This is a genomic window from Pseudomonas sp. No.117, from assembly GCF_054558395.1.
The window spans coordinates 110,884-166,454 of record NZ_BAAJNP010000010.1; the positions used below are offsets into that span (position 1 = coordinate 110,884).

A 55,571-nucleotide genomic window follows, 5' to 3' on the forward strand; every position below is an offset into this window, starting at 1 on the left:
GGTGATGATACCGGTCTTGACGTCGTCCTTGTTGGGCAGGCCCAGGTGCTCCTTGGGCGTCACGTAGCAGAGCATGGCGCAGCCGAACCAGCCGATCATGGCGGCGCCGATGCCGCTGGTGATGTGGTCGTAGCCGGGGGCGATATCGGTGGTCAGCGGGCCGAGGGTGTAGAACGGTGCCTCGTCGCAGCATTCGAGCTGCTTGTCCATGTTCTCCTTGATCAGTTGCATGGGCACGTGGCCGGGGCCTTCGATCATGGTCTGGACATCGTGCTTCCAGGCGATCTTGGTCAGCTCGCCGAGGGTTTCCAGCTCGCCGAACTGGGCGGCGTCGTTGGCGTCGGCGATGGAGCCGGGGCGCAGGCCGTCACCCAGGGAGAAGCTCACGTCGTAGGCCTGCATGATTTCGCAGATGTCTTCGAAGTGGGTGTAGAGGAAGTTTTCCTTGTGGTGCGCCAGGCACCACTTGGCCATGATGGAACCGCCGCGGGAGACGATGCCGGTGACGCGCTTGGCGGTCAGGGGCACGTAGTGCAGGCGCACCCCGGCGTGGATGGTGAAGTAGTCCACGCCCTGCTCCGCCTGCTCGATGAGGGTGTCGCGGAACAGCTCCCAGGTCAGCTCCTCGGCGACGCCGCCGACCTTTTCCAGGGCCTGGTAGATGGGCACGGTGCCGATGGGCACCGGCGAGTTGCGGATGATCCACTCGCGGGTCTCGTGGATGTGCTTGCCGGTGGACAGGTCCATCACGGTGTCGGCGCCCCAGCGGATGCCCCAGGTCAGCTTCTCCACCTCTTCCTCGATGGAGGAGCCCAGGGCGCTGTTGCCGATGTTGCCATTGATCTTCACCAGGAAGTTGCGGCCGATGATCATCGGCTCCAATTCCAGGTGGTTGATGTTGGCGGGGATGATGGCGCGGCCGCGGGCCACCTCGTCGCGGACGAATTCCGGGGTGATCTCCTGGGGAATGCTGGCGCCGAAGCTCTGGCCACGGTGCTGGTTGCCGAGCAGGCCGGCAGCCCGGGCCTCCTGCAGCTTCATGTTCTCGCGGATGGCGATGTATTCCATCTCCGGGGTGACGATGCCCTGGCGGGCATAGTGCATCTGCGAGACGTTGCGCCCGGCCTTGGCCCGCCGCGGCTGGCGCGCCAGGTCGAATCTCAGGGCGGCGAGGCTCGGGTCGGCGAGGCGCGCCTGGCCGAACTCGGAAGAGAGCCCGGCCAGCAGCTCGGTGTCGCCGCGCTCTTCGATCCAGCGCGAACGCACGTCCGGCAGGCCCTTGCGCAGGTCGATGCGCGCGGCGGGGTCGGTGTAGGGGCCGGAGGTGTCGTACACGAACACCGGCGCGTTCTGTTCGCCGCCGAAGGCGGTGGGGGTGTCGGCCAGGGAGATTTCCCGTACCGGCACGCGGATGTCGGGACGCGAGCCGGTCAGGTAGACCTTGCGCGAATTGGGCAACGGCTGGGTGGACTGGCGGTCGACGCGGGTGAAATCGGTGACGTTATTCTGCTTGTTCATCGAGGCTCTCCTGGTGGGCACGTTGCCGAGGGAAGAACCTGGACGAAGGGTGGGCACGCAAGAAGAGGCAAGCCCGGACGGATGGCGCCCACGGATCGAGCCTGCGGACGCCCTCTTGTTCCCTACGCAGGTTGACGCACCGCCATGCGGCGCGCCTAGCCTGATCAGGTTCAACGGGATCCGGGACTACCCGATCTCAGCGCCTCGTAGCGCACCCCGACAAGAACCCGGCCAGTGTAAACCCAGACTGGCCGAAACTTCGACTGCTATTTCCTCTCCTATGGCGGATTCGGACGAAGCCACTACACTGGCGCGGTCCCTCAAGGAAGGCTCTAGAATGCGAAGACTCCTGCTGCTCGCTGCGCTCTGCTCCGCCACCGGCCTGGCCCAGGCCCAGGTAGCCGGGAACGGCTTGCTCGATGTCTACCGCGAGGCGCTGGACAACAACGCCGACCTTGCTGCCGAGCGCGCCGGCCTCGGTGCCCAGCGCGAGGCGGTGCCCCAGGCGCGCGCCGGCTTGCTGCCGCAACTGGGCCTCGGCGCCCAGTTCAACGACACCCATACCAGCCTCGAACTCAAGGACAACCCCGCGCTGGGCGTCCAGGGCGGCCGGTACGCTAGCGATCGCAGCAGCCAGCTGATCCAGGCCACCCTCAGCCAGCCGCTGTTCCGCGCCGATCGCTGGTTCCAGCTGAAGGCTGCCCAGGCCGCCACCGAACAGGCCGAGCTGCAGTTCTCCGCCGCCCAACAGCAACTCATCCTGCAGACCGCCGAGGGCTATTTCAGCGCCCTGCGCGCCCAGGATGCCCTGGCCACCGCCCGTGCCGAGGAAAAGGCGCTGTATCGCCAGCTGGACCAGTCCCGCGAGCGCTACAAGGTCGGCCTGACCGACGACACCGACGTGCTCCAGGCCCAGGCCAGCTTCGACAACGCCCAGGCCAACCGCTCCCAGAGCGAGCAGCAGGTGGCCGACGCCTTCCAGGCCCTGACCCGCTTGACCGACCGCGACTACGGCAGCATCGCCGGCATCCGCCATGACCTGCCGATCCTGCCGCCGCAACCCAACGATGCGCGGCTGTGGGTGGACACCGCCATGCGCCAGAACCTGCAGTTGCTGGCGGCGGGCCAGGGCGTCAACGCCGCCCAGGAAACCTTGCGCCAGCGCCGCGCCGGGCACTTGCCGACAGTGGATGCGGTGGCGCGCTACAGCCACAGCGACAACGATGCGGTGAACCTGCCCAACGCCGAGCAGCTCTCGCTGTTCGGCAGTCCGGTCAACAGCCACAGCATCGGTATCCAGGTGGAGGTGCCGCTGTACAGCGGTGGTGCCACCAGCTCCCAGGCGCGGCAGGCCTACCAGCAACTGGACCAGAGCGAGCAGCGCCAGGAGAGCCTGCGCCGGCAGGTGGTGCAGAACACCCGCAACGCCCACCGCGCGATCAACACCGACATCGAGCAGGTACGCGCCCGGCGGCTGTCCATCGCCTCCAGCCAGCGCGCGCTGCGCGCCACCGAGATCGCCTACCAGGTGGGCAGTCGCACCATCGTCGACGTGCTCGACGCCCAGCGGCTGCTGTACAACGCCGTGCGCCAGTACAACGACGCGCGCTACAACTACATCCTGGATACCCTGAGACTCAAGCAGGCGGCCGGTACCCTGGCGCCCAACGACCTGCTGGCGCTCTCGGGCTATCTCGATCCCCACTACGACCCGGATCGCGACTTCCTGCCGCCGGACCTGGCCAAGACCCGTGCCGACGTCCTGCCGGCCCGTTCGCTTCAGGGCGTGAGCAGTCCGTCGAGTCCGGAGAGCAGGCGTTCCAGCGCGCCCTGATTGGCGGCCAGTACCGCCAGGCCGGCCTGGCGGCGTCGCTCGGCTTCCGCCGGCTCGGCCCAGAGCCAGGCCACGGCGGTGGCGATGGCCGAGGCCTCTGCCACGGTTTCCAGAGCACCGGCATCGCGCAGCTGGGCGACGATGTCGAGGAAGTTGAACACATGGGGCCCGCTGAGCACCGGCAGGCCAAGGGCGGCCGGTTCCAGCGGATTGTGGCCGCCGCGCTCGATCAGGCTGCCGCCGACGAAGGCCACGTCGGCCAGGGCGTAGAGAAACAGCAACTCGCCCATGGTGTCGCCCAGCAGTACCTGGGTTTGGGACTGCACCGCCTCCCCCGTCGAGCGCCGTACCACGGCGAAGCCTTCGCGACGCACCTCGGCCAGTACCTCGGGGAAGCGCTCGGGATGGCGCGGAACCAGGATTAGCAGGGCGTCGGGCCGAGTGGCCAGCAATTGGCGATGAGCCTGGAGCAGGATTTCGTCTTCGCCGGCATGGGTGCTGGCGGCGATCCAGACTGGGCGGTTGCCCCAGCCCTGGCGCAGGGCGACGGCCCGGGCCGGCAGCCCGGGGTCGATGCGCAGGTCGAACTTGATGGAACCGGTCACCGTGACCCGCTCGGCGCGAGCGCCGAGGGCCCGGAAGCGCTCGGCTTCCACCGGCGTCTGCACCGCCAGCCAGGCCAGTTCCGCCAGCATCGGCCCCGTTACCCCACCCAGCTTTCCGTAGCCACGAGCCGAGCGCTCGGACAGCCGGCCATTGGCCAGGGCGATGGGAATATCGCGGCGCGCCGCCTGGTGGATGAGGTTGGGCCAGAGTTCGGTCTCCATCACCACGCCCAGGCTTGGCCGCAGCCGGTCGAGGAAGCGTCCGGCCAGCCAGGGCAGATCATAGGGCAGGTAGCAGTGGTGGACATCGTCACCGAACAGCGCACGAATGCGCTCCGAGCCGGTGGGCGTCATGCAGGTCACGGTGATCGGCAGGTCGGGATGGCGCTGGCGCAGGGCGCGGATCACCGGCGCGGCGGCGATGCTCTCCCCCACCGACACCGCATGCACCCAGATGCCGCCGGGTGGCACCGCCGGCAAGCCCAGCGCCAGGCGCTCGCCGATGCGGTGTCTATAAGCGGACGCCTTGCGTCCACGCCAAAGCAGGCGCAGCAGGATGAAGGGCAAGGCCAGGGTGAAGATCAGGGTATAGAGGGTAAGGTTCATGGCGGCAGAGCTTAAACGCAGACCTAGGGCAAGGGCGAGAAGTGAGCGATGCCTCAAGGCAAGCACGGCAGCCGTCCCCAACCGCCACTACTGCCTCATCCGGCCTAGAACGAGGTAATCCCGACCTCCAAAATCTACCTTCCGCAACACTGCAGCTCGTGATGCTACGCAATCCTGCGGCTCGAATTCCGGGGGCGCATCCAGCAGCTTGCTGGAACGGACAACCTGCGCTGGCAGCAGGTCAAGTTGCCCGGAGCGCTTGAATTTAGAGAGTCTTGTTTCAGCAGTATCGGCGATGACAAGCCCCCACTCATCCTCAAGGATCATGACGTCCTTCTCTTTGAGGTAGGCGTTGATGCGTTGACCTTCTAGCCCCGCGAAAGACACGCCCACGGCATAAGGAGAGAGGGCACAGACTAGCCCGGCATGAGCTCCGAAAAGCTCATCGACACCTACATTTTGATTTGCCGCCAGTCTCTGCAAACGCCGCTCTTGAAGCTCCCGAAGCTCGTGGTCTTCGCCAGCGATGGAGTCGCAGCCCATGACAGAAAGCGCCAAGGCGCCCAGAACGGCGAAACGCCCGCGAGTCGCGAATAGATTTCCTACCAGCTCCCATCCCTTCACGCTCGCCGATTCCTTCCGCCGCTTCACCACGCCAAGCCTGCCAGAAACTGGCTGCTCGTGCGCGATGAAGGCCAAGCGAAACGCCAATGGCCGTTGACCAGATCGGCACTGGCCGCTGCGAAGCGCCAGCCGCCTGTTGGCAAAGCAAAATGGCCGTTGAGCATGGCGGCTGAGCCAGGCTGCCATGCTCTGAGCCGAAGACTAGTGCGAATGCCGCGGCACCCCACCCTCGCGGGCGATCACCTTGAGGTGCAGGGTGGCCGGTTCCAGGCAGCCGCCGGTGGAGAGCTGGCCCACCAGTTGCCGATAGAGCTCCTGCCAGGGGGTCTGGGCCGGCGGCAGGTTGGGCGTCCAGGCGGCGCGGCGGCGTTCCAGCTCGGCGGCATCGAGCAGGACATCGACGCGGCGGGCATTGAGGTCCACGCGCAGGCGATCATTGGTCTGGAGCAGCGCCAGACCGCCGCCCACCGCCGCCTCGGGTGACATGTTGAGGATCGAGGGGCTGGCCGAGGTGCCGCTCTGGCGACCATCGCCCAGGCACGGCAGGGAGTCGATGCCCTTCTTGATCAGGGCCGCCGGCGGCGCCATGTTGACCACCTCGGCGCTGCCCGGATAGCCCACCGGACCGGCGCCACGGATCACCAGGATGCAGCGCTCGTCGATGTCCAGGGCCGGGTCCTCGATGCGCGCGTGGTAGTCCTCGGGGCCCTCGAAGACGATGGCGCGCGCCTCGAAGCTGTTCTCCTTGCCCGGTTCGGCCAGGTAGGTCTGGCGGAAGGCCTCGCCCACTACCGACATCTTCATGATGGCGCTATCGAAGAAGTTGCCGCTGAGCACGATGAAGCCGGCACGATGCTTGAGTGGCGCCTCGTAGGGCTGGATCACCGCCGGGTCGGCGCTGGCGGCACCCTCGGCGATGGTGCCGATGGTCTTGCCGGAGACGGTCAGGCAGTCGCCATGCAGGCGCCCGGCCTTGAGCAGTTCGTGGAGCACCGCCGGCACCCCGCCGGCGCGGTGGAAGCCTTCGCCCAGGTATTTGCCGGCCGGCATGCAGTTGGCCAGCAGCGGGATGTCCTCGCCCAGGCGTTGCCAGTCGTCCAGCGATAGCTCGATGCCCATGTGCCGGGCGATGGCGATCAGGTGCGGCGGGCAGTTGCTGGAGGCGCCCAGCGCCGAGGCCACCACGATGGCGTTCTCGAAGGCTTCGCGGGTCATGATCTGCGAGGGGCGCACATCGTCCAGCACCAGCTGGCAGATGCGCTTGCCGGTGGCATAGGCCATCTGGCCACGTTCGCGATAGGGCGCGGGAATGCTGGCGCACCCCGGCAGCGACATGCCCAGGGTCTCGGCCAGGGCATTCATCGACAGGGCCGTGCCCATGGTGTTGCAGTGGCCCACCGAGGGCGAGGCGGCGGTGGTCAGGGCCATGAAGCCCTCGTAGTCGATCTCGCCGGTGGCCAGCAGGTTGCGCGCGTGCCAGAGCACGGTGCCGGAACCGATCAGTTCGCCCTTGAAATGGCCGTCGAGCATGGGCCCGCCAGAGAGCACGATGGCCGGCAGGTCGGTGGTGGCCGCGGCCATCAGGCAGGCCGGGGTGGTCTTGTCGCAGCCGGTGGTGAGCACCACGCCGTCCAGCGGGAAGCCATGCAGGATCTCCACCAGGCCGAGATAGGCCAGGTTGCGATCCAAGGCCGCGGTGGGCCGGCGACTCTGCTCGGCGATGGGATGCACCGGGAATTCCATGGGGATGCCACCAGCGTCGCGGATGCCGGCCTTGACCCGCTGGGCCAGCTCCAGGTGGTGGCGATTGCAGGGGGTGAGGTCGCTGCCGGTCTGGGCGATGCCGATGATGGGGCGGCCGGACTGGAGTTCGTTGCGGGTCAGGCCGTAGTTCATGTAGCGCTCGACATAGAGCGCGGTCATGTCGGCGTGAGCAGGGTCATCGAACCAGAGCTGGCTGCGCAGCGGGCGTTTGGCGGAAGTCATGGTGGTCTCTAGTTGTTATGGGTGAAGAGCGGATCAGCGGCCCAGCAGGCCACGGGCGGCGAGGTTGTGCATCAGGGCGCCGAGGCCGAAGCGCCAGGGCGGTGCCTGGTCGCTGGTGGTCACCCGGTTGTGCAGGGTACCCAGCAGCGGGCTGGCGATGCTCACCACGTCACCCACCTTGTGGGTGAAGCCGCCGCCGGGAGCGTCGCGGTCCTGGGTCGGGGCGAACAGGGTGCCGAGGAACAGCACGAAGCCGTCGGGATACTGGTGGTTGGCGTTGAGGGTCTGGGCGGCGAGATCGGTGGGGTCGCGACTGATCTGCGCCATGGAGCTGCTGCCATGGAGCCGGAAGCCATCTTCGCCCTGCACTTCCAGGGTCACCACGCAGTGGCGGACCCGGTCGAGATCGAAGGTCTCGTCGAACAGGCGGATGAAGGGCCCCAGGGCGCAGGAGGCGTTGTTGTCCTTGGCCTTGCTCAGCAGCAGGGCGCTGCGGCCCTCGATGTCGCGCAGGTTGACGTCATTGCCCAGGGTGGCGCCATGCAGGCGACCGCGGCTGTCCGCCACCAGCACCACCTCGGGCTCGGGATTGTTCCATTGGGACACCGGATGGATGCCGATGGCGCTGCCACTGCCGACCGCGGCCAGCACCGGCGCCTTGGTGAAGATCTCGGCGTCCGGGCCGATGCCCACCTCCAGGTACTGCGACCACAGGCCCTGCTCGATCAGCAGCGCCTTGAGTGCCTGGGCGCGCGGACTACCCGGCTCCAGGCCCTGGAGGTCCGTGCCTATCACCCCCCGTACCTGCTCGCGGATGGCCGCGGCGCGCCCGGCATCGCCGCCGGCCTGCTCCTCGATCACCCGTTCCAGCATGCTGGCGGCGAAGGTCACCCCGGCCGCCTTGACCACCTGCAGGTCGGCCGGCGGCAACAGGTGCAGGCGAGCCGGATCGGCCTGCTCGCCGCTGTTGGCCAGCAGCTCCTCCAGGCTGCCCAGGTAACGCCCGGGGGTGTCGCGCAGGGCCTGCAGCGGCTCATGCTCTTCGAACAAGGCGCTCAGGGTGGCGAAGCGCTGCGAGACATCGAAGACGCCGTCCTCGCGCAGCACCACGGGGGACGGTCCAGCCAGAGTGCCAGGCACCCAGGCGCGGCCCACCAGGGTGCCGGCCAGGCCATCAGTGGGAAGGGTGTTGGCGGGCGTGAGGCGAAGGGACATGGGCAGGACTCCGGGGATGGATGGATCCACGCTAGGCAGCCGGACTGATAAACTCAAATGGGCTTATCTCATCATTCGATAACCGCTGCTTATCGCGAAGGAAGGATCCATGTCCGAGCCATCGTTCAGCCAGATCTGCCACTGGCTCAAGTTTCGCCACCTGCTGCTGATCGACACCCTGGGGCGCACCCGCAACATGCACCTCGCCGCGCAGCAGATGAATCTCAGCCAGCCGGCCATCAGCAAGATGCTCAAGGAGATCGAGCACCTGCTGGGCTTCGCCCTGTTCGAGCGCCAGCCGCGCAGCATGCCGCCCACCGCCCTGGGCGAGCACGTGTTGCGCTATGCCCGGGTGGCGCTCAACGACGCCCGCGACTTCGCCGAGCAGATCGACAGCCTGAGACGCGGCGGCCATGGCCAGCTCAAGGTGGGCGGCATCTTCGCCGCCACCGCGGTGGCCCTGCCGGAGGCCATCGTCGAGATCAAGCAACGCTGGCCGCTGCTGGCCATCGAGGTGGTGGAGCAGACCAGCGATCACCTCATGGAGATGCTCGACGACAAGCTGTTGCACCTGGCGGTGGCACGCTTCACCGACGAGGCCCAGGCCCAGCGCTTCGACTTCCAGCCCCTGGCACCGGAGCCGTTCCGCTTCGTGGTCAACCGGCAGCATCCGCTGGTGGACAGCGGCCCCGTGGCCCTCGACCAGGTGCTGGCCTGGCCGTGGATCCTCTATCCCAAGGGCACGCCGATCCGCGGTCGCATGGAGCGTGCCTTCGCCGCCGCTGGCCTGCCAGTGCCGAGCAACACCATCGACACCATCTCCATGCAGACCTTCCTGCGGGTGCTGCGCGCCGGCCCCATGATCGGCATGCTGCCCGAGGCCATGGTCGAGCCCTATCTCGCCAGCGGGGTGCTGAGCGCCCTGGAATTGCCGCTGCACCTGCCGGCCCAGGACTACGGCATCCTCACCCGCAAGGGCGAACCCCTGGGCGACGCCGCCTGCGAATTCGCCGCCATCCTGCTGGCCCATGCCGGGCGCGAGGAGGCCGCCACCTAGACGGCTCGATAACGCCACGTTATCGAATGATCCGCAAATGCCATTAGGAAAGAATCGCTCGCCCTCCTAGAGTGGCCTGGCGTTTCAGGTGGCCACCCTGCATCCCCGGCCGCCTTCGACCTCTTCAATAACAACAACGGGCCCCAAGGCCCCGAAGGTCATTCCCATGTTCGAGACCACCGCTCCCCAGGGCGCCGCTGGCGACGCCTTCGAAGAACGCACCTATCGCAAGGTGGTGCTGCGCATCCTGCCGATCCTGCTGCTGTGCTACATCGCCGCCTACCTGGATCGGGTCAACGTCGGCTTCGCCAAGCTGGACATGCTGGGCGACCTCGGCTTCAGCAACACCGTCTACGCCCTGGGTGCCAGCATGTTCTTCTGGGGCTACTTCATCTTCGAGGTGCCCAGCAACCTGTTGCTGCACCGCTACGGCGCGCGCTTCTGGATCGCCCGCATCATGCTCAGTTGGGCGATCATCTCCATGGCGGTGGCCTTCACCCAGCCGCTGGCACAGTTCTTCGGCCTGCAGTCGAGCACCCTGTTCTATGTGCTGCGCTTCCTGCTGGGCGTCTGCGAGGCGGGCTTCTTTCCCGGGGTGATCCTCTATCTCAACTACTGGTTTCCGACCCGCCGCCAGAGTCGGGTGATGTCGGGCTTCCTCATCGCCCTGCCCTTCAGCCTGAGCTTTGGCGGCGTGCTCTCCGGCTGGCTGATGAGCAGCCTGCACAACTGGCACGGCCTGGCCGGCTGGCAGTGGATGCTGCTGGTGGAAGGGGTGCCCTCGATCATCATGGCCGTGGTGGTGTTCTGCTGCCTGAGCGACAACATCGACAAGGCGCCCTGGCTGGACGCCCGGGAAAAGGCTCTGCTCAAGCGCAACCTGGACCAGCAGAACACCGGCAAGGCCTCGCGCCTCGGCGAGGTCTTTCTCAATCCGCGGGTCTGGCTGCTGGTGCTCATCCTGCTGACCTTCAATACCGGTTTCTATGGCCTGGCCTTCTGGATGCCCTCGATCATCAAGAACGCCGGGGTCAGCGGCAGCCTGCAGATCGGCCTGCTCACCGCCATCCCCTACAGCGTCGCCCTGGTGGTCATGCTGCTCAATGCCCGCCACTCGGCGCGCACCGGCGAGCAGCGGCTGCATGCGGCGGTGCCGGCCTTCGTCGGCGCCCTGGGCCTGGTGCTGAGCGCCTGGTTCATCCACAACATCGTGCTGTCGATCTTCTTCCTGACCGTGGCCGCCTCGGGCCTGCTGGCGCTGATGCCGATCTTCTGGTCGCTGCCCGGCACCCTGCTCTCCGGCGTCGCTGCCGCGGCGGGCATCGGCATGATCAACGCCATCGGCAACCTCTCCGGCTTCACCGGCTCCATGATCACCGCGACCATGGAAACCCTCACCGGCGACATCAACAACGGCACCTATGTACTCGGCGCCTGCCTGTTCGTCAGCGGCCTGCTGATCCTGGCCATCCCGGCCTCGATGCTGCACCGCACGCCAACGGCCGTGCCGCTGGATCTCAAACCCGCCTAGCCCGCCTCGGGCACGGCCGAGCGCCCGGCACCGGCGGCGCTCGACCGCCCGATCCCCAGGGCCATCAGCGCCGCCAGGATGCCGGTCAATCCGGCCAGCACCAGGGCCTCCTGGTAGGAGCCGAAGTGTTCGCGCAGGGCCCCGGCCAGGAAGGCGGCGAACGCGGCGCCGAGCATGTGGCCGCAGAACACCCAGCCGAACACCACCGGGGCGGCCTTCTCGCCGAAGCTCTGGTTGGTCAGCTTGACGGTGGGCGGCACGGTGGCGATCCAGTCCAGGCCGTAGAAGATGCCGAACAGCAACAGCTGCTCAGGGGCGAAGCCGGAAAACGGCAGGTAGATCAGCGAGAGCCCGCGCAGGCTGTAGTAGATGAACAGCAGCCGGCGCGGATCGTATCTGTCGGTCAGCCAGCCGGAGGCGGTGGTGCCCACCAGGTCGAAGAGGCCCATCAGCGCGAGGATACTGGCGGCCTGGACCTGGGACAGTCCGTGGTCGTGGCCCATGGCGATGAAGTGGGTGCCGATCAGGCCGTTGGTGGTGAAGCCGCAGACGAAGAAGGTCAGGAACAGCAGCCAGAAGTCGCGCCGGCGACTGGCCATGGCCAGGGTGCCGAGGGTCACGCGAAACAGGTTGCCCGGCGCGGTGGCGGCCGGCGCCTGGAAATCCGCCGGGGCGCCATGGGGCCGCAGACCGATGTCCGCCGGCCGCTCCGGCAGCAGCCAGGCCACCAGCGGGATCAGCGCGGCGCTGGCCACAGCCACCGTCAGCACCACGGTCTGCCAGCCCTCGTGACTGGCGAGATGGGCCAGCAGCGGCAGGAACACCAGGTTGCCGGTGGCGGTGCTGGCCGCCAGGAGGCCCATCATCAAGCCGCGCCGGGCGACGAACCAGCGATTGACGATGGCGGCGCCCAGCACCATGGCCACGCAACCGGTGCCCAGGCCGCTGAGCAGGCCCCAGGTGGCCACCAGGTGCCAGGGCTCGCGCATCAGGGTGCTCAGGGCGGTGGCCAGGCTGATCAGGGTCAGGCCACCGAGCAGGGTACGGCGGATGCCCAGGGTCTGCATCAGGGCGGCGGCGAAGGGCCCCACCAGGCCATAGAGGAAGATACCCACGGCGGCGGCGAAGGAGACCGTCTCGCGACTCCAGCCGAAGGTATCCTGCAAGGGCAGCAACAGCACGCCGGGGGTGGACCTCACCCCGGCGGAAACCAGCAGGGCGAGAAAGATCAGCGCCAGGACGACGAAGACATAGCGCTGGCCGAGGGCGGGAGGTGTGGTCATGGTGATCATCCCAGATCAGGAAGGAATGACCCGAGTATCGCAGCGCGCGCGGCCTGGCGCTGGTCAAGCTGCCCCACGGATCTGGCCAGAATGGATTTTCACAGGAATGGGCGGCGGGCGAGTGCTGAAGGTTCGTTTTGTTGGGCTTCGCGGCGCTCAACCCAACCTACGCAGGGCATCCGTAGGTTGGCGCTGAGCGCGGCGAAGCCCAACAGCTCGATTCAACCGATCGCCCGCAACTCCTCCGCCAGCCGCTGCGCCAGCCAGCGCGCCGCCGGTCCCGGCGCGGCGTTGCGGCGCCAGGCCAGTTCCACCACCAGGGCGGGCGGGACCCAGTCGCAGTCCAGTTCGGCCAGCAACCCCTGGTAGGAGGGATAGCGCGCCACATGACGCGGCAGCCAGCCCCAGCCCAGGCCGCGCATCAGCAATTCGGCGAGCAGGTAGAAGCTGTCGGCGCGCCAGACCTGGGGGGCGATCTGCTCGCCGCCGGGATAGGGGTTCTCCAGCGGCGCGATCAGCAGCTGACGATGGCGGGCCAGTTCGCGCCGCCCCACGCCGCGCTGGCGGGCCAGGGGATGCTGGGCACCGCAGGCAGTGACCTGGGCGACATCGCCCAACGCCTGGCGCTCCAGGGCCTCTGGCATGTGCTCATGGCGAAACAGCAGACCGAGGTCGGCCTGGTCGGTCAGCAGCTTGCGCGCCACATCGCCCTGGGCACCACTGGTGAGCTGGACCTCCAGGTGTGGGAAGGCCGTGGCCAGCGCATCCAGGGCATCGAGCACCGGTTGATAGGGCATGGCCTCGTCCAGGGCCAGGCGCAGCAGGGGCTCCTGCCCGGCGCACAGGGCCTGGGCCCGGCTGTCCAGCCGCTGGCACTGGCGCAAGACTTCCCGCGCCTCTTCCAGCAAGGCCTGGCCAGCGGCGGTGATGACCGGCGTACGGCCATTGCTGCGCGCGAACAACTCCACGCCCAGATCGGTCTCCAGCAGGGCGATGGCCGAGCTGACCGCCGACTGGGCCCGCCCCAGCCGCCGCGCCATGGCAGAAAAGCTCGCGCCCTCGGCGACCCCGACGAAGATCTCCAGTTGTTCCAGATTCCACTGCATGACCCATCTCCCGGGAAGATAGGTATCAACTTTTACCTATCGCGAGCTGCGGCACAATGGGGTCATTCGAGAGGAGGACCCACCATGAGCGGATACGTCTACCTGGCCATCGCCATCGCCGCCGAAGTCGTTGCCACCACCTCCATGAAGGCCATCAGTGGCTTCAGCAAGCCGCTGCCGCTGATCCTGGTCATCTGTGGCTACGGGCTGGCCTTCTGGATGCTGACCCTGGTAGTGCGCAGCATCCCGGTGGGTATCGCCTACGCCATCTGGGCCGGGCTGGGCATCGTGCTGGTCAGCATCGCCGCAGCGGTGCTCTACAACCAGAAGCTGGACCTGCCGGCCATGCTGGGCATGGGCCTGATCGTCGCCGGGGTGGTGGTGATCCAGCTGTTTTCGGGTAGTACCGGGCATTGAGACCAGCGGTTGCAAGGAGCGTGTAAAATCGTCCCTTTGCTGATTACCCGAGCAGGCCGTTCATGTCCCAACCCTGGTCCACCGATCTCCTCATCGTCGGCGGCGGCGTCGCCGGCCTCTGGCTCAACGCCCGCCTCCGGCGCGCCGGCTACGCCACCGTGCTGGTGGAGACCGGCGCCCTGGGCGGCGGCCAGAGCGGCAAGTCCCAGGGCATCATCCATGGCGGCACCAAGTACGCCCTGACCGGCATGCTCACCGGTGCCTCCGAAGCCATCGCCGACATGCCGCGGCGCTGGCGCGAGAGCCTGGCCGGCAGCGGCGAGCTGGACCTCTTCGGCGTGCGCCTGCTCTCCGAAGCCCACTATCTCTGGTCGCCCGGCAGCCTGGCCGGCAACCTCACCAGCTTCTTCGCCAGCAAGGCGGTACGCGGCCGGGTGGATGCGGTCAAGGGCGACGAACTGCCCCCGGCCCTGCGCGATCGGGCCTTCAAGGGCAAGGTCTATCGCCTGGCCGAACTGGTGCTGGACGTACCCAGCCTGGTCGCCCGCCTGGCCGAGCTGGCCGGCGACAGCCTGCTGGCCGCGCGGGACCTGCAACCGCTGCGTGAAGACGGCGAGCTGACTGGCCTGGTGGTGGATGGGCAGGCCATCCGCGCCCGCCGCATCGTGCTCACCGCCGGTGCCGGCATGGCCGATCTGCTCAGGGCCCTGGGTCTCGAACAGCCGGCCATGCAACGCCGGCCGTTGCACATGGTGGTGGTCAAGGGCCCCATGCTCAAACCCCTCTATGCCCACTGCCTGGGCGGCGGCCCCAAGCCGCGGGTGACCATCACCAGCCACCCCACCGCCGACGGCCAGTGGCTGTGGTACCTGGGCGGCGACCTGGCCGAAGCCGAGGGCGTGGCCCGCGAGCCCGCCGAGCAGATCGCCGCGGCACGGGAAGAGTTGCAGCGCCTGCTGCCCTGGGTCGATTTCAGCGGCGCCCAGTGGGCGACCCTGCGCGTCGATCGTGCCGAGCCGGCACAATCCGGCCTGGTGCGCCCGGACAACGCCTTCCTTGCCGAGGAAGGCCGTCTGCTGGTGGGCTGGCCGACCAAGCTGGCCTTGTCACCGGACCTGGCCGACCGCGTCCTGGCCAATCTCGACCGCGATGGCATCGCGCCGGGGCAGCACCCCGCCCTGCCTGCCCATCCGCAACCGCCGGTGGCCGCGCCCTTCTGGGAGGAGCTGCTGCCATGAGCCTGCGTACCCTGCACGGCCTGCACCGCCCCCTGGGTAGCACGGGTCTCGAGATCTCCCCGCTGGGCCTGGGCACGGTCAAGTTCGGGCGTGACCAGGGCGTGAAATATCCCAGCGGCTTCACCATCCCTGACGACCGCGCCGCCGCCGACCTGCTCAGCCTGGCCCGCGAACTGGGTATCAACCTGCTGGATACCGCGCCGGCCTATGGCCGCAGCGAGGAGCGCCTGGGGCCGCTGCTGCGCGGCCAGCGCCAGCACTGGGTGATCGCCAGCAAGGTGGGCGAGGAATTCGACGACGGCCTGTCCAGCTTCGATTTCAGCCCGGCCCATACCCGCCGCTCGGTGGAACGCAGCCTGCGCCGGCTGGAGACCGACTGGCTGGACCTGGTGCTGGTGCATTCCGATGGCAACGACTTGGCCATTCTCGAAAGCAGCGGCTGCTACGAGACCCTCGCCGACCTCAAGCGCGAGGGGCTGATCCGCGCCTTCGGCTTTTCCGGCAAGACCGTGGCCGGTGGCCTCAAGGCCCTGGAGACCGGCGATTGCGCCATGGTCACCTTCAATCTCAACGAAGACGCCGAGATCCCGGTGATCCAGGCCGCCGCGACCCTGGGCAAGGGCATCCTGATCAAGAAGGCGCTGGCCAGCGGTCATGCCGTGCTGGGCGCCGGTCAGGACCCGGTGCGGGCCAGCTTCGCCCGGGTGTTCGGTGAACCCGGGGTGAGCGGCGCGATAGTCGGCACTATCGATCCCCTGCACCTGTCACATAATGTCCGTACCCTGGCCGAAGTGATCACCGCTCGGCCCTGATCCAGAGCGTTTCGCTGAACCCTTGCCTTCGTCCGCTGGACGCCCTGCCCGGTCGCCCGGGACGGCGCGTCCGCGGCACATTACAACAGGAGTCGGCCATGCCCCAGCTCATCGCCCGCCACAATCCCAAGGCGTTCAAGACCCTGCCGCTATCGGTCGAGGCCAACCCGGATGGCCTCACCTACCAGGCCCTCGGCCAGCCGCTGAATTTTGCCGAGATGTTGCAACGCCGCCAGCCCATCAAGCTCGCCGATGCCCAACACTTCAGCGTCAAGCTGGCCAACCTGGGGGTCTCCGTGCGGCTGACGCTGAACTGGCAGGGCCAGGACCACTGGCTGCTGGTACGCCAGCGTCGGCCCGATCGCGGCGACGTGGTGCTCAAGCTGATTTCCGGCTACATCCCCGCCCACGAGCTGGCGCTGCCGCTGCTCACCGCCGTGCAGGAGGTGGCCGAGGAATGCCTGATCGAGACGCCGCGTGGCTGGCTGGGCGGGCGCTTCGCCGACACCTGGTTGCCGACGCCCTACGCCCCCGCCTTGCCCTATCGCGAGGACGTGGCCTTTCGCCTCACCCCGCGCTCGGGCGCGGCGCGACCGGTCCGCTGCGGCAGCCTGGCGCTGCTGGAGCGTCCGCGTGCCTATGTGCACACCCCCACCGCCTCGCTGCAGCTGGTCTACGACCTGCTGCTGGAATTGCCCAGGGAGTGCAAGACGCCGAGCCTGTTCCATGTCGACGAGAAGATCGAGGACGGCCAGTTGCTGGCGCGGCTGGACCGGCAGCGCCCCGATCTCTATCTGGTCGGTCTCAACGATGGCAAGCCGACTGGCGAACTCTATACCCTCTCCGCCGGACAGCGGATTCCGGTCTCGACCCGTGGCCTCTGGCTGTCGGAAAGCTTCGCCCGCCAGGACGGCTGGCTGGTCCACGACAGCCGGGTACGCTGGCGCGACTGGCTGGAGCGCATGGCACCGCAGAACGCCTTGCAGCGAGCCTAGTCACCGCCGGCGCGGCGCTCACCGATGCCGCCGCCGGCCGCGGCCTGGACCCGGCCGGCTAGCCGGGAAAAGGGCAGCGTCTGGATCCACACGGTGCCATGGCCACTCAAGGTGGCCAGCACCAGGCCCTCGCCACCGAACAGCATGCTGCGCAGGCCACCGGCCAGCTTGATGTTGTAGTCGATGCCGCTGGTGAAGCCCACCAGGCAACCGGTATCCAGGCGCAGGGTCTCGCCCTTGAGTTCCTTGCGGATCACCGTGCCGCCGGCATGCACGAAGGCCATGCCATCGCCTTCCAGCCGTTGCAGGATGAAGCCCTCGCCGCCGAAGAAACCGGCGCCCAGGCGGCGGGTGAAGGCCACGCCGATACGGGTGCCCTTGGCCGCGCAGAGAAAGGAATCGCGCTGGCAGAACAGGGTGCCGCCCAGGGCCGCCAGGTCCAGGGGCACCACCTGTCCGGGATAGGGCGCGGCGAAGGCGACGTGGCGCTTCTCGCGCCCTTCGTTGGTGAAATGGGTCATGAACAGCGACTCGCCGCCGAGCATCCGCTTGCCGGCGCCCCAGAGCTTACCGAGCAGGCCGGCAGAGCCATCGCCCATGCGCGCGGTGAAGTCGATGTCGGCTTCCATGTAGGTCATGGCGCCGGCCTCGGCGATCACCGTCTCGCCGGGATCGAGGCCGATTTCCACCGCCTGCAGGGATTCGCCGAGGATGCGATGGTCGAGGATATGGCTGGGCATGGCTGTGTGACTCCTGGTGTAGCGTGGAAAACGGCACAGCCTTTTCCACTGTCCTGCGTATGGGCAAGGCGCATGGAAAACGATGCGCGGTTTTCCACCCTACAACATCGCGGCCATTACCGGCGCTACCTGGCTTCCCTCACCCCAACCCTCTCTCGGAGGGAGAGGGGGATATCCGATGCAGATGGACGTTCCGTAGGTTGGGTTGAGCGCAGCGAAGCCCAACCTATTGCAGCCCGTAGCGTGGAAAACGGCGCAGCCTTTTCCACTTCCCTGCAAATGTGCGACGCGCGTGGAAAACGCTACGCGGTTTTCCACCCTACAACATCGCGGCCATTACCGGCGCTACCTGGCTTCCCTCACCCCAACCCTCTCCCGGAGGGAGAGGGGGATATCCGATGCAGATGGACCTTCCATAGGTTGGGTTGAGCGCAGCGAAGCCCAACATATTGCAGCCCGTAGCGTGGAAAACGGCGCAGCCTTTTCCACTGTTCTGCGGATGTGCGACGCGCGGGGAAAACGCTGCGCGGTTTTCCACCCTACAACATCGCAGCCATTACCGGCGCTACCTGGCTTCCTCACCCCAACCCTCTCCCAGAGGGAGAGGGGGATATCCGATGCAGATGGACGTCCCGTAGGTTGGGTTGAGCGCAGCGAAGCCCAACATATTGCAGCCCGTAGCGTGGAAAACGGCGCAGCCTTTTCCACTGTCCTGCGAAGCAAGGCGCGTGGAAAACGCTGCGCGGTTTTCCACCCTACGAATCGGCGCCCACGTCTCGCAACTCGCCAGCGAAGCGCGCCAGGCGCTGGCGCAGCCGCTGGTTTTCGCGGCGCAGTTCTTCCACCTCATCCAGCAGTTGCAGGGCCAGGGCGGTGGCGGCCCAATCCAGTTCCAGCTCCTGGCGCAGGCGCACCGCGCGGCGGGCGCGGTGCAGGGCGCCGGGGTCGAAGTGCCATTCGGCCGGGCGCTTGCCTCGCTGGGGCGCCAGGATGCCGTGCTCGACGATCTCCACCACCACCGGCTCGCTCACCTCGCAGAGCACGCAGAATTCCTGCAGGACGATCAGACTGCTCATCGGACTTTCCTCCAGTCGCGGCGGGGATCGAAGGCCGCCCGCTCGGCCAGTTGGCGCCACAGCGCCTGGGTTTCTTCATCGCCCCTGGGCGGCATCACCACCTTGAGCAGGGCATGCAGATCGCCCTGCCCCGCCTTGCCGGCCAGGCCCTTGCCGCGCACCCGCAACCGCGCACCGTTCTGGCTGCCGGGCGGGATACTGAGCATGATCTGTCCATCCAGCGTCGGCACCTGCACCTTGGCACCCAGGGCCGCTTCCCAGGGTGCGAGCGGCACGGTGACCACCAGGTCCTGGCCATCCACGTCGAACAGGGGGTGCGGCACCAGGCGGATGACCAGATAGAGATCCCCCGCCTCCGCGCCACCGACGCCCGGCTCGCCCTGGCCCTTGAGGCGGATGCGTTCACCGTCGGTACTGCCGGCGGGAATCTTGACGTTGAGGGTCTTGGTGGTCTCGCCGACCCGCCGGCCCAGCTCGTCACGCTGCGGCAGGCTGAAGCTCAGCGGCTTGGTGCTGCCCGCCTGGCTCTCTTCGAGGAACAGCGGCAATTCCAGCTCGACGTCGCGCCCGCGGCGGGCGAAGCCGCCCTGCTGCGAGCGCCCGGCAGCGCCGAACAGGGATTCGAAGAAGTCGGAATAGTCCGCGCCGAAGCCGGCATGGGGATCGCTGTAATCATCGCCCGAGCCCGGCTGCCAGTCCGGCGGCACCTGGAAGCGCTCGCCCTGCTGCTGGTAGAGGCGCACCTGGTCGTACTCGGCGCGCTTGTGCGGATCGCGCAGGACGTCATAGGCCTCGGCCACCTCCTTAAAGCGAGCCTCGGCGTCGGCCTCCTTGCTCACATCGGGGTGGTACTTGCGTGCCAGTTTGCGATAGGCGGTCTTGAGCGTCTTGTCGTCGACGTCGGGGGCGACGCCGAGTACCTCGTAGTAGTCCTTGAAGTCCATTGCGGTCTCCAGCAGCGATTCCTCTAGAGACCGCGACGGACCCCAGGGGGTTGCACACAGCCGCTCAGTCGCCGCGCTTGCGGAACGCCCAGCTGCCGGCCAGTACCGTGAAGGTGGCCACCAGCGCCACCAGGATCCAGAAGCCATGGGGCGAACTGGCCAGCGGGATGCCGCCGACGTTCATGCCGAAGAAGCCGGCGATGATGTTGATCGGCAGCGCCAGCACCGTGACCAGGGTCAGGGTGAACAGGGTGCGGTTGGTCTGTTCGGCGGAGGCGGCGGCGATCTCTTCCTGCAAGAGCTTGAGCCGTTCCACCAGGGCCGCCAGGTCGTCCAGCACCCGGTCGAATTCCTCGGTGGCCTCGCGCAGGGTCTGGATGTCGTCGCGACGCAGCCAGGCCGGTGGCCGGTTCAGGAGCCGCAGCAGGGAGCCCGGTTCCAGGGCCAGCAGCCGCTGTAGCCGCACCAGGGCGCGTCTCAGGCTGCCCAGCTCGGCGCGGCTGGCGGCCAGCCGCTGGGACAGCAGGCGATCCTCGATGGCGTCCACCTTGACCGTGGTGTCGCGGATGATGCCGGTGAGCACATCGGCCTGGTCGCGCAGCAGGTGCACCAGCAATTCCAGGGTCGAGCCGAAGCCCTCGCCGCGGCGCACCGCATGGCGCAGGCGATCCACCGAACGCAGCGGCTGGGCACGGGCGGTCACCAGCAACCCCGGCCGGGCGCAGGCCCAGAGCGTGGCGACGTCCACCGAGACCTGGCCATAGGCGAGGGTCACGTCGTTCACCACCCCGAGCAGGGTGTCGTCGGCCGGCTCCAGGCGGGTCGAGTGGGAACCGGCGTGCAGGGATTCGAAGAATTCCTCGGGGAGGCCTAGGTGCTCGCGCATCCAGCGTTCGGCGGCGGCGTGGGCCAGGTTGAAGTGCAACCAGCGAAAACCGCCCTCTTCCGCCTCCCAGGGATCTTCCGGTGCCATGGTCAGGGCGCGGCCGGGCTGCCCGGAGGTGAAGTGATAGGCATAGAGCAGCCCCAGCCGTTCGGCGGCCGGATGCAGGGGAATCAGGGTGTTGGTCATGGCTACCTGCGGGAGAAACACGACATCAGGGCTCTGTTAGCAGGTCCCAATGAACCTTTGATGACAGAGCCCGAGTCGACAGGAGCCGGAGAGACGCCCCCGAGCGGGGCGCCACTCTTATTGCGGACGCATGTGCGGGAAGAGGATGACGTCGCGGATCGATGGCGAGTTGGTCAGCAGCATCACCAGGCGGTCGATGCCGATGCCTTCGCCGGCGGTGGGCGGCATGCCGTATTCCAGGGCGTTGATGAAGTCGGCGTCGTAGTGCATGGCCTCGTCGTCACCGGCGTCCTTTTCCTGGACCTGCAGCATGAAGCGCTCGGCCTGGTCTTCGGCGTCGTTGAGCTCGGAGTAGGCGTTGGCGATCTCGCGGCCACCGATGAACAGCTCGAAGCGGTCGGTGACGTTGGGATTCTGGTCGTTGCGGCGTGCCAGCGGCGAGACCTCGAAGGGGTACTCGGTGATGAAGTGCGGCTGCTCCAGCTTGCTCTCCACCAGCTCCTCGAAAATCATCACCTGCAGCTTGCCCAGGCCTTCGTGGCCGAGCACCTTGGCACCGGCCTTCTTGGCGATGGCGCGGGCCTTCTCGACGTCGCCCAGGTCTTCCGCGGTGATGTCCGGGTTGTACTTGAGGATGGAGTCGTACACCGACAGGCGAACGAAGGGCTCGCCGAAGTGGAAGACCTTGTCGCCATAGGGCACGTCGGTGCTGCCGAGCACGGCCTGGGCCAGCTCGCGGAACAGCTCCTCGGTGAGGTCCATGTTGTCTTCGTAGTCGGCGTAGGCCTGGTAGAACTCGAGCATGGTGAACTCAGGGTTGTGCCGGGTCGAGACGCCTTCGTTACGGAAGTTGCGGTTGATCTCGAAGACTTTCTCGAAGCCACCCACTACCAGGCGCTTGAGGTACAGCTCCGGCGCGATGCGCAGGAACATGGCCATGTCCAGGGCGTTGTGGTGGGTCTCGAAGGGCTTGGCCGCCGCGCCGCCGGGGATGGTCTGCAGCATGGGGGTTTCCACTTCGAGGAAACCGCGCTCCATGAGGAAGCGGCGGATGTGGGCGATGACCTGGGAGCGCACGCGGAAGGTCTGGCGGACTTCTTCGTTGACGATCAGGTCGACGTAGCGCTGGCGATAGCGCAGCTCGGTGTCGGTCAGGCCGTGGTGCTTGTCGGGCAGCGGACGCAGCGACTTGGTCAGCAGGCGCACGTCGCTCATGTTGACGTAGAGATCGCCCTTGCCGGAGCGGGCCAGGGTGCCCTCGGTGGCGATGATGTCGCCCAGGTCCCAGGTCTTGACCGCTTCCAGCGTCTCGGCCGGCAGGGTCTTGCGGTCGACGTAGACCTGGATGCGCCCGCTGGTGTCCTGCAGCACCATGAAGGCGCCGCGGTTGAGCATGATGCGGCCGGCCACCTTGACCTTGATGCCCGCGGCCTCCAGCTCTTCCTTGGTCTTGTCGGCGTACTGCTTCTGCAGCTCACCGGCCAGGCTGTCGCGACGGAAGTCGTTGGGGAAGGGAATGGCCTGCTGGTCGCGGAGCGCGGAGAGCTTTTCCTTGCGCTGGGCGATCAGCTTGTTGTCTTCCTGTTCCTGGGCTTGGGGGTCTAGGGGTTGTTCGCTCATGTCTGCTGTTTACCTGGGGAGTGCTGGTTGTAGGAGCGGTCCATGACCGCGATCCAGGCATCGCAGCCTGGGGGAGTCGCGGCCATCGCGGCCATGGGCCGCTCCTACAGAGATAAGTTGGTTAGATGCCCTGCTTGAGGCTGGCTTCGAGGTATTCGTCCAGATCGCCGTCGAGCACCTTGTCGCAATCGCTGCGCTCCACGCCGGTACGCAGATCCTTGATCCGCGAGGCGTCGAGGACGTAGGAGCGGATCTGGTGGCCCCAGCCGATATCGGACTTGGAGTCTTCCAACGCCTGGGAGGCGGCGTTGCGCTTCTGCATCTCCAGCTCGTACAACTTGGCCCGCAGCATCTTCATGGCGGTGTCCCGGTTGGCGTGCTGGGAGCGCTCGTTCTGGCAGGCCACCACGGTGTTGGTGGGCACGTGGGTGATCCGCACCGCGGAGTCGGTGGTGTTCACGTGCTGGCCACCGGCGCCGGAGGAGCGGTAGGTGTCGACGCGCAGGTCGGACGGATTGATCTCGATCTCGATGTTGTCGTCGATCTCGGGCGAGACGAACACCGCGGTGAAGGAGGTGTGGCGCCGGTTGCCCGAGTCGAAGGGACTCTTGCGCACCAGGCGGTGCACACCGATCTCGGTACGCAGCCAGCCGAAGGCGTATTCGCCCTTGATGTGCACCGTGGCACCCTTGATGCCGGCGACCTCGCCTTCGGAAAGTTCGACGATCTCGGCGCTGAAGCCATGCTGGTCGGCCCAGCGCAGGTACATGCGCAGCAGCATGTTGGCCCAGTCCTGGGCCTCGGTGCCGCCGGAGCCGGCCTGGATGTCCAGGTAGCAGTTGTTGGGGTCCATCTCGCCGCTGAACATGCGGCGGAATTCCAGCTTCTCGAGGATACCGCGCAGGCGCTCGACCTCGGCCGCCACGTCATCGACCGCACCCTGGTCTTCCTCTTCGGCGGCCATCTCCAGCAGGTCGCTGGCATCGGCCAGACCGCCGCTCAGCTCGTCCAGGGTACCGACCACCTGGGCCAGCTGGGCGCGCTCACGACCGAGGTTCTGGGCGTACTCGGGCTTGTTCCAGACATTGGGGTCCTCGAGCTCGCGCTCGACTTCGACCAGGCGATCCTTTTTCAGATCGTAGTCAAAGATACCCCCGAATGGTCTGGGTACGGCTGGAGAGGTCCTTGATGCTGGTGACGATCGGGTTGATTTCCATGGGGGAAACACTCGCGAGAAAAGCTGTGGAAAAGCTCGCGAGTATAACCCAATCGGCGGCGAAACTCAGAGTGCGACGGCCCGTGCTGCCGCTCTTTGCCTCAATCGGCGTCGAGGTCGCGGTGGCGGGTCTCCGGCAGGCAGAGCAGCCCCACCACCAGGCTGATCCCGGTCACCAGCACCGGATACCAGAGGCCGTAGAAGATGTCGCCGGTATAGACCACCAGGGCGAAGGACACCGTGGGCAGGAAGCCGCCGAACCAGCCATTGCCGATGTGGTACGGCAGCGACATCGAGGTGTAGCGGATGCGCGTGGGAAACAGCTCCACCATCAGCGCTGCCAGCGGTCCATAGCAGAGGGTGGCGATGAGGATCAGGGCGAAGATCACCGCCACCACCATGGGCTTGTTGACCTGGGCGGCATCGGCCTTGGCCGGATAGCCGGCGGCCTGTACGGCGGCGCGCAGGGCCGGCTCGTCGTAGCCAACGATGAGCCTATCCCCGACGCTGACCTGCACGGCATCGCCCGGCGCGGAGGCGACGCTGCGGTAGGGCAGACCGCTCTTGGCCAGCAGCGTCTTGACCCGGTCGCAGGGGCTGTCGAAACGCGCCTTGCCTACCGGATCGAACTGGAAGGTGCAGGTGGCCGGATCGGCGGTCACCACGATGGGCGCTCGCTGGCTGGCCTGGTAGATCTGCGGATTGGCGTAGTGGGTCAGGGCCTTGAACAGCGGGAAGTAGAGCACCGTGGCCAGCAGCAGGCCGAGCATCAGGATCGGCTTGCGGCCGACCTTGTCCGACAGCCAGCCGGCGATGACGAAGAAGGGCGCACCGAGGATGACGCTGACGATGAGCAGGTTATTGGCCAGCACCGGATCCAGCTTGAGCGTCTGGGTGAGGAAGAACATCACGTAGAACTGCGCCAGGTAGAAGGTCACCGCCTGGCCGCCGTTGATGCTGAACAGGGCGATCAGCACCACCTTGAGGTTGCTCCAGTGGGTGAAGGAATCGCGGATCGGCGCCTTGCTCTGCTTGCCCTCGGCCTTCATGCGCAGGAAGGCTGGGGATTCGTGCATGGACATCCGAATCCAGGTGGAGATGGCCAGTAGGAAGATCGACAGCAGGAACGGCAGGCGCCAGCCCCAGACCTCGAACTGATCGCCGGTCAGATAGCGGCAGACCAGGATCACCACCAGCGACAGCAAGAGGCCCAGGGTGGCCGTGGATTGCAGCCAGCTGGTATGGGCACCGCGCTTGCCGGGCGGTGCGTGCTCGGCGATGTAGGTGGCGGCGCCCCCGTATTCACCGCCCAGCGCCAGCCCCTGCAGCAGGCGCAGCACCACCAGGATGATGGGCGCGGCTACGCCGATGCTGGCGTAGGTGGGCAGCAGGCCGACGCCGAAGGTGGCGATGCCCATGAGGATGATGGTGGCGAGGAAGGTGTACTTGCGCCCGACCAGGTCGCCCAGCCGGCCGAACACCAGGGCGCCGAAGGGTCGCACCACGAAGCCGGCGGCGAAGGCCAGCAGGGCGAAGATGAAGGCGGTGGTGTCGTTGACCCCGGCGAAGAATTGCTTGCTGATCACCGCCGCCAGGGCGCCGTAGAGAAAGAAGTCGTACCACTCGAAGACGGTCCCCAGGGACGAGGCGAAGATCACCTTGCGTTCTTCGCGGCGACTGACGACCGCGGTAGGTTGTACCCGGGGTTGGGCATAGTCTGACATCGCACGTTCTCCTGGCCCGGGAGCGCCGGGCTGATTGTTGTTATGGGCGACAGCTACTACGGTGGAAACGGCGGGAGCCCCGCCGTCGGTAACACTAGGCGGCCGAGACCCGATCCGGCCGGGCAACCGCCGCGGGCAACTCGATGATTCCCTGCTCCCGCGCCTCGGCCAGCATGAAGCGGGCCGCCTGTTCGGCGATCATCAGGGTCGGCGAACAGCTGTTGCCGGAGACCAGGGTTGGCATGATGGAGGCGTCGGCGACCCGCAGGCCGGGAATGCCATGCACCCGCAGGCGGGCGTCCACCACGGCATCCGCGCCCTGCCCCATGCGGCAGGTGCCGGAGGGATGGAAGATGGTGGTGCCTATGGCGCCAGCGGCCTGCTGCAATTCCTCTTCGCTCTGGTAGGCCGGGCCCGGCAGGTATTCCTCGGGCCGGTAGGCAGCCAAGGCGGGCGCCGCGACGATGCGCCGGGTCAGGCGGATGGCGTCGGCGGCTACCTTGAGGTCTTCCTCCGCGCTCAGGTAGCGCGGCTGGATCAAGGGCGCCGCCTGGGCATCGGCGCTACGAATGGCCACCTGGCCGCGACTGGCCGGGCGCAGGTTGCACACTGAGGCGGTGAAGGCGGGAAAGCCGTGCAGGGGCTCGCCGAAGCGCTCCAGCGACAGCGGCTGCACGTGATACTGCAGATTGGCCGAGGGCTGGCCCGGATCGGAGCGGGCGAAGGCGCCCAACTGACTCGGCGCCATGGCCAGGGGGCCACTGCGCTTCCAGAGGTACTCCAGGCCCATGCCCAGCTTGCCCCAGAGGCTGCCGGCCAGCGCATTGAGGGTGGGTACCCCATGCACCCGATAGATCAGCCGCAGTTGCAGGTGATCCTGCAGATTGCCGCCCACGCCTTCCAGCCGATGCTGGACGCCGATGCCCAGCCCTTCGAGCAGCGCCCGCGACCCGATGCCGGAGCGCTGCAACAGGGTCGGCGAGCCGATGGCTCCGGCACAGAGCACGATCTCGCGCCGTGCGGCCAGGCGCTGGGCTGCGGCCTGGCCCGGCAGCCGCGCCAGTACCGCCCGCGCCCTGCCCTCCTCCAGCAGCACCCGCTCCACCTGGACGCCGGTCAGCACCTCCAGATTGGCGCGCTGGCGGATCGGCCGGAGAAAGGCCTTGGCCGCATTCCAGCGCACACCGTTGCGCTGGTTGACCTGGAAGTAGCCGCAGCCTTCGTTGTCACCGGTATTGAAGTCCTCCACCGGCGCGATGCCGGTTTCGCCAGCAGCGGCGCGAAAGGCGTCGAGCAGCATCCAATGCAGGCGCTGGCGCTCCACGCGCCATTCGCCGCCGGCGCCATGAAAGGCCGAGGCGCCGTCACAGTGATCCTCCATTGCCTTGAACAGCGGCAGCACGTCCTGCCAGGCCCAGCCGGGATTGCCGGCGGCGGCCCAGCCATCGTAGTCCCGCGCCTGGCCGCGCATGTAGATCATGCCGTTGATGGAGGAGCAGCCGCCCAGCACCCGGCCACGCGGATAGTTGAGCGCCCGACCGCCCAGGCCGGCTTCCACCTCGGTCTTGAAGCACCAGTCGGTGCGTGGATTCCCGATGCAGAACAGGTAGCCGACCGGGATATGGATCCAGGGATGATTGTCGCGCCCGCCGGCTTCCAGCAGGAGCACGCGGTGGGTCGGATCGGCGGAGAGTCGATTGGCCAGCAGGCAGCCGGCCGGACCGGCGCCGACGATGATGAAGTCATAGTCCGCGGCAGGACGGGGCATGACGTTCCCTCGTGTTTTGTTGTTGTGGCTCCTATCCTAGTGGCGTCATCCGCGAACAGCAGTTGCAGAAAACGGGCAACGGCTGTGCATTTCTGCACAGCGCCTCAAAAGCGGCAGGCTAGACCAGAACAAGAGAGGCAGCGGCGTGTTCGACTGGAACGATCTGCGCGTTTTCCTGGAGGTGCAGCGCCACGGCCGACTGTTGACCGCCGCACGCAGCCTGGGCGTCAGCCATGCCACCGTCGCCCGGCACCTGGAGGCCCTGGAGCGCGCCCTGGGCAGCCAACTGCTGGTACAACAGGCCAGCGGCTATCAGCTCACCCCGGCCGGCCAGGCGCTGCTTGCCCATGCCCAGGCGATGGAAGATGCCGCCCTGCTGGCCCAGGAAGCCGTGACCCAGAGACTCAACCCCCTGGGCCAGGTACGGGTCGGGGTGACCGAGGGGCTGGGCACCGGCTTCCTGGCGCGACGCCTGGGTGGACTGCTGCGGGATTATCCGGGGCTGGAGGTGGAACTGGTCTCGGTGCCGCGCTTCGTCAGCGTCACCAACCGCGAGGCGGACATCGCCATCACCCTGGAGCGCCCTACTGCCGAGGGCCTGATCGGCCGGCGGCTGACGCCCTATCGGCTGAGGTTCTATGCCAGTCGCGCCTATCTGGATCGAGCCCCACCGCTGGATGCCGGAGCCGACCTGGGCGAACAGACCTTCATCGGCTATGTCGACGACCTGCTGTTCTGCCGCGAGCTGCAATTCATCCAGGGCCTCTGCCCGGAACCCCGCCTGGTCTTTCGCAGCACCAGCGTCATCGCCCAGCGGGAAGCGGCCCGCGCCGGTCTCGGCCTGGCGGTGCTGCCCTGCTACCTGGTGGACGCCGGCAGCCCGCTGGAATGCGTGCTGCCGGAAAGGTCCTTCACCCGCGAGTACTGGATCTCGACCCACCGCGAGTTGCACCGCTCCGCCCGCCTGCGCGTGGTCTGGGACTTCCTGCTACAGCTCTGCGCGGCGGAGCGGACCCTGCTCCTGGGTGAAGAAGTCCTCAGTGAAGAACCGCTGAACGGCTAGTCGTCAGACCGTCGCGGCCTGGCGTTCCAGTTCGGCACGCAGACCGGGCTCCAGGCGCAACTGGCGCGCCAGTTCGTCCAGGTAGGCCTTCTCCATGTATTGCTGATCGTCGATCAGCAGCAGGCTGGCCAGGTACATCTCGGCCGCGATTTCCGGGGTTTCGGCAGCAGTAGCGACCTTGGCCGGGTCCAGTGGCTGCTCCAGCTCGCGCTGCAGCCAGCTGCGCAGCTCGGGGTCGTTGTCCAGCTTGGCCATCTCGGCCTCGATGGCCTGGCGCTCCTGGGCATCCACATGACCATCGGCCTTGGCCGCCGCGATCAGGGCGATGAGGACCGCGCGACCATGGGTCTCGGCCTCGTGCTCGGGGACCCGGTCCACCGTGCGCGGCTCGACCGTTTGCGCGCCCTGTGCCTGGCTGGCCTGCCAGGATTGATAGGCCTTGTAGGCCACCATGCCGAGCGCCGCCAGACCACCATAGCCGACGGCCTTGCCGCCCAGGCTGCGGCCACGCTTGCTGCCCAGCAGTGCGGTCAGGGCGCCGGCGGCCAGGCCGCTGTTGCCCAGGCCCGACAGCAGGCTGCCGAGACCATCCTTGCCGGCGGGAGCGCTGCCAGCGCCTGGTCGCATGGTCGACTGACCGGTCTTGTTGGCCAAGGCTTGCTGGCCGGCCTTGAGCAATTGATCGAGCAGACCGCGGGTGTTCATGGGCAACCTCCACAGGGGATTTGGATTCAACCTGTTGAGACCGCCCACAGCGTCGTCTGGCTCCCCGTCGCTGCTTACCGGATGTTGCAGTCGAGCGGGCGATGCGTCGCAGCCGATACAAAATATTTCTGACCGCGGCCTGGCCGCAGCGCTACTCTTGCGCCTTCCCCTGTAGTTGCCGGAGACACCCCATGCGTTCGCGTCTGGCTGTGCTGTTCGCGCTTTCGCTCGCCCTCACCGCCGGCCAGGCCCAGGCCGCCGCCGAGGACGCTCACCTCATCGCCAATCGTTATCTCGATGCCTGGAACGATCACGACGCCGAGGCGGCCAGTGCCCTGCTCGACCCCAAGGTGCAGTACTTCGACAGTGGTGCGGCCACCACCGAGACCAGTCGCAACCAGGCCCGCGACAAGATCGTCAAGGTCACCCTCAAGGCCGTGCCCGACCTCCAGGTGAAGATGGTGCACAAGCCGGTCATCGGCCCGCGCAGCATCGCCTTCGAATGGGAGCTGACCGGCAACCGCGTCACCACCACCGGCAAGCAACCGGTGAAGATCCGCGGCGCCAGCATCATGAAGATCCGCGATGGCCGCATCTGGTACCTGGGCGACTACTACGACAGCGACGCCCTGGAAGCGCTGCTGCGGCCGGCCAAGCCCTGACGACGGGAGCCATCCGGACGGATGGCTCCGTTTCGCCCTATTCCATCCCGAACGGCTTGCGCAGTGGCGTATCCCGGTGAGCGGCGCGCACGTACTGCGGTGGCCAGGAGACCTTCTCACGCAGGGCTTCGGCGGCATTGAGCGGCCAGTAGGGATCGCGCAGCAGTTCCCGCGCCAGCAGCACCAGGTCGGCCTGGCCGGTGCGTAGCACATGCTCGGCCTGGGCCGCATCGGTGATCATGCCCACCGCGCCACTGGGAATCTCGGCTTCCTTGCGCACCCGCTCGGCGAACTGGGTCTGGTAGCCGGGTCCGGTGGGAATGTCGGCCTGGGCCGCGGTGCCACCGGAGGAGACATCGATCAGGTCGACGCCCAGGGTCTTCAGTCGACGGGCCAGCTCCACCGTCTCATCGACGTCCCAGCCGTCCTCCACCCAATCGGTGGCCGAGACCCGCACGAACAGCGGCAGCTCCTCCGGCCAGACCGCGCGTACGTCGGCAGTGACCTCCAGCAGCAGGCGAATGCGATTCTCGAAGTTGCCGCCGTAGTCGTCTTCGCGGCGATTGGAGAGCGGCGAGAGGAACTGGTGCAGCAGATAGCCGTGGGCGGCATGGATCTCGGCCACCTTGAAACCCGCCGCCAGGGCGCGCTCGGCGGTGTCCACGAAGGCCCGGCGAAGGCTGGCGATGTCATCGCGATCAACGGCCGTGGGTCGGGTGTGCTGGGGGTCGAAGGCGATGGCCGATGGTGCCACCGGGACCCAGCCGCCCTCGGCGATGGGCACGCTGCCATGCTTGCCGGCCCAGGGCTGCCAGGTACTGGCCTTGCGCCCAGCGTGGGCCAGCTGGATGCCGGCGACACTACCTTGGCCCTCGATGAACTGGGTGATGCGCCGCAGCGGCTCGATCTGCTCGTCCTTCCACAGGCCCAGGTCCTGGGGCGTAATGCGCCCGTCGGGGGTGACCGCGGTGGCCTCGAAGATCACCAGGCCGGCACCACCCACGGCGCGACTGCCGAGGTGGACCAGGTGCCAGTCATTGGCGAAGCCGTCTTCGCTGGAGTACTGGCACATCGGGGAGACCACCACCCGGTTGGGCAGGGTCAGCTGACGCAGGGTCAGCGGCTGGAACAGGAGACTCATGGCGGACCTCGTCTGAATCGGGATGCACGGCATTGGAGTGCTCCCAACCAGAATAGATCGCCGATCCGACGGGACTCGGTGGAAAAGCCGCCGAGCGCCACCCGCCCGGGTACCGCTCGCCGCTGTCTAGCGCGGTGCCAGGTGCACCACCAGCAATTGCACGCTCTCGTTGCCGCGAAACTCGTTCACGTCCAGCCGATAGGCCAGTTCGGCCCAGCGGATGTTCGGATCGGGCCAGGTCTCACGGTCGATGTTGAAGGCGATGCCGTCCAGCTCCGGCCCGCCCTGCTCGCTGCGCAGGGTCAGCTTCAGATGCCGTTCCTTGAGCAGGCGCTGGGAGAGGATCTCGAAGGCGCCGTGGAACAGCGGCTCGGGAAACTGCTGGCCCCAGGGACCGGCCTGGCGCAGGGCCTGGGCCAGGCCGAGCTGGAATTCGGTCGGGGCGAGGCAGCCGTCGGTCTGCAGCCGCCCGCTGAGGTCGTCGGCCTGCAGATGGCGACGCACCTCGGCGTCGAAGGCCGCGGCGAAGGTCTCGTAGTGCGCCTGGGGCAGACTGAGGCCGGCCGCCATGGCATGGCCGCCGAACTTGGTGATCAGCCCCGGATGACGGGTCGCCACGGCGTCCAGGGCATCACGGATGTGCAGCCCGGCGACCGAACGCGCCGAGCCCTTGAGCATGCCGGTGCCGCTGCCGTCGTCGGCGAAGGCCAGCGCCGGGCGGTGATACTTTTCCTTGAGCCGCGAGGCGAGGATGCCGATCACGCCCTGGTGCCATTCCGGATCGAACAGGCAGAGGCCGAAGGGCAGGTCGTCTTCCGGCAACTCCTTGAGCTGCTTGAGCGCCTCGCGCTGCATGCCCTGCTCGATGCTCTTGCGATCCTTGTTGAAGTCATCCAGTTGCTGGGCATATTCGCGCGCCAACTCCGCGTCCTCGCAGAGCAGCAACTCGATACCGATGGACATGTCGTCCAGCCGCCCCGCGGCATTGAGGCGCGGGCCGAGGATGAAGCCCAGGTCGCTGGAGGCCACCTTGCCCGGCTGGCGCCCGGCCACTTCCAGCAGCGCCTTGAGCCCCGGCCGTGCCCGGCCGGCGCGGATGCGCATCAACCCTTGGTGCACCAGGATGCGATTGTTGGCGTCCAACGGGACTACGTCGGCGACGCTGCCCAGGGCCACCAGGTCGAGCAACTCGGCCAGATTGGGCTCGGCGAGGCTTTGACGGGTGAACCAGCCGCTCTCGCGCAGGCGACTGCGCAGGGCCAGCATCACATAGAAGATCACCCCAACCCCGGCGATGCATTTGCTGGGAAAGGCGCAGGCCGGCTGATTCGGATTGACGATGGCGTCGGCGGCGGGCAATTCGGCGCCGGGCAGGTGGTGGTCGGTGATGACCACCTGCAAGCCGGCGGCCTTGGCCGCGGCCACGCCGTCCAGGCTGGAAATGCCGTTGTCGACGGTGAGCAGCACTTCCGGCTCGCGCTGCAAGGCCACGGCAACGATCTCGGGCGTCAGCCCGTAGCCGTATTCGAAGCGATTGGGCACCAGGTAGTCGACCCAGGCCGCGCCCAGGCGCCGCAGGGCCAGCACGCCCACGGCACTGGCCGTGGCGCCATCGGCATCGAAGTCGCCGACGATGAGGATACGCCGACGCTCTTCCAGGGCGCGGGCCAGCAGCTCCACCGCCGCCTCGATGCCCTTGAGCTGGTGATAGGGCACCAGCCGCGCCAGGCCCTTGTCGAGTTCTTCCGGCTGGGTCACGCCGCGGGCGGCATAGAGCCGGGTGAGCAGCGGCGGCAGGTCACCCAGGTCGGGCAATACCGCCGGTAGCGGGCGAGGCTCCAGGCGCATCAACGCTCGCCCAGCAGCCATTCCAGCTGCAGTTCGTGCTGGCCGCGGTCGTCGGTGACGAACAGGGTGCCTTCGCTGATCATCACCTGCCAGACGATGCTGCGCGGCAGGTCGCGGGCCAGCTCGGCCAGGGGCTCGGCAGGAACCGCGGCGATGTGCAGGTTCTTCAGCGTCTTGACCGCGTCCACCACCTTGGTCTGCCAGACGCGCAGGTTGCCATAGGCCAGCAGGCTGGTACGTTCGGTGCGGCGGCTGCACCAGGTCAGGCGCTCGGCATCGGGCTGGCCGACCTCGATCCAGTGCAGCACTCGACCATCGAGACTCTTCTCCCACAGCGCCGGCTCGTCGACGTCGGACAGGCCGCGGCCGAAGGCCAGCTGCTCGTTGTACCAGAGCACATAGGCCAGCAGTCGCACCGCCAGCCGCTCCTCGGTCTCGGAGGGATGCCGCGCCACGGTCAGGCGCAGGTTCTCGTAGACGCCACGATCCAGATCGGTGAGGTTGAGTTCGACTTTGTAGGGCGTGGCTTGCAGAGCCATGGGCGGGTCACCGGCAGGGAAAGCCGGGCATTGTACCGGAAAAGGCAGCGGGGCTTGGGGACGGTAGGACGGTAGGTTGGGTTGAGCGCAGCGAAGCCCAACAAAGGCGATTCGAGTCCGCCGTGTTGGGCTTCGACGATGCAGCCGTCTCAACCCAACCTACCCAAGACGTAGGGCGGAAAATCGCGCAGCGTTTCCACACCGGGCTTCGGGCACCGGTGGGTAAGGCTCCGCCGTTACCCACCCTACGCCGCTCATCGCGGCCATGACGGTCCGCCGATGTGGCCGCTCCTACAGGTGCTTAGCTTTTCCGTAGGAGCGGCCCATGACCGCGATTAGCGCCTAAAACCTATAGCGGCTGCCCACGCTTGCCGTGGCGGCTGACGAAGGCCTGGACGGCGGCCAGGTCGTTGGGCAGCACGGTGCAGCGCTCTTCACGCTGCAGCAGGTCGGCCAAGTGGGTCGGCAGGCTGAGGGTGGCGCCGATGCCGGCCTTTTCCACCGCCTCGGGGAATTTGACCGGGTGGGCGGTGCCCAGCACCACCATGGGCGTGGCCAGGCTGCGGCGGCATTCGCGAGCGGCGCGCACGCCGATGGCGGTGTGCGGATCCAGTACCTCGCCGGTGGCGGCATAGACCTCGGCGATGGTGGCGCAGGTATCCTCGTCACTGACCGCCAGGGAATCGAACAGCTTGCGCGCCTCGGTCCAGCGGTCGTCCGCCACCGACAGGGTGCCGCTGCTGCGGAAGTTCGCCATCAGCTCGGCCAGGGCCACGCCGTCGCGACCGTGCAGGTCGAACAGCAGGCGCTCGAAGTTGGACGAGACCATGATGTCCATGGACGGCGACAGCGAGGCTTCCAGCTGCTGCTTGTCGTAGCGGTTGCCGGACATGAAGCGGTGCAGGATATCGTTGCGGTTGGTGGCCACCACCAGCTGGCTCACCGGCAGGCCCATGTTGCGCGCCAGGTAGCCGGCGAAGATGTCGCCGAAGTTGCCGGTGGGCACCGAGAAGGCGATGGAGCGCGCCGGGGCACCCAGCTGCAGGGCCGCATGGAAATAGTAGACGATCTGGGCCATGATCCGCGCCCAGTTGATCGAATTGACCGCCACCAGCGGGGTGCCCTTGAGGAAGCCCTGGTCGGCGAAGCTGGCCTTGATCATCTCCTGGCAGTCGTCGAAGTTGCCTTCGATGGCGAGGTTGTGGATGTTGTCGCCCAGCAGCGTGGTCATCTGCCGGCGCTGCACTTCCGACACCCGCTGGTGCGGATGCAGGATGAAGATGTCCACGTTCTCGCAGCGCTTGCAGCCCTCGATGGCCGCCGAGCCGGTGTCACCGGAGGTGGCGCCCATGATCACCACGCGTTCGCCACGTTTGGCCAGCACATGGTCGAGCAGGCGACCCAGGAGTTGCAGGGCGAAGTCCTTGAAGGCCAGGGTCGGACCGTGGAACAGCTCCAGCACCCACTCGTTGGCGTCCAGCTGGCGCAGCGGCGCGATCGAGCTATGGGCGAAACCGGCGTAGGTCTCTTCCAGGATGGCCTTGAACTCGGCATCGGCGATGGAACCGGCGACGAAGGGCTTCATCACCCGGAAGGCCAGCTCGTGGTAGGGCAGACCGGCCCAGGAGGCGATCTCCTCCAGGGAAAAGCGCGGCAGGTTCTCCGGGACGTAGAGACCACCGTCGCTGGCGAGACCCGCCAGCAGCACTTCTTCGAAATTCAGCGCGGGCGCCTGGCCGCGGGTACTGATGTAACGCATGACTCGACCTCGGGAAAGACGGCGGCGCCGGGCGCCGCCAGGCTGCTCAGTTCAGGTGCTCGACGCGGATGCGGACGACGTCGCCGACGACGTCATCCAGGGCTTCCAGGGCGGCGATGGCCTCGACCATGTGGCGCTCGATCACCCGGTGGGTGATAAGGATCATGGGCACCAGGCCGTCATGCTCCTCGGCTTCCTTCTGCATGATGGATTCGATGTTGATGCCGCGCGCCGAGAGGATGCTCGCCACCTGGGCCAGTACGCCCGGATGATCCTTGGCCTGGATGCGCAGATAGTAGGCGCTCTCGCAGGACTCGATCGGCAGCACCGGATGGTCGGACAGCGCATCGGGCTGGAAGGCCAGGTGCGGCACGCGATTCTCCGGATCCGAGGTCATGGCGCGGACCACGTCCACCAGGTCGGCCACCACCGCCGAAGCGGTGGGTTCGCGCCCGGCACCGGCACCGTAGAACAGCGTCGAGCCGACGGCATCGCCATTGACCATCACCGCGTTCATCACGCCGTTGACGTTGGCGATCAGGCGATCGGCCGGGATCAGCGTCGGATGCACCCGCAGCTCGATGCCCTGGTCGGTGCTGCGCGCCACGCCCAGGTGCTTGATGCGATAGCCCAGCGCCTCGGCGTAGCCGACGTCGGCCGTGGTCAGCCGGGTGATGCCCTCGGTGTAGGCCTTGTCGAATTGCAGCGGGATGCCGAAGGCGATGGAGGCCAGGATGGTCAGCTTGTGGGCGGCATCGATGCCTTCCACGTCGAAGGTCGGATCGGCCTCGGCATAGCCCAGCGCCTGGGCTTCGGCCAGGACATCGGGAAAGGTGCGACCCTTCTCGCGCATCTCGGAGAGGATGAAGTTGCCGGTGCCGTTGATGATGCCGGCCACCCAGTTGATGCGGTTGGCCGCCAGGCCCTCGCGCAGCGCCTTGATCACCGGGATGCCGCCGGCCACCGAGGCCTCGAAGGCGACGATCACGCCCTGCTCGCGCGCCTTGGCGAAGATTTCGTTGCCGTGCACGGCGATCAGCGCCTTGTTGGCGGTGACCACGTGCTTGCCATTGGCGATGGCGCGCAGCACCAGCTCGCGGGCCAGGGTGTAGCCGCCGATCAATTCGACGACCACGTCGATCTCGGGATTGTCGGCCACCGCCAGGACATCGGCGGTGATCGGCGTGCTGCCGGTGTCGCAATGGGGGTTCGGCCGGCGCTGGGCGATCTGCGCCACCTCGATACCGCGTCCGGCGCGCCGGGCGATTTCCTCGGCGTTGCGCTTGAGTACGTTGAAGGTCCCGCTGCCCACGGTACCCAGACCACAGATGCCTACTTTGACCGGCTTCACACCCTTATCCCCATGTCGTATGGTGCCGCTCCGCGGCTCCGTTTGAAGTCTTCGTGACGGCGCCTAGCGCGCGCTGATGGCAGCTTCCGCCAGCTGGTCGGCCGGCTGGTAGCCGGGAATCATCTGGCCGTTGGCGAGGATGATCGCCGGCGTGCCCTGGATCCCCATGTTCTGCCCCAGCGCGAATTGCTGGGCGACCGGATTCTGGCAGCTCTCGGACTTGACCTCACGCCCGGTAAACATCTGGCTCAGCGCCGCCGGCTTGTCCTTGGCGCACCACACCGCTTCCAGCTGCTTGGAACCCGGCGAGCCCATGCCCTGGCGCGGGAAGGCCAGGTAGCGTACCTCGATGCCGCGCTTGTTCAGCTCGGGCACCTCGGCGTGCAGCTTCTGGCAATAGGGGCAGGTGGTGTCGGTGAAGACGGTGATATGTGCCTTGGTCTCGCCCTGGGCGGGAAAGACGATCATCTGGCTGCGGTCGAGACCGTTGATCTGCCGCGCCACGGCGACGTTCTCGGCCTTCTCGGTCAGGTTGGCGGCCTTGCCGTCCTTCACCTGGTAGAGATAGCCCTGCATGACGAACTGGCCGTCGCCACTGGCGTAGAGCACGCGACCGCCCTTGAGCTGGACCTGGTAGAGGCCGTCCAGCGGACTCTTGGCGATGGATTCGATGGCGAGATTGGGCTGCAGCGCGGTCAGGCTCTGGCGAATGGCCTGCTCAGGTTCGGCCTGAGCCAGTTGCACGCCGAGCCCCAGGCAAGCGGCGAGCAACAGTTGGGAAATACGCATGTTCGACTCCTGTTGAGACGCCGGCAAGCCTACCACAGACCTGCCGGCTACGGCGGTCCCGCCCTACCCCCGCGGATGGTGCTGGGCGTGCAGTTGCTGCAGCCGCACCCGGGCGACATGGGTGTAGATCTGGGTGGTGGAAAGACTGGTATGGCCGAGCAGCATCTGCACCGTGCGCAGGTCCGCGCCGTGATTGAGCAGATGGGTGGCGAAGGCGTGCCTCAGGGTATGCGGCGACAGCGAGGTGCGGATGCCGGCCACCTGGGCATGCAACTTGATGCGGTGCCAGAAGGTCTGCCGGGTCATGGGCTTGCCCCTCTGGCTGGGAAAGAGGATGTCGCCCGGCTGGCCGCCCAGCAGCAGCGGCCGCGCCGTCTTGAGATAGTCTTCCAGCCAGGCGATGGCCTCCTCGCCCAGGGGAATCAGCCGCTCCTTGCTGCCCTTGCCGAAGACCCGCAGTGAACCCTCGCGCAGATTGATCTCGTCCAGGGTCAGGCTGATCAGCTCGGTCACCCGCAACCCGGTGGCATAGAGCACCTCGAGCATGGTGCGATCGCGCAGGCCCAGGCTGTCCTCGGTATCCGGCGCCGCCAGCAGGGCCTCCACGTCCGCCTCGGACAGGCTCTTGGGCAGCGGCGCCCCCAGTTGCGGCATGCTCACCAGCAGCGTCGGGTCCTCGGCGATCCGCCCTTCGCGCACGCTGTACTTGTAGAAGCTGCGCAGGCCCGAGAGAAAGCGCGCGGTGGAGCGTGCCTGGTAGCCTTCGCTGAGCCGCCAGCCGAGGTGGTCGAGCACGGCGTCGCGGCCGACGGTCTCCAGGGTCAGGCCCCTGCCCTCCAGCCAGCGGGCGAAGGCCAGCAGATCGGTGCGGTAGGCGCTGCGGGTATGGGGCGACAGGCCCTTTTCCAGCCACAGGGCGTCGAGGAATTCTTCGATCAGCCGCTCGCCGTTCACTCGGCGAATCCGGGCAGGACCGGCGTCGGCTTGCCCGCCTCGTCGACGGCGACGAAGCTGAAGGCGCCATTGATGGCGCGTTCACGCCCTTCCGCGAGCATGCCTTCGACGAAGACCTCGACCTGCACCTTGACGCTGGTGTTGCCGACCTTCACCACCCGCCCGATCAATTCGACGATGGAGCCGGCGGGAATGGGATGGTTGAAATCGATGCGGTCGGTGGAGACCGTCACCAGCGGCTTGCGGCAGAAGCGCGTCGCCGTGATGAAGGACACCTCGTCCATCCAGGCCAGGGCGGTGCCGCCGAACAAGGTGTCGTGGTGGTTGGTGGTGGGCGGGAACACCGCCTTGGCCACCCGGGTTTCCGACAGCGCGGTACGCCGCTGGATTTCCGCTTCGCGGGTCGTCATGTCTTACCTCGAACCTCAGAAACGAAAAAAGCAGCCGAAGCTGCTTTTTTCTGGTCACGCCGCGATCAGGAAAGCTTTTCCTTGATGCGGGCAGCCTTGCCGGACAGCTCGCGCAGGTAGTACAGCTTGGCCTTACGCACGTCGCCGCGACGCTTGACGCTCAGGCTGTCGACCAGCGGGCTGTAGGTCTGGAAGGTACGCTCGACGCCAACACCGTTGGAGATCTTGCGCACGGTGAAGGCACTGTTCAGGCCGCGGTTACGCTTGCCGATCACCACGCCTTCGAAGGCCTGCAGACGCTGACGGTCGCCTTCCTTCACCTTAACCTGGACAATCACGGTGTCGCCGGGGGCGAACGCCGGGATTTCTTTGTTCATCTGCTCAGCTTCGATCTGGGCAATGATTTTGTTGGTCATGTCACTCTGCTCCTAAGACAGGCCGCGGCCCGCCATCGATACCTAACTATCGTTCCGCTGACGAAGATATTCCGCCAACAGGTTCTGCTCTTCTCCAGAAAGCGAGCGGCCATCCAGAAGATCGGCGCGTCGCTCCGCAGTGCGTCCCAGGGACTGCTGCAGGCGCCAGCGCCGGATATGCTCGTGGTTACCACTGAGCAACACGTCGGGTACGCGACGGCCCTCGTACACCTCGGGTCGGGTGTAGTGCGGGCAATCGAGCAGGCCGTCGGTGAACGAGTCCTGCTCGGCGGAATCCACATGCCCCAAGGCTCCGGGCAGCAGTCGCGTGACCCCATCGATCAGCACCATAGCCGGCAATTCACCGCCGGACAGCACATAGTCGCCAATCGACCATTCCTCATCCACGTGCGTCTCGATGAAACGCTCGTCGATGCCTTCGTAACGCCCGGCGATGAGGATCAGATGCTCCTCCTGCGCCAGTTCCCGTACCGCCGCCTGGTCGAGCTTGCGACCCTGGGGGGACAGGTAGATCACCTTCGCCGCCGCCGACTCACCCTTGGCATCGGCTAGGGCGCGCTCCAGCGGCTGGATCTTCATGACCATCCCGGGACCGCCGCCGAAGGGCCGGTCGTCCACGGTCTGGTGGCGATCCTCGGTATAGCTGCGCGGGTTGTAGCAGGTCAGCTCCAGGAGCCCCTGCTTCATCGCGCGGCCGCTCACGCCATAGGCGCTCACGGCCTCGAACATCTCGGGGAAGATGCTGATGACATCGATACGCATGGATTAGAAATCCGCGTCCCAGTCGACCTGCATCTCACCCTTGGCCAGATCCACCGCCAGCACGAACTGGTCCGGCAGGTAAGGCAACAGACGCTCACGATCGTCGAGGCTGCCAGCACAGGGCTTGACCACCATGACGTCGTTGGCCCCGGTCTCCAGCAGATGATCCACCACGCCCAGCCACTGGCCTTCGCGATTGATCACCTTGAGACCTTCCAGCTGATGCCAGTAGTAATCACCGGCGCCCAGCTGGGGCAATTCGCTGCGCGGCACGCAGATCTCGAAACCGGCCATGAGGCGGGCTTCTTCGCGATCGTCCAGGCCCTGCAGCCGTACCGTCAGGACCTTGCCGTGCAACCGTCCGCCGAGCACCTTGGCCTGCCGGGTCTCGCCATCGCGCCTTAGCGTCCAGGTTCGATAGTCCAGCAGGTTATCGAGGGGATCGGTGAACGAGTAGATCTTGAGCTCACCCCGTACGCCGAAGACCGAGACAATCTTGCCCAGGACCACCAGGTCGGGGGCGGAGGTCGGCGTACTCATGGTCTTCAGGCGGTAGCCTGAGCGCTCTTGAGCAGCTGAGCGACGCGCTCGGACGGCTGGGCGCCCTGCGACAGCCAGTAGTTGGCACGCTCTTGGTCCACCGACAGACGAACTTCGGCGCCGCTGGCGATCGGGTTGAAGAAACCGATGCGCTCGACGAAGCGACCATCGCGCGCATTGCGGCTGTTGGTCACGGTCAGGTGGTAGAAGGGGCGCTTCTTGGAGCCGCCACGGGCTAGACGGATGGTTACCATTGAACTTCGTTCCTGTAGTCGGTGCTTGAAACAGTGGGCACGCTGGGCCACATGGCCCGAAAGGCCGCATATTCTAAGGGCTGTCACCCCATTTGCCAATGGCTTTCAACGAAGCTCCCGGCAATGGGGTGAGACGGAGATCCGCGAGGCGAAGCCCCGTCGCTCGCGAAGGCGCACCAGCGCTGGCGCCTGCCCCTCTCGCAGAGCCGCTTCCGCGGCCGACCGTCTGGCGACGGGCGGCACCCGCGGGTCACATCTTGGGCATGCCGCCGCCGGGAAACATGCTGCCCATGCCGCGCATCATCTTGGCCATGCCACCCTTGGCGGTGACCTTCTTCATCATCTTCTGCATCTGCTTGTGCTGCTTGATGAGGCGGCCGACGTCCTGCACCTGGGTGCCGGAGCCGAGGGCGATACGCTTCTTGCGCGACCCGCTGATCAGCTCCGGATCGCGGCGCTCGGCCGGGGTCATGGAGTCGATGATGGCTTCCATCTGCTTGAAGTGCTTCTCGGCCGCGCCCTGGGCGTTGCCCATTTGCTGGATGTTCATGCCGCCCATCATGGTCGGCAGCTTGTCCATCAAGGAACCCAGGCCGCCCATGTTCTTCATCTGGCGCAGCTGGTCGCGGAAGTCTTCGAGGTCGAAGCCCTTGCCCTTCTTGAGCTTCTTGGCCAGCTTGTCGGCCTTCTCGCGATCCAGGGTCTGCTCGGCCTGCTCGATCAGCGAGAGGACGTCGCCCATGCCGAGGATGCGCGAGGCGACGCGATCCGGGTGGAAGGGGTCGAGGGCTTCGCTCTTCTCGCCCATGCCGATGAACTTGATCGGCTTGCCGGTGATGTGGCGCACCGACAGGGCGGCACCGCCGCGGGCGTCGCCGTCGACCTTGGTCAGGATCACGCCGGTGAGCGGCAGGGCGTCGTTGAAGGCCTTGGCGGTGTTGGCGGCGTCCTGGCCGGTCATGGCATCGACCACGAACAGGGTCTCGGCCGGCTTGGTGGCGGCATGGACCTGCTGGATCTCCGCCATCATCTCGCTATCGATGTGCAGGCGACCGGCGGTGTCGACGATGACCACGTCGATGAACTTGAGCTTGGCCTCGCGGATGGCGGCCTGGGCGATGTCCACCGGCTTCTGGCTGATGTCGGAGGGGAAGAAGGTGACGCCCACCTCCCCCGCCAGGGTTTCCAGCTGCTTGATGGCGGCCGGGCGGTAGACGTCGGCGGAGACGACCATGACGGTCTTCTTCTTGCGCTCCTTGAGGAAGCGCGCCAGCTTGCCGGCGGTGGTGGTCTTGCCCGCGCCCTGCAGGCCGGCCATGAGGATGACCGCTGGCGGCGCCACGTTGAGCGCCAGGTCCTCGTTGGCCGCGCCCATGATGGCTTCGAGCTCGGCGCGCACGATCTTCACGAAGGCCTGGCCCGGGGTCAGGCTCTTGGACACCTCGGTGCCGACCGCCCGCTCCTTGACCCGGTTGACGAACTCCTTGACCACCGGCAAGGCCACGTCCGCCTCGAGCAGCGCCATGCGCACCTCGCGCAGGGTGTCCTTGATGTTGTCTTCGGTGAGCTTGGCCTTGCCGGTAATGTGGCGCAGGCTTTGGGACAGGCGATCTGTGAGATTCTCGAACATGCGGACATCCAGGGCGGAAACGGCGGCTGACCGGCAAGTATAACGAAAGAGCGCCGGCCCAGGGATAGTCGCGGGCAAGCGCGGAGCGGGTAGCGGTCGGCGGTACGGGAGCTGGCCGGGTGTCTGGAGCGACAGGAAGGCCGGGAGGCAGGCACCGGCGGAGCGACGGTGCCCGGAAGGTGCAGGGTCAGAAGATCAGCGAGAAGATGCCGATGACCACCACCAGACCGATCAGGAAAATGATGCCCATGGTACCGCCGAGAAATTTAAGCATGGTCGAGACTTCCTAAGGGGATGTAGCTCATGGGACCGCCCGGCGGCGGCAGGGGTTCGACCCGCCGGGCCGGCGGGCGCCAGAGCGTGCCCCGGACTTTCTGTGCTGCCCGGTCTGTGCCACACTCGTCCGCTTTCCGCCCTGCTGAATCCGGACCATGCACGCCCTGCTGCCCACCCTCCTGGCCGCCGCCCTCTATCTGCTCGCGACCCTCTACCAGGGCAGTTGCCTGCTGCGCAAACAACCGTCGAACAAGCCCCTGGTCCTGGGCGCCGGCATCCTGGCCCTGCTGCCCCATGCCCTGGCCGTCTACCTGCAGCTGATCCTCGAACCGACCCTGAGCCTGGACTTCTTCGACGCTTCGAGCCTGATCTCGGCGACCGCCATCGCGCTGATGCTGATCGGCTGCCTGCGCATGCCGCTGCAACCGCTGCTGGTGCTGATCTACCCCCTCGGCGCGGTGACCGCGCTGCTGGCCGAATTCGTGCCGCCGGGCACCGTGGCGCCGCTGGACGTCTCGCCGAAGATCGTGGTGCACGTGCTGCTGTCGATCATCGCCTATGGCCTGTTCACCCTGGCGGTATTGCAGTCATTGCTGCTGCTGATCCAGGATCGCCAACTGAAGAACAAGCATCCGTCCGGGCTGATCCGCAGCTTTCCACCGCTGCAGACCATGGAAAGCCTGCTGTTCGGCTTTCTCTGGGCCGGCTGGGTGGTACTGTCGCTGTCGCTGATCTCCGGCTGGTTCTTCGTCGAAGACATGTTCGCCCAGCACCTGGTGCACAAGACGGTGCTCTCCTGCATCGCCTGGGTGGTCTTCGGCATCCTGCTGTGGGGCCGCAATCGCCTGGGCTGGCGCGGCCACCGGGCGATCCGCTGGACCCTGCTGGGCTTCATCCTGCTGATGCTGGCGTACTTCGGTAGCAAGCTGGTGCGGGAATTCATCCTGCATCGTTGACAGTGGTCCTTCCGCTACCCGCATAATCGGACGACCGAACCACGTTCGGCGCGATCCCGGCCAACAGCCAGGTCGCGCCCGGCACGTCACAATCAGGCCGTCCCGCCCGTCCCTATCCCTGGACAACCGCTGCCCCATCGGGCCGCCCCGGCAGACGCCTCCTATAAGAACGACTGCCCGGTACCCCTGCATGGCCACGACCGCTGCCGCCTTCGATACCGCTACCCCCGCACCCCGCAATTCCCCGACCCGCGTGGCCACCGCCAGCTTCATCGGCACCGCCATCGAGTTCTACGATTTCTACGTCTATGCCACGGCCGCCGCCCTGGTGATCGGCCCGGTGTTCTTTCCCCAGGGCTCGGGCGTGGCCCAGACCCTGAGCGCCTTCATCACCTTCGGCATCGCCTTCCTGGCGCGCCCCCTGGGCTCGCTGCTGTTCGGCCATTTCGGCGACCGCCTCGGACGCAAGTCCACCCTGGTGGCCTCGCTGCTGCTGATGGGTATCTCCACCACCCTGATCGGCCTCCTGCCCGGCTACGCCAGCATCGGCGTCTGGGCACCGATCCTGCTCTGCGTGCTGAGATTCGGCCAGGGCCTGGGCCTGGGCGGCGAATGGGGCGGCGCGGCGCTGCTCGCCACCGAGAATGCCCCGCCCGGCAAGCGCGCCTGGTTCGGCATGTTCCCCCAGCTCGGCCCTTCCATCGGCTTCTTGATGGCCAACGGCCTGTTCCTGGCCCTGGCGCTGCTGCTGGACGAGGAGCAGTTCCGCGCCTGGGGCTGGCGCATCCCCTTCCTGCTCAGCGCCCTGCTGGTGGTGGTCGGGCTCTATGTGCGGCTGTCGTTGCACGAGACCCCGGTGTTCGCCGAAGCCATGGCCCGGCGCGAGAACCTGCGCCTGCCCATGGTCGAGACCTTCGGCCGGCACGGCAAGGCAGTGCTGCTCGGCGCCCTGAGCATGGTGGTGTGCTACGCCCTCTTCTACATCTCCACGGTGTTCTCGCTGAGCTACGGAGTGAAGAACCTCGGCTACAGCCGCCAGGAATTCCTCGGCCTGCTCTGCGTGGCGGTGCTGTTCATGGCCCTGGCCACGCCGCTGTCGGCCTGGCTGGCCGATCGCTTCGGACGCAAGCCGGTGCTGGCCGCCAGCGCCCTCGCCGCCCTGCTGTCGGGCTTCGCCATGGAGCCGCTGCTGACCCACGGCTCGAGCCAGGCGGTCGGCCTGTTCCTGGCCCTGGAGCTGTTCCTCATGGGCATGACCTTCGGCCCCATGGGCGCCCTGCTGCCGGAAATCTTCCCCACCCAGGTGCGCTACACCGGTGCCTCGGCGGCCTACAACCTGGGCGGCATCCTCGGCGCCTCCCTGGCGCCCTACGCCGCCCAGCAACTGGTGGAAGCCGGTGGCCTGAGCTGGGTGGGCGGCTACGTCTCGGCGGCGGCGGCCATTAGTCTGGTGGCAGTGCTCTGCATGCGCGAGACGCGCGACCAGTCACTGTAGATTTCTCTACCCAATAAAAAAGGGCCCCGCGGGGCCCTTTTTCGTGGCGCGCAGCCGGCGTTACAGCTCGACCTTCACTGCCTGGGACGCGCGGACGGCCTTGGCGCGAGCGGCCTCGATGCTTTCGTCCCGGGCCAGGGCGACGCCCATGCGGCGCTGTCCCTTGATCTCGGGCTTGCCGAACAGGCGCAGCGCGGTGTCCGGCTCTTCCAGGGCGGCACCCAGGTTGGCGAAGGCGGTCTGGCGCGAGTCGCCGTCGACCAGGATCACCGCCGACGCCGAAGGGCCGAACTGGCGGATAGTCGGGATCGGCAGGCCGAGGATGGCGCGGGCGTGCAGGGCAAATTCGGAGAGGTCCTGGGAGATCAGGGTCACCAGGCCAGTGTCGTGGGGACGTGGCGAGACTTCGCTGAACCAGACCTGGTCGCCCTTGACGAACAGCTCGACGCCGAACAGGCCACGGCCGCCCAGGGCCTCGGTCACGGCGCGGGCGACCCGCTCGGATTCGGCCAGGGCCTTCTCGCTCATGGCCTGGGGCTGCCAGGACTCGTGGTAGTCGCCCTTGACCTGGCGATGACCAACCGGCGCGCAGAAGGCGGTGCCGCCGACATGGCGCACGGTCAGCAGGGTGATTTCGTAGTCGAAGTCGACGAAGCCCTCGACGATCACCCGGCCCTTGCCGGCGCGACCGCCTTCCTGGGCGTACTGCCAGGCGGCCTGCAGCTCGTCGGCGCTGCGCAGCAGGCTCTGGCCCTTACCCGAGGAACTCATGATCGGCTTGACCACGCAGGGATAACCCAGCGCCTCGGCGGCGGCGGCATAGTCTTCGTAGGTGTCGGCGAAATGGTACGGCGAGGTGGGCAGGCCCAGCTCCTCGGCGGCCAGGCGGCGGATGCCTTCGCGATTCATGGTGAGCTGGGCCGCGCGGGCGGTGGGCACCACGGTGTAACCCTCACCTTCCAGCTCCACCAGGGTGGCGGTGGCGATGGCCTCGATCTCCGGCACGATGAAGTGCGGCTGCTCGCGCTCGATCACCGCGCGCAGGGCGGCGCCGTCGAGCATGTCGATGACGTGGCTGCGGTGGGCGACCTGCATGGCCGGCGCATCGGCATAGCGATCCACGGCGATGACCTCGACGCCCAGGCGCTGCAGTTCGATGACGACTTCCTTGCCCAGTTCGCCGGAGCCGCAGAGCAGCACGCGGGTGGCGCTGGGGGACAGGGGGGTACCGATACGGGGCATGACAGATCTCTCCGGCTGATGTCAGGTGAGGAAGGCCGCACCACCGGCCCGCGCCCGCTCGTCGCAGCGCACCAGCACCTCGCGGCGCTCGGCGTCACTCATGGACATCCAGCGGGTGATCTCGGCGGCGCTGCGCTGGCAACCGATGCAGATGTCCTGTTCGTCCAGGGCACAGACATGGACGCAGGGCGAACGCACGGGTGAATCGGCGGTGGTCATGCGGCTTCCCTCGAATGGCCGCGCATTGTGCCCGTTATGACCCGTCTTGGCATGTGCCTTTACCTTGTCGAGAGCACTCAATCCCGCCGGGGCGGCGCCTTGAGCACGATGCCGGCGTCATACAGCAGGTTGACCAGTTCGACGATGATCACCGCGGTCAACCCCCAGATGCGGTGATCCCCATATTGATAGCTGGGCACCTGCCAGCGCCGGCCGTCGTGGTCGACCCTGAGGGTGAAGTCCGGCGGCACCTCGCAGAAGAACTGCAGCGGCACGGTGAAGATCGCGGCGATCTCGGCTTCGCTGGGGACGTATTCGAGCTGAGCGGGAATCAGGGCGACGATGGGCGTGACCGCCAGGCCATAGCGCGACACCAGCGGACTCAGGGGCGCGATCACCTCCACCAGGCCGGGCGGCAGGCCGACCTCCTCCTGGGCTTCGCGCAGCGCGGTGGCGACCAGGTCGGCGTCCTCGGGGTCGCGGCGACCGCCGGGCAGCGCCACCTCGCCGCCGTGGGTGGACAGGTTGCTGGCGCGTAGGGTGAGCAGCAACTCGGGATGCTCGCCGCGGATGATGGGCACCAGCACCGCCGCCTCCTGGTAGGTCTCGCTGCCGCTCAGGGTGCGCGGCTGGTAGTGACGCAGGCGCTGGAGCAACTCATCCACGCCGGAATTCTCCCTTGGTCATCATAGCCGCTGGATCATGGCACGCCCGCCGGGCAATCCCAAGCCCAGCCATCGCTTGCGAGGCGAGCGACCACCCCGGCACACTGGGTTAAAACGAGGACGAGCCATGAAGCATTGCAACCACTGTGGCGGACTGCTGGAGGAACGCATTCCCGCCGGCGACAACCGGATGCGCCTGATCTGCAGCCAGTGCGGCGCGGTGCACTACCAGAATCCGCGGGTGGTGGCCGGCTGCCTGGCGACCTGGGAGGGTCGGGTGCTGCTCTGCCAGCGCGCCATCGAACCGCGCAAGGGTTACTGGACGCTGCCCGCCGGCTTCATGGAGAACGGCGAGACCACCACCGAGGCCGCCGCCCGCGAAACCTTCGAGGAAGCCGGGGCCAGGGTCCAAGGCCTGGAGCTCTATACCCTCTTCGACCTGCCGCACATCGACCAGATCTACATGCTGTTTCGCGGCGAGCTGGTCGACGGGCGCTTCGGCGTCGGCGAGGAAAGCCTGGACGTACGCCTTCTGGACGAAGCCGATATCCCCTGGTCGTCTCTGGCTTTTCCGACCATCAAGCGGACACTAGAATGCTTTTTCGCCGACCGTCGCCATGGCGTCTTCCCGCTGCGCCATGAAGGCATGGCGCCCATGGTGGTCGCGCCCAAGCCTGCCTGAGCTTTTCCGAGGATCTTCCCGACATGCGTCCGTTGCACCTGTTGTTGGCGCTCTGCTATGTGCTGTGCGGTTCCTTGCTTCCCCAGCTGGCCCAGGCCAGTACCAGCGTCACGGTGATCCGCCAGCCGGCTGCACCACTGATCGACAAGGTGCTGGTCATCAAGTCGCGCAATCAGTTGCAGCTGCTCAGTGGCGATACCGTGATGAAGTCCTATCGCGTCTCGCTGGGCAAGAACGCCCGCGGCCCCAAGCTGCGCGAGGGCGACCAACGCACTCCGGAAGGCTTCTATTGGATCGACTGGCGCAAGACCAGCGACAAGTTCAACCTGGCCATGCACATCTCCTACCCCAACCGGGAGGACCTGGCCCGCGCCTACAAGGCCGGCGTGCCCCCGGGCAGCATGATCATGCTGCACGGCACCCCCATCGACGAGGAGTATCCGGAGTGGTACTTCAATTCGCTGAACTGGACCAATGGCTGCATCGCCCTGACCAACCACGACATGCGCGAGATCTGGGGGCTGGTCAAGGATGGCACCCTGATCGAGATCCGCCCCTGAGAGCCTATTCAGAGGCTGCTGCGCGTCGGCCAAACTGCGTTGAAGAGGCCTTCGGAATGCTCATTTACCATTCGTAAACTCCGCTTCCTCAGGCCTCTACGCCTTGTTTGGCTCTAGCTCGCGAGCCTTTGAACAGGCTCTGAGCCGGTGGACTTCCCGCGCCCTACCCCGCTACCTGCTCCGCCGGTGAGACGATGCTGGTCTTGCCGCGGGAACGGCCGCTGCTCAGGTAGTCGGCGATGGATTCCTGGGTGACCTCGCCGAGGAAGTCGTTGTCAGCGCTGAGCACCGGCAGCCAGGAGCTGTTGAACTGGTACATGCGCGACAGCAGGATGCGCAGGTGCTCGTCGAAGGCCGCGGTGGCCTTGAACGGGGTGACGAAGGGTGCCACCGGGCCACTCTGGCCGCGCAGGTCGCGGCGGCGCACGTAGCCCAGGCCCTTGTTGGCGGCATCGGTCACCACCAGGTAGCGGCGGTCGTGCTCTTCCATCAATTCCACGGCATCGCCGATCAGGGTCTCCGCCTGGATCGAGGGGGCATTGTCGGCGGCATCCTCGGCGCGAATCAGCAGCAGACGCTTCAAGGTGCTGTCCTGGCCGACGAAGTTGCTGACGAAGTCATCCTTGGGATGGGCCAGCAGGGTATCTGGATGATCGAACTGCACCAGGCGGCCGCCGCGGAACACGGCGATCTTGTCGCCCAGGCGGATGGCCTCGTCGATGTCGTGGCTGACCATGATCACCGTCTTGTTCAGCGCCCGCTGCATCTGGAAGAACTCGTTCTGGATGGCCTCGCGGTTGATCGGATCCACCGCCCCGAAGGGTTCGTCCATCAGCAGCAGGGGTGCCTCGGCCGCCAGGGCGCGGATCACCCCGATGCGCTGCTGCTGGCCACCGGACAATTCGCGCGGATAGCGCGACAGGTACTGCTTCGGATCGAGCTGCACCATGCTCATCAACTCGGTGGCGCGCTCGCGGCACTTCTTCTTGTCCCAGCCGAGCAGCTTGGGCACCACGGTGATGTTCTCCTCGATGGTCATGTTGGGGAACAGACCGATCTGCTGGATCACGTAGCCGATGTGGCGCCGCAGCGTCACCTCGTCGATGCCGGTGGTGTCTTCGCCATTAATCAGTACCCGCCCCGAGGTGGGTTCGATGAGGCGGTTGATCATCTTCAGGGTGGTGGTCTTGCCGCAGCCGGAGGGACCGAGGAAGACGCAGATCTGGCCCTCTTCCACAGTGAGGCTCACGGCGTCCACCGCGGTCACGTCCTTGCCGTGCTGCTTGAAGGTCTTGGTCAGGCGGTCAAGTTCGATCATCTGGGGCTCCTTAATGGGCGCCGCGCAGGCCGCGCGGGGTGAGACGGCGTTGCAGCCACTGGAGGACGAGGTCGGCGACGATGGCCAGCAGGCTGACCAGGACGGCGCCGACGATGAGGGTGGCCATGTCGCTGCGGCTGATGGAGGTGAGGATGAGCACGCCCAGGCCGCCGGCGCCGATGGTGGCGGCGATGGTCATGACGCCGATGTTCATGACCACGGCGGTGCGCACCCCGGCGAGGATCACCGGCAGGGCGATGGGCAGCTCGACCATGCGCAGGCGTTGCCAGAAGGTCATGCCGATGCCGGCGCCCGCCTCGCGAATGCCCGGCTCGACGCTGGTCAGCGCCAGGTAGGTGTTCCTCAGGATCGGCAGCAGCGAATAGAGGAATACCGCGGTGATGGCCGGCAGCGGGCCGAGGCCCTGGCCGAACTTGGAGTAGAACGGCAGCAGCAGGCCGAACAGGGCGATCGAGGGCAGCGTCATGACCACCGTGGCCACCGCCTGCAGCGGTCCGGCCAGCCAGGGGTAGCGGGTCATGAGGATGCCCAGGGGCACGCCCACCAGGATCGCCAGGGTCACGGCGATACCGACCAGGGTGATGTGCTGGCGGGTCAGCTCGAGGACCTGCAGCCAGTCGATGTGGTTGAAGGAGGTGACGAAATCCATGGGTCATTGCCCTCCGCTGAAGGGGTGTTGGGCGAGGAAGTCACCCGCCACCTGGGCCGGCGTCTGCCGCTCGATGTCCACCTTGGCGTTGAGTTGGCGCATGGTGGCCTGGTCGAGGCTTTCGGCGAGGGGCCTGAGCAAGTCGGTGAGATCCGGATGCTTGGCCAGGTAGGCGGCGTTGACCACCGGCGCGGCGGTGTAGTCAGGGAAGTAACCCTTGTCGTCTTCCAGCACCTTGAGCTTGAAGGCGTCCAGGCGGCCATCGGTGGTGTAGACCAGGCCGGTGAACACCTGGCCGTTGCGCAGGGCGGTGTAGACCAGCCCCGGATCCATCTGGCGGATGTCATCGCGGGTGTAGCTCAGGGCATAGGCATCCACCAGGCCGGCGAGGCCATCGGAGCGATTGGCGAATTCGATGTCCAGCGCGGTGAGGTGCTGCTTGCCGGCCTCGGCCTCGAGCAGCCCGGCCAGGTCGCTGATGCTGTTCAGCTCGGGATGCTGCTGGGCGACCTTCTCCGGCAGCGCCAGGGCATAGGTGTTGTTGAAGCGGGTGGGCGCCAGCCAGGCCAGGCCGATCTTGGCATCCAGTTCCTTGACCCGCTGGTAGGAGGCCGCCTGGTCCAGCCGCTCGGTGACGTGGTTGTAGGCCACCAGCGAGGTCCCGGTGTATTCCCAGGTGAGGTCGAGCTGGGCGTTCTTCACCCCGTTCCAGGCGATGGTGCTGCCCAGGCCGCCGACGATCTCCGGCTGGTAGCCATGCTTGGCCAGGTACTGCCCGGTGAGTTCGGCGAGGATCGCCTGCTCGGTGAAGACCTTGGCGCCGATGCGGATGGGGTCGGCCTGGGCGCCACTGGCCAGGACGAGGCCGAACCAGGCGGCGCCCAGGGCGATTAGCAACTTCTTCATCTCGTCTCCTTAGCGGGCCAGGCCGCGTTCCAGCCAGAGGCGGCTGGCGAGCAGCACCAGGCCATCGAGCAACAGCGCCAGCAGGGCCGTGGCGGCGGCGCCCAACAGCAGCTGCGACTGGTTCTCCAGGGCGATGGCGGGAAAGATCAGGCTGCCCAGGCTGTTGGCGCCGATGAGGAATACCAGCGGCGTGGTGCCGACGTTGATCGCCAAGGCGACCCGCACCCCGCCGACGATAATGGGCACGGCATTGGGCAGCTCCACCTTGGTCAGCACCTGGGTGGGCGTCATGCCGATGCCGGTGGCCGCCTCCTTGAGCGAGCCGGGTACGTTCCTCAGGCCCTCGTAGGTGTTGCGCACGATGGGCAGCAGCGAGGCCAGGAACAGCGCCAGGATTGCCGGACCATCGCCGATACCGACGATGCCCAGGGCGATGGCCAGCACTGCCAGGGGCGGTACGGTATTGCCGATGTTGAACACCTGCATGAAGCGCTCGGCGCTACGGGCGAAGCGCGGCCGACTGAGCACCACCCCGGCGGGAATGCCGACGAGCAGGGCGACGACCATGGAGACGGCCACCAGGTAGAGGTGCGCCTGGAGATAGAACAGCAGATCCGCGCGATAGGCACGAAGGGTATCCATACCGATCCAGTGCACCAGCAGTGCCAGGATCACCACTCCCACGGCCGTGCCGAGCAGGAGGGTCTTGAACTTCGCCATGTCAGGCTCCTTCAACGGGCGGACAGGCCGCATGCCTTCCAAGTGCGGAACTCGCACGGGGGCGAGGCGCAGGACGGCTGTCCGGGTTCAGGATCGAGACGCAGCGGGGCATGGCGGGTATGCCGGCTGGACCAACGGGGCGCTACCGGATCTCAGGATCCGCAACGTCCTTGGGTGTCGCCTCCTCAGGAAGCGACATGGCACCTTGCCTCGACCGAAGTGATTGACGTCCATCGGGGTCGATAGTTCGCCAGCTCCTTTTCAGGCTAACCCAATAGACTCGCTCAATGCCAACCCGATCGCGCAGAGGCGTGCAGTGGAGCGCTCCTGACGCCCGTGCTAGAGGCATCCATCAACCGGCAGGGCCAAGAGCCGCGAAATAGACGAGTTTCCCTGTCAGCCCCACCAAATGTAATGACGTTTCTGCCGATCGGTTGGCAGCCAGTGGACGATCCACATCACAGCCAGACGGACGCAGTCGCGCCGTTTCGTGGAGAGGCACACAGCCAGGCTGACGTACGGTCGCGACTGAAACATCTTTCTGTGCACCAGTGCGACGCCGTTGTTTTGGCACCCCTTTATCATTCTGACGAGCGGCTGACGCTTTGAGGGATCATTCAGCCCAACCACGGTCAATAGGTGGCCCAGTGATAGCACCAAGCCATTCCTGGTACCGCTATAACAACAGACTATTCACCGAGCTAACTTCAAAGGGAACGTTATGAATGACATGACGGCTTGTGCATCGTTGGACTCCGCCATTCTCTCCTCTGCCCCCGTAATGCTGCTGCAACCCAAGGTGGAAACTTGGGTGGTGGTCTATGCACACGGTGGCCTGGTCACCGAATTCAGCGACGAGGCAGCGGCCCGCCAGGAAGCCGAGCAGTGGGCGGGTATCTGCCTGCGTCGCTAGACTGCACCTGAATGACCTGCCTGGCGCCGTCGTCTGACGGAAAGCAGTCGCCGGCAGCTCATCACCTGCTTCGACGCCGCTCGCTTCTGGCTAGCCATTCCCCCGCCTAGCCGATCTCCGCTCAGCTCCTGTAGCCCCACCCAGCTCGCATTTTTGCGGGTTCCTTGCTGCGGTAACGTTGCCTGGCGCACTTTACGAGCACCGCGTTGCAACTTCCCCCTGTGCATTAGGGCCTGATGGCGAGTCGGGCAGCCTGCCTGCCTCCTACCGCCACCGCCTGAGCCACTGCCTGGGACCTTGCCGATGACGCCTCGCTGGAAATCCGCCTTCGCGACCCTGTCCATCCTGCTCTGCAGCCTCGCCGCCCTGCCTGCCACGCACGCCGATACGCGTGACTTTCCCACCGATCTGGTCGGACTGAATTTCTCCGGCGCTGGCTTCGCGCCTCAGGTATTGCCGGGCAAACCCGGAACCAACTACTTCTTCCCCGAGGCCGGTCACTATCGTCGCTGGGCGGCGAAGGGCATTCGGGTGATCCGTTTCCCGATCATCTGGGAACGTCTCCAGCCGCGCCTCGGGCAGCCGCTGGATCCGGTCTATGCCAAGCTGATCGACCAGACGCTCGACAATGCCAAGCGCTATCGCATGAGCGTGGTGCTGGATCTGCACAACTATATGAGATACCGGGGCCAGGTCATCGGCAGTGCGGCGGTACCCTACCCGGCCTATGCCGATGTGCTGCGTCGGATCGCCCAGCGCTGGCACGGCCATCCCGCGCTCGCCGCCTACGACATCATGAACGAACCCCACGACGCCGTTGAGCAGTGGCCGATCGCAGCCCAGCACGGCATCGATGCGGTGCGCGACGTCGACCGCACGCGCCCGATCCTGATCGAGGGCAACGGCTGGTCCAGCAGCTATCTCTGGCCGCGCTACAACGCCAAGCTGCTCGGGCTCAAGGACCCGGCGGACAACCTGATCTATTCCGCCCACGTCTATTTCGATAACGACGGCGGCGGCAAATACCTGAAGAAGGACATGACCGACTTCGACCCGGATGTCGGCATCCGCCGGGTGGAGCCCTTCATCACCTGGCTCAGGCAGCACGGCAAGCGTGGCCACATCGGTGAATTCGGGGTCCCGGACAACGATCCACGCTGGCTGGCAGCCATGGATCGCCTGCTGGCACGGCTGCGCCAGGAGTGCATCCCGGCCATGTACTGGGCCGCCGGCCCCAACTGGGGCGACTACAAGCTGGCGATCGAGCCGGTGAACGGTAAGCCACGCCCGCAATGGGCGGTATTGCAGAAGTACGTCAAGCCCTCCTCCTGCGAGAGCCTGGGCCCGCGCTGACGCGGTGCGTGACTGCGATCACCGACGACCTGAGGGGGAATCGGTGATCGCAATCACAAAGTCTCGTCCAGGGCGACCATCGGTAGCGAACTCTTAAGGTTTTGACGATCAAACCGTAACAGAAAGTAATAGTTCGACGATTGGAATTCGCCGTAATAACAAGAGCCTGGATGCCATGTCTCGTTTCTTCGTGCTGTTTCATCCCCTCCTTTCGCCCTGACGGCAGCCTACCGTCACCCGCCTTCATCTGTCGCACCGTCAGGGAAATCCCATGGAAAGATTTGTCGCTCTGGATAGCTTTCGCGGTCTGCTGGCCGTCGCCGTCGTGCTCTTTCATACCTATGTCGCCCAGGCCGCCTCGGAAAATCCGCTGATCGCCAACGCCTATCTGTTCGTGGAATTTTTCTTCGTCCTCAGCGGTTTCGTCCTGATGCATACCTACGAAACCCGCCTGCGCACCCTGGACGACTATCGCGACTTCGCCATCAGCCGCTCGGCGCGCCTGCTGCCACTGCACCTGGCGATGCTCGGAGTCTATGTACTGCTGGAAACCGGACGGCTGCTGGCCGAGCACCTGGGCATCAATTTCAACGATCCGGCCTTCAGCGGCGCCACCGCACCCGAGCAATTCCTGCCCAATCTGCTGCTGCTGCAATCCTGGCTGGGCCAGGCCATCACCGGCTCCTTCAACTACCCGTCCTGGAGCATCAGCATCGAGTACTACCTCTACCTAGTGTTCGGCATCCTGGTGCTCAAGGGCCAGGGCCATCATCGCCAGTGGTTCCTGGTGATCGCGCTGCTGGCCTTCGCGCAGCTGCTGTTCCCGGTGCTGCCGCTGAAGACCGAGATCTTCCGTGGCCTGTCGTGCTTTTTCGCCGGCGCCTGCACCTACCGGCTCTATGTCTGGATCAAGCGGCAGAACCAGGGCTCGTTCGGCGGTACCCTGCTGGAAGTGGCCTGCCTCATCGCGGCGATCGCGGTGATGACCTCCGATCTGCCCGTCGCCAAGAAGGGCGTCCTGGCCAGCCTGGTCTTCTGCGTCACCATCCTCACCTTCGCCTTCGAACGCGGCCTGGTCTCGAGCGTGCTGCACCATGGCTACTTCGTGCGCCTGGGGATGCTGTCCTATTCCATCTACCTCTGCCACGCGGCGGTGATCTTCCTGTTCAAGAGCGCCTTCATCGTGCTGGGCAAGCTGCTGCACCAGGATCTCACCGTGGTGGCACCGTCCCACGACGTACCGGTGCCCTTCATGATCCGCTACATCGCCACCGGCAGCCCCCTACTGGACAACCTGGTGGTCCTGCTGGAGCTGGCGGTGGTCCTCGGCCTGGCCTGCCTGACCTACAGGTACATCGAGATCCCGGGCATGGCGCTGGGCAAGCGCCTGGTGCGCAAGAGACGCAACCGGCCGTTCTGCGAGGGCAAGATCCAGCCGCAGCCCTGAGCGACCGCTACCGGCCGGGGCGACCGCCCCCGAGCCGATGGGGGCCGCCCTCTGCTATACTCCGCCCCCTCTTTTTTCGCTCTCGCCCAGGTTCATCCATGACCACCCAGGCCGCCGAAGTCGCCAAGCGCCGTACCTTCGCCATCATCTCCCACCCCGACGCGGGCAAGACCACCATCACCGAGAAGCTGCTGCTGATGGGCCAGGCCATCGCCGTGGCGGGTACGGTGAAGTCGCGTAAATCCGACCGCCATGCGACCTCCGACTGGATGGAGATGGAAAAGCAGCGCGGCATCTCCATCACCACCTCGGTGATGC

At 66.6% G+C, this 55,571-nt stretch carries 54 protein-coding genes and 1 riboswitch (2 of these 55 only partly in view); of the genes, 17 read left to right on the top strand and 37 right to left on the bottom strand.

Annotated elements, in window-relative coordinates; translation table 11 throughout:
* Positions 1–1,518, bottom strand: the 5' portion of a protein-coding gene (gene thiC / locus ACYJP6_RS23170) for a phosphomethylpyrimidine synthase ThiC (protein ID WP_027600242.1). Its footprint begins 360 nt before the window's first position; the window shows 1,518 of its 1,878 coding nt (coding positions 1–1,518); its start codon is at positions 1,516–1,518; its stop codon lies beyond the left edge, outside the window.
* Positions 1,519–1,620: 102 nt separating this feature from the next.
* Positions 1,621–1,747: riboswitch (TPP riboswitch) on the bottom strand.
* Between the two features lie 108 nt (positions 1,748–1,855).
* On the opposite strand from thiC, the gene ACYJP6_RS23175 reads away from it, so the two are divergent.
* A complete protein-coding gene (locus ACYJP6_RS23175; RefSeq protein WP_459478254.1) occupies positions 1,856–3,352 on the top strand; it encodes a TolC family outer membrane protein in 1,497 nt (498 codons plus the stop codon).
* On the opposite strand, the gene waaA is transcribed toward ACYJP6_RS23175, so the two are convergent.
* The 4 genes from waaA to ACYJP6_RS23195 form a co-directional block, all read right to left on the bottom strand.
* Complete coding sequence (waaA, locus tag ACYJP6_RS23180) at positions 3,298–4,563, bottom strand: lipid IV(A) 3-deoxy-D-manno-octulosonic acid transferase (RefSeq protein ID WP_459478256.1); 1,266 nt, start codon at positions 4,561–4,563, stop codon at positions 3,298–3,300. The genes ACYJP6_RS23175 and waaA overlap by 55 nt on opposite strands.
* A gap of 87 nt (positions 4,564–4,650) precedes the next feature.
* Positions 4,651–5,373 carry a hypothetical protein gene (locus ACYJP6_RS23185; protein ID WP_459478258.1) on the bottom strand — a complete coding sequence of 241 codons (723 nt, stop codon included), beginning with the start codon at positions 5,371–5,373 and terminating at the stop codon, positions 4,651–4,653.
* 15 nt (positions 5,374–5,388) lie between these two features.
* Complete coding sequence (locus tag ACYJP6_RS23190) at positions 5,389–7,173, bottom strand: IlvD/Edd family dehydratase (protein WP_459478260.1); 1,785 nt, start codon at positions 7,171–7,173, stop codon at positions 5,389–5,391.
* 33 nt (positions 7,174–7,206) lie between these two features.
* Positions 7,207–8,388 (bottom strand): fumarylacetoacetate hydrolase family protein, encoded by a 1,182-nt coding sequence (locus ACYJP6_RS23195; protein WP_459478262.1) that lies wholly within the window; start codon positions 8,386–8,388, stop codon positions 7,207–7,209.
* A gap of 109 nt (positions 8,389–8,497) precedes the next feature.
* Here ACYJP6_RS23195 and ACYJP6_RS23200 point away from each other — a divergent pair, with 109 nt between their 5' ends.
* Together ACYJP6_RS23200 and ACYJP6_RS23205 are read left to right on the top strand one after the other, a co-directional pair.
* Positions 8,498–9,445, top strand: a complete 948-nt coding sequence (locus ACYJP6_RS23200; RefSeq protein ID WP_459478264.1) for a LysR family transcriptional regulator — start codon at positions 8,498–8,500, stop codon at positions 9,443–9,445.
* Positions 9,446–9,611: 166 nt separating this feature from the next.
* Positions 9,612–10,976, top strand: a complete 1,365-nt coding sequence (locus tag ACYJP6_RS23205) for an MFS transporter (RefSeq protein ID WP_459478266.1) — start codon at positions 9,612–9,614, stop codon at positions 10,974–10,976.
* On the opposite strand, the gene ACYJP6_RS23210 is transcribed toward ACYJP6_RS23205, so the two are convergent.
* Together ACYJP6_RS23210 and ACYJP6_RS23215 are read right to left on the bottom strand one after the other, a co-directional pair.
* Complete coding sequence (locus ACYJP6_RS23210; protein ID WP_459478268.1) at positions 10,973–12,259, bottom strand: MFS transporter; 1,287 nt, start codon at positions 12,257–12,259, stop codon at positions 10,973–10,975. The two genes, ACYJP6_RS23205 and ACYJP6_RS23210, sit on opposite strands and share 4 nt — an antisense overlap.
* 221 nt (positions 12,260–12,480) lie before the next feature.
* Positions 12,481–13,365 (bottom strand): LysR family transcriptional regulator, encoded by an 885-nt coding sequence (locus ACYJP6_RS23215; protein ID WP_459478270.1) that lies wholly within the window; start codon positions 13,363–13,365, stop codon positions 12,481–12,483.
* 84 nt (positions 13,366–13,449) lie between these two features.
* Between ACYJP6_RS23215 and ACYJP6_RS23220 the strand changes: the two genes are divergently transcribed.
* From ACYJP6_RS23220 to ACYJP6_RS23235, 4 genes are all read left to right on the top strand, one after another.
* On the top strand, positions 13,450–13,782 hold the full coding sequence (locus tag ACYJP6_RS23220) for a DMT family transporter (protein ID WP_459478272.1): 333 nt from the start codon (positions 13,450–13,452) through the stop codon (positions 13,780–13,782).
* A 62-nt stretch (positions 13,783–13,844) separates the two neighbouring features.
* The gene (locus ACYJP6_RS23225; protein WP_459478274.1) at positions 13,845–15,020 is read left to right on the top strand and encodes an FAD-dependent oxidoreductase; all 1,176 of its coding nucleotides are present in this window, start codon (positions 13,845–13,847) and stop codon (positions 15,018–15,020) included.
* On the top strand, positions 15,017–15,832 hold the full coding sequence (locus tag ACYJP6_RS23230; RefSeq protein WP_459478276.1) for an aldo/keto reductase: 816 nt from the start codon (positions 15,017–15,019) through the stop codon (positions 15,830–15,832). Before ACYJP6_RS23225 ends, ACYJP6_RS23230 begins: the two co-directional genes overlap by 4 nt.
* A gap of 98 nt (positions 15,833–15,930) precedes the next feature.
* A complete protein-coding gene (locus ACYJP6_RS23235; protein ID WP_459478278.1) occupies positions 15,931–16,827 on the top strand; it encodes a metal ABC transporter ATPase in 897 nt (298 codons plus the stop codon).
* Here ACYJP6_RS23235 and ACYJP6_RS23240 read toward each other — a convergent pair.
* The 8 genes from ACYJP6_RS23240 to ACYJP6_RS23275 form a co-directional block, all read right to left on the bottom strand.
* On the bottom strand, positions 16,824–17,567 hold the full coding sequence (locus ACYJP6_RS23240) for a TIGR00266 family protein (RefSeq protein WP_459478280.1): 744 nt from the start codon (positions 17,565–17,567) through the stop codon (positions 16,824–16,826). The two genes, ACYJP6_RS23235 and ACYJP6_RS23240, sit on opposite strands and share 4 nt — an antisense overlap.
* Before the next feature lie 755 nt (positions 17,568–18,322).
* A complete protein-coding gene (locus tag ACYJP6_RS23245; protein WP_459478282.1) occupies positions 18,323–18,643 on the bottom strand; it encodes a chaperone modulator CbpM in 321 nt (106 codons plus the stop codon).
* The gene (gene cbpA / locus ACYJP6_RS23250) at positions 18,640–19,587 is read right to left on the bottom strand and encodes a curved DNA-binding protein (protein WP_459478284.1); all 948 of its coding nucleotides are present in this window, start codon (positions 19,585–19,587) and stop codon (positions 18,640–18,642) included. Before cbpA ends, ACYJP6_RS23245 begins: the two co-directional genes overlap by 4 nt.
* 64 nt (positions 19,588–19,651) lie before the next feature.
* Complete coding sequence (locus ACYJP6_RS23255; RefSeq protein ID WP_459478286.1) at positions 19,652–20,659, bottom strand: transporter; 1,008 nt, start codon at positions 20,657–20,659, stop codon at positions 19,652–19,654.
* Positions 20,660–20,776: 117 nt separating this feature from the next.
* A complete protein-coding gene (lysS, locus tag ACYJP6_RS23260) occupies positions 20,777–22,279 on the bottom strand; it encodes a lysine--tRNA ligase (RefSeq protein WP_459478288.1) in 1,503 nt (500 codons plus the stop codon).
* Between the two features lie 121 nt (positions 22,280–22,400).
* Positions 22,401–23,496, bottom strand: a protein-coding gene (prfB, locus tag ACYJP6_RS23265; protein ID WP_459478290.1) for a peptide chain release factor 2 whose coding sequence is annotated in 2 segments (ribosomal slippage) — positions 22,401–23,423 and positions 23,425–23,496 — 1,095 coding nt in all. Because the reading frame shifts where the segments join, the coding sequence is not laid out codon by codon here.
* Between the two features lie 100 nt (positions 23,497–23,596).
* Entirely contained in the window at positions 23,597–25,219 is a 1,623-nt protein-coding gene (locus ACYJP6_RS23270; protein WP_459478292.1) for an MFS transporter, read from the bottom strand.
* 94 nt (positions 25,220–25,313) lie between these two features.
* Positions 25,314–26,987 (bottom strand): GMC family oxidoreductase, encoded by a 1,674-nt coding sequence (locus ACYJP6_RS23275; RefSeq protein WP_459478294.1) that lies wholly within the window; start codon positions 26,985–26,987, stop codon positions 25,314–25,316.
* Positions 26,988–27,132: 145 nt separating this feature from the next.
* Between ACYJP6_RS23275 and ACYJP6_RS23280 the strand changes: the two genes are divergently transcribed.
* On the top strand, positions 27,133–28,050 hold the full coding sequence (locus ACYJP6_RS23280) for a LysR family transcriptional regulator (RefSeq protein WP_459478296.1): 918 nt from the start codon (positions 27,133–27,135) through the stop codon (positions 28,048–28,050).
* A 3-nt stretch (positions 28,051–28,053) separates the two neighbouring features.
* On the opposite strand, the gene ACYJP6_RS23285 is transcribed toward ACYJP6_RS23280, so the two are convergent.
* Entirely contained in the window at positions 28,054–28,755 is a 702-nt protein-coding gene (locus ACYJP6_RS23285) for a tellurite resistance TerB family protein (RefSeq protein ID WP_459478298.1), read from the bottom strand.
* A gap of 191 nt (positions 28,756–28,946) precedes the next feature.
* On the opposite strand from ACYJP6_RS23285, the gene ACYJP6_RS23290 reads away from it, so the two are divergent.
* A complete protein-coding gene (locus ACYJP6_RS23290) occupies positions 28,947–29,417 on the top strand; it encodes a nuclear transport factor 2 family protein (RefSeq protein WP_459478300.1) in 471 nt (156 codons plus the stop codon).
* A gap of 37 nt (positions 29,418–29,454) precedes the next feature.
* On the opposite strand, the gene ACYJP6_RS23295 is transcribed toward ACYJP6_RS23290, so the two are convergent.
* From ACYJP6_RS23295 to ACYJP6_RS23360, 14 genes are all read right to left on the bottom strand, one after another.
* A complete protein-coding gene (locus ACYJP6_RS23295) occupies positions 29,455–30,558 on the bottom strand; it encodes an NADH:flavin oxidoreductase/NADH oxidase (protein ID WP_459478302.1) in 1,104 nt (367 codons plus the stop codon).
* A 126-nt stretch (positions 30,559–30,684) separates the two neighbouring features.
* On the bottom strand, positions 30,685–32,406 hold the full coding sequence (gene recJ, locus ACYJP6_RS23300; protein ID WP_459478304.1) for a single-stranded-DNA-specific exonuclease RecJ: 1,722 nt from the start codon (positions 32,404–32,406) through the stop codon (positions 30,685–30,687).
* Positions 32,406–32,945 (bottom strand): YaeQ family protein, encoded by a 540-nt coding sequence (locus ACYJP6_RS23305; protein ID WP_459478306.1) that lies wholly within the window; start codon positions 32,943–32,945, stop codon positions 32,406–32,408. Before ACYJP6_RS23305 ends, recJ begins: the two co-directional genes overlap by 1 nt.
* Positions 32,946–33,294: 349 nt before the next feature.
* Positions 33,295–34,704 (bottom strand): threonine synthase, encoded by a 1,410-nt coding sequence (gene thrC, locus ACYJP6_RS23310; protein ID WP_459478308.1) that lies wholly within the window; start codon positions 34,702–34,704, stop codon positions 33,295–33,297.
* Between the two features lie 46 nt (positions 34,705–34,750).
* The gene (locus ACYJP6_RS23315) at positions 34,751–36,055 is read right to left on the bottom strand and encodes a homoserine dehydrogenase (protein ID WP_459478310.1); all 1,305 of its coding nucleotides are present in this window, start codon (positions 36,053–36,055) and stop codon (positions 34,751–34,753) included.
* 63 nt (positions 36,056–36,118) lie between these two features.
* Positions 36,119–36,844: a disulfide isomerase DsbC N-terminal domain-containing protein gene (locus ACYJP6_RS23320; protein ID WP_459478312.1), complete on the bottom strand. Its 726-nt coding sequence runs from the start codon at positions 36,842–36,844 to the stop codon at positions 36,119–36,121.
* Positions 36,845–36,907: 63 nt separating this feature from the next.
* On the bottom strand, positions 36,908–37,798 hold the full coding sequence (gene xerD / locus ACYJP6_RS23325) for a site-specific tyrosine recombinase XerD (RefSeq protein ID WP_459478314.1): 891 nt from the start codon (positions 37,796–37,798) through the stop codon (positions 36,908–36,910).
* Positions 37,795–38,208 carry an acyl-CoA thioesterase gene (locus ACYJP6_RS23330; RefSeq protein WP_459478316.1) on the bottom strand — a complete coding sequence of 138 codons (414 nt, stop codon included), beginning with the start codon at positions 38,206–38,208 and terminating at the stop codon, positions 37,795–37,797. The genes xerD and ACYJP6_RS23330 overlap by 4 nt, the downstream gene beginning before the upstream one ends.
* 65 nt (positions 38,209–38,273) lie before the next feature.
* The gene (gene rplS / locus ACYJP6_RS23335) at positions 38,274–38,624 is read right to left on the bottom strand and encodes a 50S ribosomal protein L19 (RefSeq protein ID WP_007160957.1); all 351 of its coding nucleotides are present in this window, start codon (positions 38,622–38,624) and stop codon (positions 38,274–38,276) included.
* A 42-nt stretch (positions 38,625–38,666) separates the two neighbouring features.
* Entirely contained in the window at positions 38,667–39,407 is a 741-nt protein-coding gene (trmD, locus tag ACYJP6_RS23340) for a tRNA (guanosine(37)-N1)-methyltransferase TrmD (protein ID WP_058763822.1), read from the bottom strand.
* Between the two features lie 3 nt (positions 39,408–39,410).
* A complete protein-coding gene (gene rimM / locus ACYJP6_RS23345; protein WP_459478318.1) occupies positions 39,411–39,947 on the bottom strand; it encodes a ribosome maturation factor RimM in 537 nt (178 codons plus the stop codon).
* Between the two features lie 5 nt (positions 39,948–39,952).
* Positions 39,953–40,201, bottom strand: coding sequence for a 30S ribosomal protein S16 (gene rpsP, locus ACYJP6_RS23350; protein ID WP_059230136.1), 249 nt, complete (start codon positions 40,199–40,201; stop codon positions 39,953–39,955).
* A gap of 250 nt (positions 40,202–40,451) precedes the next feature.
* A complete protein-coding gene (ffh, locus tag ACYJP6_RS23355; RefSeq protein ID WP_145007043.1) occupies positions 40,452–41,831 on the bottom strand; it encodes a signal recognition particle protein in 1,380 nt (459 codons plus the stop codon).
* Between the two features lie 187 nt (positions 41,832–42,018).
* Positions 42,019–42,105, bottom strand: a complete 87-nt coding sequence (locus tag ACYJP6_RS23360) for a small membrane protein YohP (protein ID WP_108582491.1) — start codon at positions 42,103–42,105, stop codon at positions 42,019–42,021.
* 157 nt (positions 42,106–42,262) lie between these two features.
* Between ACYJP6_RS23360 and ACYJP6_RS23365 the strand changes: the two genes are divergently transcribed.
* Both ACYJP6_RS23365 and ACYJP6_RS23370 read left to right on the top strand, forming a co-directional pair.
* Complete coding sequence (locus ACYJP6_RS23365) at positions 42,263–43,063, top strand: cytochrome C assembly family protein (RefSeq protein ID WP_459478321.1); 801 nt, start codon at positions 42,263–42,265, stop codon at positions 43,061–43,063.
* Positions 43,064–43,253: 190 nt separating this feature from the next.
* Complete coding sequence (locus ACYJP6_RS23370; RefSeq protein WP_459478323.1) at positions 43,254–44,558, top strand: MFS transporter; 1,305 nt, start codon at positions 43,254–43,256, stop codon at positions 44,556–44,558.
* A gap of 60 nt (positions 44,559–44,618) precedes the next feature.
* Here ACYJP6_RS23370 and purT read toward each other — a convergent pair whose 3' ends face one another.
* The 3 genes from purT to ACYJP6_RS23385 form a co-directional block, all read right to left on the bottom strand.
* Positions 44,619–45,800 carry a formate-dependent phosphoribosylglycinamide formyltransferase gene (gene purT, locus ACYJP6_RS23375; protein WP_459478324.1) on the bottom strand — a complete coding sequence of 394 codons (1,182 nt, stop codon included), beginning with the start codon at positions 45,798–45,800 and terminating at the stop codon, positions 44,619–44,621.
* A 21-nt stretch (positions 45,801–45,821) separates the two neighbouring features.
* Positions 45,822–46,019, bottom strand: a complete 198-nt coding sequence (locus tag ACYJP6_RS23380; protein WP_145007035.1) for a DUF1289 domain-containing protein — start codon at positions 46,017–46,019, stop codon at positions 45,822–45,824.
* A gap of 77 nt (positions 46,020–46,096) precedes the next feature.
* Positions 46,097–46,684, bottom strand: a complete 588-nt coding sequence (locus ACYJP6_RS23385) for a CoA pyrophosphatase (RefSeq protein ID WP_459478327.1) — start codon at positions 46,682–46,684, stop codon at positions 46,097–46,099.
* 127 nt (positions 46,685–46,811) lie between these two features.
* On the opposite strand from ACYJP6_RS23385, the gene ACYJP6_RS23390 reads away from it, so the two are divergent.
* Together ACYJP6_RS23390 and ACYJP6_RS23395 are read left to right on the top strand one after the other, a co-directional pair.
* The gene (locus tag ACYJP6_RS23390; RefSeq protein WP_459478329.1) at positions 46,812–47,366 is read left to right on the top strand and encodes an NUDIX hydrolase; all 555 of its coding nucleotides are present in this window, start codon (positions 46,812–46,814) and stop codon (positions 47,364–47,366) included.
* Positions 47,367–47,452: 86 nt separating this feature from the next.
* On the top strand, positions 47,453–47,926 hold the full coding sequence (locus ACYJP6_RS23395; protein WP_459478454.1) for a L,D-transpeptidase family protein: 474 nt from the start codon (positions 47,453–47,455) through the stop codon (positions 47,924–47,926).
* Positions 47,927–48,089: 163 nt separating this feature from the next.
* Here the strand turns inward: ACYJP6_RS23395 and ACYJP6_RS23400 are convergent, their stop codons facing one another.
* The 4 genes from ACYJP6_RS23400 to ACYJP6_RS23415 are packed head-to-tail and all read right to left on the bottom strand — an operon-like array spanning position 48,090 to position 51,540.
* Complete coding sequence (locus ACYJP6_RS23400; protein ID WP_459478330.1) at positions 48,090–49,244, bottom strand: ABC transporter ATP-binding protein; 1,155 nt, start codon at positions 49,242–49,244, stop codon at positions 48,090–48,092.
* Between the two features lie 10 nt (positions 49,245–49,254).
* Positions 49,255–49,914 carry an ABC transporter permease gene (locus ACYJP6_RS23405; protein ID WP_459478332.1) on the bottom strand — a complete coding sequence of 220 codons (660 nt, stop codon included), beginning with the start codon at positions 49,912–49,914 and terminating at the stop codon, positions 49,255–49,257.
* Positions 49,915–49,917: 3 nt separating this feature from the next.
* Positions 49,918–50,820, bottom strand: a complete 903-nt coding sequence (locus ACYJP6_RS23410) for a glycine betaine ABC transporter substrate-binding protein (RefSeq protein WP_459478334.1) — start codon at positions 50,818–50,820, stop codon at positions 49,918–49,920.
* Between the two features lie 9 nt (positions 50,821–50,829).
* Positions 50,830–51,540, bottom strand: coding sequence for an ABC transporter permease (locus tag ACYJP6_RS23415; protein WP_459478336.1), 711 nt, complete (start codon positions 51,538–51,540; stop codon positions 50,830–50,832).
* Between the two features lie 781 nt (positions 51,541–52,321).
* Here ACYJP6_RS23415 and ACYJP6_RS23420 point away from each other — a divergent pair.
* The 4 genes from ACYJP6_RS23420 to ACYJP6_RS23435 form a co-directional block, all read left to right on the top strand.
* Positions 52,322–52,453: a hypothetical protein gene (locus ACYJP6_RS23420; protein WP_459478338.1), complete on the top strand. Its 132-nt coding sequence runs from the start codon at positions 52,322–52,324 to the stop codon at positions 52,451–52,453.
* 303 nt (positions 52,454–52,756) lie between these two features.
* Positions 52,757–53,806 (top strand): glycoside hydrolase family 5 protein, encoded by a 1,050-nt coding sequence (locus tag ACYJP6_RS23425; protein WP_459478339.1) that lies wholly within the window; start codon positions 52,757–52,759, stop codon positions 53,804–53,806.
* Between the two features lie 271 nt (positions 53,807–54,077).
* The gene (locus ACYJP6_RS23430) at positions 54,078–55,253 is read left to right on the top strand and encodes an acyltransferase family protein (RefSeq protein ID WP_459478341.1); all 1,176 of its coding nucleotides are present in this window, start codon (positions 54,078–54,080) and stop codon (positions 55,251–55,253) included.
* A 98-nt stretch (positions 55,254–55,351) separates the two neighbouring features.
* A protein-coding gene (locus ACYJP6_RS23435; RefSeq protein ID WP_309760036.1) for a peptide chain release factor 3 crosses the window boundary here: on the top strand, positions 55,352–55,571 show its 5' end (the start). The gene runs 1,364 nt beyond the window's last position; the window shows 220 of its 1,584 coding nt (coding positions 1–220); the start codon lies at positions 55,352–55,354; its stop codon lies off the right edge, out of view.

Bases quoted from the DNA above. Each gene is read 5' to 3' on its own strand.
- ACYJP6_RS23390 (WP_459478329.1), top strand. From the start codon at position 46,812: ATGAAGCATTGCAACCACTGTGGCGGACTGCTGGAGGAACGCATTCCC.
- ACYJP6_RS23285 (WP_459478298.1), bottom strand. From the start codon at position 28,755: ATGAACACCCGCGGTCTGCTCGATCAATTGCTCAAGGCCGGCCAGCAA.
- ACYJP6_RS23295 (WP_459478302.1), bottom strand. From the start codon at position 30,558: ATGAGTCTCCTGTTCCAGCCGCTGACCCTGCGTCAGCTGACCCTGCCC.
- ACYJP6_RS23220 (WP_459478272.1), top strand. From the start codon at position 13,450: ATGAGCGGATACGTCTACCTGGCCATCGCCATCGCCGCCGAAGTCGTT.
- ACYJP6_RS23305 (WP_459478306.1), bottom strand. From the start codon at position 32,945: ATGGCTCTGCAAGCCACGCCCTACAAAGTCGAACTCAACCTCACCGAT.
- rplS (WP_007160957.1), bottom strand. From the start codon at position 38,624: ATGACCAACAAAATCATTGCCCAGATCGAAGCTGAGCAGATGAACAAA.
- ffh (WP_145007043.1), bottom strand. From the start codon at position 41,831: ATGTTCGAGAATCTCACAGATCGCCTGTCCCAAAGCCTGCGCCACATT.
- ACYJP6_RS23270 (WP_459478292.1), bottom strand. From the start codon at position 25,219: ATGTCAGACTATGCCCAACCCCGGGTACAACCTACCGCGGTCGTCAGT.
- waaA (WP_459478256.1), bottom strand. From the start codon at position 4,563: ATGAACCTTACCCTCTATACCCTGATCTTCACCCTGGCCTTGCCCTTC.
- ACYJP6_RS23210 (WP_459478268.1), bottom strand. From the start codon at position 12,259: ATGACCACACCTCCCGCCCTCGGCCAGCGCTATGTCTTCGTCGTCCTG.
- ACYJP6_RS23275 (WP_459478294.1), bottom strand. From the start codon at position 26,987: ATGCCCCGTCCTGCCGCGGACTATGACTTCATCATCGTCGGCGCCGGT.
- rpsP (WP_059230136.1), bottom strand. From the start codon at position 40,201: ATGGTAACCATCCGTCTAGCCCGTGGCGGCTCCAAGAAGCGCCCCTTC.
- ACYJP6_RS23225 (WP_459478274.1), top strand. From the start codon at position 13,845: ATGTCCCAACCCTGGTCCACCGATCTCCTCATCGTCGGCGGCGGCGTC.
- ACYJP6_RS23380 (WP_145007035.1), bottom strand. From the start codon at position 46,019: ATGACCACCGCCGATTCACCCGTGCGTTCGCCCTGCGTCCATGTCTGT.
- recJ (WP_459478304.1), bottom strand. From the start codon at position 32,406: ATGCGCCTGGAGCCTCGCCCGCTACCGGCGGTATTGCCCGACCTGGGT.
- ACYJP6_RS23200 (WP_459478264.1), top strand. From the start codon at position 8,498: ATGTCCGAGCCATCGTTCAGCCAGATCTGCCACTGGCTCAAGTTTCGC.
- ACYJP6_RS23365 (WP_459478321.1), top strand. From the start codon at position 42,263: ATGCACGCCCTGCTGCCCACCCTCCTGGCCGCCGCCCTCTATCTGCTC.
- ACYJP6_RS23255 (WP_459478286.1), bottom strand. From the start codon at position 20,659: ATGACCAACACCCTGATTCCCCTGCATCCGGCCGCCGAACGGCTGGGG.
- ACYJP6_RS23410 (WP_459478334.1), bottom strand. From the start codon at position 50,820: ATGAAGAAGTTGCTAATCGCCCTGGGCGCCGCCTGGTTCGGCCTCGTC.
- ACYJP6_RS23360 (WP_108582491.1), bottom strand. From the start codon at position 42,105: ATGCTTAAATTTCTCGGCGGTACCATGGGCATCATTTTCCTGATCGGT.
- thrC (WP_459478308.1), bottom strand. From the start codon at position 34,704: ATGCGTTACATCAGTACCCGCGGCCAGGCGCCCGCGCTGAATTTCGAA.
- ACYJP6_RS23230 (WP_459478276.1), top strand. From the start codon at position 15,017: ATGAGCCTGCGTACCCTGCACGGCCTGCACCGCCCCCTGGGTAGCACG.
- purT (WP_459478324.1), bottom strand. From the start codon at position 45,800: ATGCCCCGTATCGGTACCCCCCTGTCCCCCAGCGCCACCCGCGTGCTG.
- trmD (WP_058763822.1), bottom strand. From the start codon at position 39,407: ATGCGTATCGATGTCATCAGCATCTTCCCCGAGATGTTCGAGGCCGTG.
- cbpA (WP_459478284.1), bottom strand. From the start codon at position 19,587: ATGGACTTCAAGGACTACTACGAGGTACTCGGCGTCGCCCCCGACGTC.
- lysS (WP_459478288.1), bottom strand. From the start codon at position 22,279: ATGAGCGAACAACCCCTAGACCCCCAAGCCCAGGAACAGGAAGACAAC.
- ACYJP6_RS23175 (WP_459478254.1), top strand. From the start codon at position 1,856: ATGCGAAGACTCCTGCTGCTCGCTGCGCTCTGCTCCGCCACCGGCCTG.
- ACYJP6_RS23235 (WP_459478278.1), top strand. From the start codon at position 15,931: ATGCCCCAGCTCATCGCCCGCCACAATCCCAAGGCGTTCAAGACCCTG.
- ACYJP6_RS23215 (WP_459478270.1), bottom strand. From the start codon at position 13,365: ATGCAGTGGAATCTGGAACAACTGGAGATCTTCGTCGGGGTCGCCGAG.
- ACYJP6_RS23195 (WP_459478262.1), bottom strand. From the start codon at position 8,388: ATGTCCCTTCGCCTCACGCCCGCCAACACCCTTCCCACTGATGGCCTG.
- ACYJP6_RS23370 (WP_459478323.1), top strand. From the start codon at position 43,254: ATGGCCACGACCGCTGCCGCCTTCGATACCGCTACCCCCGCACCCCGC.
- ACYJP6_RS23240 (WP_459478280.1), bottom strand. From the start codon at position 17,567: ATGCCCAGCCATATCCTCGACCATCGCATCCTCGGCGAATCCCTGCAG.
- ACYJP6_RS23245 (WP_459478282.1), bottom strand. From the start codon at position 18,643: ATGAGCAGTCTGATCGTCCTGCAGGAATTCTGCGTGCTCTGCGAGGTG.
- ACYJP6_RS23190 (WP_459478260.1), bottom strand. From the start codon at position 7,173: ATGACTTCCGCCAAACGCCCGCTGCGCAGCCAGCTCTGGTTCGATGAC.
- ACYJP6_RS23430 (WP_459478341.1), top strand. From the start codon at position 54,078: ATGGAAAGATTTGTCGCTCTGGATAGCTTTCGCGGTCTGCTGGCCGTC.
- ACYJP6_RS23330 (WP_459478316.1), bottom strand. From the start codon at position 38,208: ATGACGACCCGCGAAGCGGAAATCCAGCGGCGTACCGCGCTGTCGGAA.
- ACYJP6_RS23400 (WP_459478330.1), bottom strand. From the start codon at position 49,244: ATGATCGAACTTGACCGCCTGACCAAGACCTTCAAGCAGCACGGCAAG.
- ACYJP6_RS23420 (WP_459478338.1), top strand. From the start codon at position 52,322: ATGCTGCTGCAACCCAAGGTGGAAACTTGGGTGGTGGTCTATGCACAC.
- ACYJP6_RS23185 (WP_459478258.1), bottom strand. From the start codon at position 5,373: ATGGCAGCCTGGCTCAGCCGCCATGCTCAACGGCCATTTTGCTTTGCC.
- rimM (WP_459478318.1), bottom strand. From the start codon at position 39,947: ATGAGTACGCCGACCTCCGCCCCCGACCTGGTGGTCCTGGGCAAGATT.
- ACYJP6_RS23320 (WP_459478312.1), bottom strand. From the start codon at position 36,844: ATGCGTATTTCCCAACTGTTGCTCGCCGCTTGCCTGGGGCTCGGCGTG.
- ACYJP6_RS23405 (WP_459478332.1), bottom strand. From the start codon at position 49,914: ATGGATTTCGTCACCTCCTTCAACCACATCGACTGGCTGCAGGTCCTC.
- ACYJP6_RS23205 (WP_459478266.1), top strand. From the start codon at position 9,612: ATGTTCGAGACCACCGCTCCCCAGGGCGCCGCTGGCGACGCCTTCGAA.
- ACYJP6_RS23425 (WP_459478339.1), top strand. From the start codon at position 52,757: ATGACGCCTCGCTGGAAATCCGCCTTCGCGACCCTGTCCATCCTGCTC.
- ACYJP6_RS23290 (WP_459478300.1), top strand. From the start codon at position 28,947: ATGCGTTCGCGTCTGGCTGTGCTGTTCGCGCTTTCGCTCGCCCTCACC.
- ACYJP6_RS23415 (WP_459478336.1), bottom strand. From the start codon at position 51,540: ATGGCGAAGTTCAAGACCCTCCTGCTCGGCACGGCCGTGGGAGTGGTG.